The sequence below is a fragment of the Rhodopila globiformis genome, assembly GCF_002937115.1.
Taxonomy (GTDB): domain Bacteria; phylum Pseudomonadota; class Alphaproteobacteria; order Acetobacterales; family Acetobacteraceae; genus Rhodopila; species Rhodopila globiformis.
The window spans coordinates 1-57,671 of sequence record NZ_NHRY01000272.1 but is presented as its reverse complement, the minus strand read 5'-3'; the positions used below and the strand labels follow the sequence as shown (position 1 = coordinate 57,671).

Annotated in this window: 46 protein-coding genes and 1 pseudogene (1 of these 47 running past the window's edge); 24 read left to right on the top strand and 23 right to left on the bottom strand. The window is 67.8% G+C overall.

Translation table 11 applies throughout. The annotated features are described in order from the left end of the window. On the top strand, window positions 1-160 hold the 3' end of the coding sequence (locus CCS01_RS31040; RefSeq protein WP_158258705.1) for a carbohydrate porin. It extends 1,244 nt beyond the left edge of the window; 160 of the gene's 1,404 nt are visible here — the last part of the coding sequence; its start codon lies off the left edge, out of view; the stop codon is at window positions 158-160. A 601-nt stretch (window positions 161-761) separates the two neighbouring features. Here CCS01_RS31040 and CCS01_RS31035 read toward each other — a convergent pair. Together CCS01_RS31035 and CCS01_RS31030 are read right to left on the bottom strand one after the other, a co-directional pair. After that, on the bottom strand, window positions 762-1,568 hold the full coding sequence (locus CCS01_RS31035) for an exodeoxyribonuclease III (protein ID WP_104522921.1): 807 nt from the start codon (window positions 1,566-1,568) through the stop codon (window positions 762-764). Continuing rightward, entirely contained in the window at window positions 1,568-2,254 is a 687-nt protein-coding gene (locus tag CCS01_RS31030; RefSeq protein WP_104522919.1) for a fumarylacetoacetate hydrolase family protein, read from the bottom strand. The genes CCS01_RS31035 and CCS01_RS31030 overlap by 1 nt, the downstream gene beginning before the upstream one ends. An 81-nt stretch (window positions 2,255-2,335) precedes the next feature. Here CCS01_RS31030 and dctA point away from each other — a divergent pair, with 81 nt between their 5' ends. Then, window positions 2,336-3,634: a C4-dicarboxylate transporter DctA gene (gene dctA, locus CCS01_RS31025; RefSeq protein ID WP_104522917.1), complete on the top strand. Its 1,299-nt coding sequence runs from the start codon at window positions 2,336-2,338 to the stop codon at window positions 3,632-3,634. Window positions 3,635-3,836: 202 nt separating this feature from the next. Here the strand turns inward: dctA and CCS01_RS31020 are convergent, their stop codons facing one another. Beyond that, the gene (locus CCS01_RS31020) at window positions 3,837-5,054 is read right to left on the bottom strand and encodes an ABC transporter substrate-binding protein (protein WP_104522915.1); all 1,218 of its coding nucleotides are present in this window, start codon (window positions 5,052-5,054) and stop codon (window positions 3,837-3,839) included. A 441-nt stretch (window positions 5,055-5,495) separates the two neighbouring features. Here CCS01_RS31020 and CCS01_RS31015 point away from each other — a divergent pair, with 441 nt between their 5' ends. The 3 genes from CCS01_RS31015 (at window position 5,496) to CCS01_RS31005 (ending at window position 9,343) form a co-directional block, all read left to right on the top strand. Beyond that, window positions 5,496-6,674: a mandelate racemase/muconate lactonizing enzyme family protein gene (locus tag CCS01_RS31015; protein ID WP_104522913.1), complete on the top strand. Its 1,179-nt coding sequence runs from the start codon at window positions 5,496-5,498 to the stop codon at window positions 6,672-6,674. Between the two features lie 3 nt (window positions 6,675-6,677). After that, complete coding sequence (locus CCS01_RS31010) at window positions 6,678-7,667, top strand: adenosine kinase (RefSeq protein WP_239992467.1); 990 nt, start codon at window positions 6,678-6,680, stop codon at window positions 7,665-7,667. A 680-nt stretch (window positions 7,668-8,347) separates the two neighbouring features. After that, window positions 8,348-9,343: an alpha/beta fold hydrolase gene (locus tag CCS01_RS31005; RefSeq protein ID WP_338050018.1), complete on the top strand. Its 996-nt coding sequence runs from the start codon at window positions 8,348-8,350 to the stop codon at window positions 9,341-9,343. A gap of 342 nt (window positions 9,344-9,685) precedes the next feature. Here the strand turns inward: CCS01_RS31005 and CCS01_RS31000 are convergent, their stop codons facing one another. Together CCS01_RS31000 and CCS01_RS30995 are read right to left on the bottom strand one after the other, a co-directional pair. Next, window positions 9,686-11,311, bottom strand: a complete 1,626-nt coding sequence (locus tag CCS01_RS31000) for a GMC family oxidoreductase (protein WP_204848481.1) — start codon at window positions 11,309-11,311, stop codon at window positions 9,686-9,688. A 58-nt stretch (window positions 11,312-11,369) separates the two neighbouring features. Continuing rightward, the gene (locus tag CCS01_RS30995; RefSeq protein WP_104522909.1) at window positions 11,370-12,998 is read right to left on the bottom strand and encodes a GMC family oxidoreductase; all 1,629 of its coding nucleotides are present in this window, start codon (window positions 12,996-12,998) and stop codon (window positions 11,370-11,372) included. A gap of 402 nt (window positions 12,999-13,400) precedes the next feature. Here CCS01_RS30995 and CCS01_RS30990 point away from each other — a divergent pair, with 402 nt between their 5' ends. Further along, the gene (locus CCS01_RS30990) at window positions 13,401-13,856 is read left to right on the top strand and encodes a MaoC family dehydratase (protein WP_104522907.1); all 456 of its coding nucleotides are present in this window, start codon (window positions 13,401-13,403) and stop codon (window positions 13,854-13,856) included. Between the two features lie 46 nt (window positions 13,857-13,902). On the opposite strand, the gene CCS01_RS30985 is transcribed toward CCS01_RS30990, so the two are convergent. Together CCS01_RS30985 and dksA are read right to left on the bottom strand one after the other, a co-directional pair. Further along, entirely contained in the window at window positions 13,903-14,724 is an 822-nt protein-coding gene (locus tag CCS01_RS30985) for an alpha/beta hydrolase (RefSeq protein WP_104522905.1), read from the bottom strand. Between the two features lie 317 nt (window positions 14,725-15,041). Beyond that, window positions 15,042-15,455: an RNA polymerase-binding protein DksA gene (gene dksA / locus CCS01_RS30980; RefSeq protein ID WP_104523035.1), complete on the bottom strand. Its 414-nt coding sequence runs from the start codon at window positions 15,453-15,455 to the stop codon at window positions 15,042-15,044. Window positions 15,456-15,804: 349 nt separating this feature from the next. On the opposite strand from dksA, the gene CCS01_RS30975 reads away from it, so the two are divergent. Genes CCS01_RS30975 through CCS01_RS30965 form a run of 3 tightly spaced genes read left to right on the top strand, consistent with a single transcriptional unit; the run spans window position 15,805 to window position 17,605 of the window. Next, window positions 15,805-16,902, top strand: coding sequence for a flagellar basal body P-ring protein FlgI (locus CCS01_RS30975; RefSeq protein ID WP_104522903.1), 1,098 nt, complete (start codon window positions 15,805-15,807; stop codon window positions 16,900-16,902). Beyond that, window positions 16,902-17,228: a rod-binding protein gene (locus tag CCS01_RS30970; RefSeq protein WP_104522901.1), complete on the top strand. Its 327-nt coding sequence runs from the start codon at window positions 16,902-16,904 to the stop codon at window positions 17,226-17,228. Before CCS01_RS30975 ends, CCS01_RS30970 begins: the two co-directional genes overlap by 1 nt. Then, on the top strand, window positions 17,225-17,605 hold the full coding sequence (locus CCS01_RS30965) for a hypothetical protein (RefSeq protein WP_104522899.1): 381 nt from the start codon (window positions 17,225-17,227) through the stop codon (window positions 17,603-17,605). The genes CCS01_RS30970 and CCS01_RS30965 overlap by 4 nt, the downstream gene beginning before the upstream one ends. A gap of 170 nt (window positions 17,606-17,775) precedes the next feature. Here CCS01_RS30965 and CCS01_RS30960 read toward each other — a convergent pair whose 3' ends face one another. After that, a complete protein-coding gene (locus CCS01_RS30960) occupies window positions 17,776-20,970 on the bottom strand; it encodes a DUF3971 domain-containing protein (RefSeq protein ID WP_146102057.1) in 3,195 nt (1,064 codons plus the stop codon). Window positions 20,971-20,988: 18 nt separating this feature from the next. On the opposite strand from CCS01_RS30960, the gene CCS01_RS30955 reads away from it, so the two are divergent. The 7 genes and pseudogenes from CCS01_RS30955 (at window position 20,989) to CCS01_RS30925 (ending at window position 31,362) form a co-directional block, all read left to right on the top strand. Then, window positions 20,989-23,949: a bifunctional [glutamine synthetase] adenylyltransferase/[glutamine synthetase]-adenylyl-L-tyrosine phosphorylase gene (locus tag CCS01_RS30955; protein ID WP_104522895.1), complete on the top strand. Its 2,961-nt coding sequence runs from the start codon at window positions 20,989-20,991 to the stop codon at window positions 23,947-23,949. Then, window positions 23,946-24,374 (top strand): annotated as a pseudogene (locus tag CCS01_RS35580) (peroxiredoxin); the annotation flags it as partial. The gene CCS01_RS30955 and the pseudogene CCS01_RS35580, both read left to right, overlap by 4 nt. A gap of 528 nt (window positions 24,375-24,902) precedes the next feature. Further along, entirely contained in the window at window positions 24,903-25,925 is a 1,023-nt protein-coding gene (locus CCS01_RS30945) for a flagellar motor switch protein FliG (RefSeq protein WP_239992466.1), read from the top strand. Window positions 25,926-26,282: 357 nt separating this feature from the next. After that, a complete protein-coding gene (fliN, locus tag CCS01_RS30940; RefSeq protein ID WP_104522891.1) occupies window positions 26,283-26,597 on the top strand; it encodes a flagellar motor switch protein FliN in 315 nt (104 codons plus the stop codon). Continuing rightward, entirely contained in the window at window positions 26,594-27,709 is a 1,116-nt protein-coding gene (locus tag CCS01_RS30935) for a sigma-54 interaction domain-containing protein (RefSeq protein WP_104522889.1), read from the top strand. Before fliN ends, CCS01_RS30935 begins: the two co-directional genes overlap by 4 nt. Continuing rightward, entirely contained in the window at window positions 27,706-29,787 is a 2,082-nt protein-coding gene (gene flhA / locus CCS01_RS30930; RefSeq protein WP_104522887.1) for a flagellar biosynthesis protein FlhA, read from the top strand. Before CCS01_RS30935 ends, flhA begins: the two co-directional genes overlap by 4 nt. A gap of 258 nt (window positions 29,788-30,045) precedes the next feature. Beyond that, window positions 30,046-31,362: a class I SAM-dependent methyltransferase gene (locus CCS01_RS30925; protein WP_104522885.1), complete on the top strand. Its 1,317-nt coding sequence runs from the start codon at window positions 30,046-30,048 to the stop codon at window positions 31,360-31,362. A 509-nt stretch (window positions 31,363-31,871) separates the two neighbouring features. Here the strand turns inward: CCS01_RS30925 and CCS01_RS30920 are convergent. Beyond that, complete coding sequence (locus tag CCS01_RS30920; RefSeq protein ID WP_104522883.1) at window positions 31,872-33,383, bottom strand: fatty acyl-CoA synthetase; 1,512 nt, start codon at window positions 33,381-33,383, stop codon at window positions 31,872-31,874. A gap of 1 nt (window position 33,384) precedes the next feature. After that, on the bottom strand, window positions 33,385-33,774 hold the full coding sequence (locus CCS01_RS30915; RefSeq protein WP_104522881.1) for a RidA family protein: 390 nt from the start codon (window positions 33,772-33,774) through the stop codon (window positions 33,385-33,387). 102 nt (window positions 33,775-33,876) lie between these two features. Here CCS01_RS30915 and CCS01_RS33360 point away from each other — a divergent pair, with 102 nt between their 5' ends. Continuing rightward, the gene (locus CCS01_RS33360; protein ID WP_146102056.1) at window positions 33,877-34,197 is read left to right on the top strand and encodes a hypothetical protein; all 321 of its coding nucleotides are present in this window, start codon (window positions 33,877-33,879) and stop codon (window positions 34,195-34,197) included. Window positions 34,198-34,248: 51 nt separating this feature from the next. Beyond that, entirely contained in the window at window positions 34,249-34,842 is a 594-nt protein-coding gene (locus CCS01_RS30910) for a hypothetical protein (RefSeq protein WP_146102055.1), read from the top strand. 7 nt (window positions 34,843-34,849) lie between these two features. Here the strand turns inward: CCS01_RS30910 and mbfA are convergent, their stop codons facing one another. The 8 genes from mbfA to yajC form a co-directional block, all read right to left on the bottom strand. Next, entirely contained in the window at window positions 34,850-35,806 is a 957-nt protein-coding gene (gene mbfA / locus CCS01_RS30905; RefSeq protein WP_104522877.1) for an iron exporter MbfA, read from the bottom strand. A gap of 147 nt (window positions 35,807-35,953) precedes the next feature. Next, window positions 35,954-37,018 (bottom strand): amidohydrolase family protein, encoded by a 1,065-nt coding sequence (locus CCS01_RS30900; RefSeq protein WP_104522875.1) that lies wholly within the window; start codon window positions 37,016-37,018, stop codon window positions 35,954-35,956. Continuing rightward, a complete protein-coding gene (locus CCS01_RS30895; protein WP_104522873.1) occupies window positions 37,015-38,073 on the bottom strand; it encodes an amidohydrolase family protein in 1,059 nt (352 codons plus the stop codon). The genes CCS01_RS30900 and CCS01_RS30895 overlap by 4 nt, the downstream gene beginning before the upstream one ends. A 101-nt stretch (window positions 38,074-38,174) precedes the next feature. Then, on the bottom strand, window positions 38,175-39,410 hold the full coding sequence (locus CCS01_RS30890) for a BamA/TamA family outer membrane protein (protein WP_104522871.1): 1,236 nt from the start codon (window positions 39,408-39,410) through the stop codon (window positions 38,175-38,177). A gap of 208 nt (window positions 39,411-39,618) precedes the next feature. Beyond that, window positions 39,619-40,425 carry an MlaA family lipoprotein gene (locus CCS01_RS30885; protein ID WP_158258704.1) on the bottom strand — a complete coding sequence of 269 codons (807 nt, stop codon included), beginning with the start codon at window positions 40,423-40,425 and terminating at the stop codon, window positions 39,619-39,621. A gap of 108 nt (window positions 40,426-40,533) precedes the next feature. After that, window positions 40,534-40,854, bottom strand: coding sequence for a cytochrome c (locus tag CCS01_RS30880; protein WP_158258703.1), 321 nt, complete (start codon window positions 40,852-40,854; stop codon window positions 40,534-40,536). Between the two features lie 192 nt (window positions 40,855-41,046). Further along, the gene (locus tag CCS01_RS30875) at window positions 41,047-41,448 is read right to left on the bottom strand and encodes a hypothetical protein (RefSeq protein WP_104522865.1); all 402 of its coding nucleotides are present in this window, start codon (window positions 41,446-41,448) and stop codon (window positions 41,047-41,049) included. A 327-nt stretch (window positions 41,449-41,775) separates the two neighbouring features. Further along, complete coding sequence (gene yajC, locus CCS01_RS30870) at window positions 41,776-42,165, bottom strand: preprotein translocase subunit YajC (protein WP_104522863.1); 390 nt, start codon at window positions 42,163-42,165, stop codon at window positions 41,776-41,778. A gap of 81 nt (window positions 42,166-42,246) precedes the next feature. Between yajC and CCS01_RS30865 the strand changes: the two genes are divergently transcribed. Further along, on the top strand, window positions 42,247-43,104 hold the full coding sequence (locus CCS01_RS30865) for an ATP-binding protein (RefSeq protein WP_104522861.1): 858 nt from the start codon (window positions 42,247-42,249) through the stop codon (window positions 43,102-43,104). Window positions 43,105-43,246: 142 nt separating this feature from the next. Here CCS01_RS30865 and CCS01_RS30860 read toward each other — a convergent pair whose 3' ends face one another. After that, window positions 43,247-44,737 (bottom strand): MFS transporter, encoded by a 1,491-nt coding sequence (locus tag CCS01_RS30860; protein WP_104522859.1) that lies wholly within the window; start codon window positions 44,735-44,737, stop codon window positions 43,247-43,249. An 86-nt stretch (window positions 44,738-44,823) separates the two neighbouring features. On the opposite strand from CCS01_RS30860, the gene CCS01_RS30855 reads away from it, so the two are divergent. Together CCS01_RS30855 and CCS01_RS30850 are read left to right on the top strand one after the other, a co-directional pair. Beyond that, window positions 44,824-46,026, top strand: a complete 1,203-nt coding sequence (locus tag CCS01_RS30855; protein WP_104522857.1) for an acetyl-CoA C-acyltransferase — start codon at window positions 44,824-44,826, stop codon at window positions 46,024-46,026. A gap of 1 nt (window position 46,027) precedes the next feature. Further along, entirely contained in the window at window positions 46,028-46,969 is a 942-nt protein-coding gene (locus CCS01_RS30850; protein WP_104522855.1) for an alpha/beta hydrolase, read from the top strand. A gap of 74 nt (window positions 46,970-47,043) precedes the next feature. On the opposite strand, the gene CCS01_RS30845 is transcribed toward CCS01_RS30850, so the two are convergent. After that, complete coding sequence (locus tag CCS01_RS30845) at window positions 47,044-48,273, bottom strand: IS701 family transposase (RefSeq protein ID WP_104522853.1); 1,230 nt, start codon at window positions 48,271-48,273, stop codon at window positions 47,044-47,046. Between the two features lie 118 nt (window positions 48,274-48,391). On the opposite strand from CCS01_RS30845, the gene CCS01_RS30840 reads away from it, so the two are divergent. After that, window positions 48,392-48,730, top strand: coding sequence for a cell division protein ZapA (locus CCS01_RS30840; RefSeq protein ID WP_104522851.1), 339 nt, complete (start codon window positions 48,392-48,394; stop codon window positions 48,728-48,730). Between the two features lie 586 nt (window positions 48,731-49,316). After that, window positions 49,317-51,143 carry a translational GTPase TypA gene (typA, locus tag CCS01_RS30835; RefSeq protein ID WP_104522849.1) on the top strand — a complete coding sequence of 609 codons (1,827 nt, stop codon included), beginning with the start codon at window positions 49,317-49,319 and terminating at the stop codon, window positions 51,141-51,143. Window positions 51,144-51,360: 217 nt separating this feature from the next. Here typA and lon read toward each other — a convergent pair whose 3' ends face one another. Both lon and CCS01_RS30825 read right to left on the bottom strand, forming a co-directional pair. Continuing rightward, window positions 51,361-53,721, bottom strand: a complete 2,361-nt coding sequence (gene lon, locus CCS01_RS30830) for an endopeptidase La (protein ID WP_104522847.1) — start codon at window positions 53,719-53,721, stop codon at window positions 51,361-51,363. Then, window positions 53,721-54,125: an Hsp20/alpha crystallin family protein gene (locus CCS01_RS30825; RefSeq protein ID WP_239992465.1), complete on the bottom strand. Its 405-nt coding sequence runs from the start codon at window positions 54,123-54,125 to the stop codon at window positions 53,721-53,723. Before CCS01_RS30825 ends, lon begins: the two co-directional genes overlap by 1 nt. 156 nt (window positions 54,126-54,281) lie before the next feature. Between CCS01_RS30825 and CCS01_RS30820 the strand changes: the two genes are divergently transcribed. Further along, entirely contained in the window at window positions 54,282-54,845 is a 564-nt protein-coding gene (locus tag CCS01_RS30820) for a 3'-5' exonuclease (protein WP_104523029.1), read from the top strand. 80 nt (window positions 54,846-54,925) lie between these two features. On the opposite strand, the gene CCS01_RS30815 is transcribed toward CCS01_RS30820, so the two are convergent. Further along, entirely contained in the window at window positions 54,926-57,181 is a 2,256-nt protein-coding gene (locus CCS01_RS30815; RefSeq protein ID WP_104522845.1) for a helicase-related protein, read from the bottom strand. Between the last annotated feature and the right edge of the window lie 490 nt (window positions 57,182-57,671).

Here is a 57,671-nt window from a genome sequence, read left to right as displayed (position 1 = left end):
CAAGTCCGGCCCCGAATCGATCGTGGAGACGTATTACAACTTCGCCGCGTTCAGTTGGGCCAATATCGCCGCCGACTACCAGTTCGTCAACAACCCGGCCTACAACCAGCAGCGCGGGCCGGTTTCGGTGTTCGCGCTGCGCCTGCACGCGCAGTTCTGAGCGGCGGGCGTTCTGTCTCCGCCGTGGCGGGGCGCCGATCGCGGCCATTCACCCCTGACAGTCGAAGCACGGATAGCCGGGACCGGCACCGTATGCGCGCTACTAAAGAGACGGCCAAACGGCGGCCATCGCCTATCGTCATGGCGGCCGCAGGGCCGCCATCCACGCCTTTGTCTGGTTCGGCACCGCCAGGCGTAGATGGTGGGCCTCCGCCCCATTGGCGTTAAAATAGCGTGGCGGCGGTACGATGCTTGCCATTCCGTCATGGCCCGGCTTGTCCGGGCCACCTATTCCAGCACTTGTGCCGCGACAGGTGGCCCGGACAAGCCGGGCCATGACGATGGTGGAACGCTCTTGGCGCCCAGGCAAGCACTTGAGTTTACGATCATTTCCGACTCTTTTCCAGGATGTGTGCATTGCGTAGGGACAAGCCGGGCCACGACGAGGAGGCAACAGCCAGCCCTGTTTTAACGCCAATGGGGCCTCCGCCCACCATGACGTGGTGGGAACGACTGCGCCTCACGCCGCGCCAAGTCAGCGGGTATGGACTGGCGCCCGGCCATGACGATGGCGCAGCGGTGAAATGCCGCGCTGCCTGGCGTCAGACCCGCATCTCCACGCACACCGGCACATGGTCCGAGCCTTGCGGCCAGTCGCGGGCGTCCTTCAGGATAGCCTGGCTTTTCAGCGCCGGCTTCAGGTCCGGCGTCACCCAGATATGATCCAGCCGCCGCCCGCGGTCGGACTGGCGCCAGTCGCGGTTGCGGTACGACCACCAGGAATACAGCTTCTGGTCCGCCGGCACGAAATGCCGCACCGCGTCGATGAAGCCGGCCTGCATCCAGGCGGTCAGCCCCGCCACCTCGGCCGGCGTGTGGCTGACCACGTCCAGCAGTTGCCGGTGGCTCCAGACGTCGTTCTCCAGCGGCGCGATGTTCAGATCGCCGACAAGGATCGAGCGGGCCAGGCCGGTGCGCGCCGCGAACCACAGCCGAGTTTCGGCGATGAAATCCAGCTTGTGGCCGTATTTCGGGTTCTCCGCCCGGTCCGGCACGTCGCCGCCAGCCGGGACGTAGAAATTGTGCAGCTCCAGCGGCCCGCGCGGCGTCCGCAGCGTCGCGGCGATGTGCCGGCAATCGCCCTTGCCGCACCAGTCGGGGGCGATTTCATGCACCGCCAGCGGCACGCGTGAGAGGATGGCGACGCCGTTGTAGCCCTTCATGCCGCGGAACACGGTGTGCGGGAATTCCAGCGGCCGCAGCGCCTCGGCGGGGAACAGCTCGTCCGGGACCTTGGTCTCCTGCAGGCAGATCACGTCCGGGCGCAGCGCCTCGACCAGCCGGTCGAGCAGGCCGATGCGCAGCCGCAGCGAGTTGATGTTCCAGGTGGCAACGCGCAGCAAAGGCATCAGACGATACGCGTCCTGACGGTGCCGACGCCCTCCACCACCCCTTCCAGCACGTCGCCGCGCGCGACCGCGGCGACGTTCTCCGGCGTGCCGGTGAAGATCAGGTCGCCGGGCGCCAGCGTCACCAGGCCGGAGAGACAGGCGATCGTCTCCGGCACGCTCCAGATCATTTTCGACAGGTCGGAGGTCTGGCGCACCGTGCCGTTGACCTTCAGTTCGATCAGGCCGCGGGACGGGTGGCCGATGCGCGCGGCTGGGACCATCAGGCCGATGGGGGCGGAATGGTCGAAACCCTTGCCCATGTCCCAGGGCTTGCCCTCCTTCTTCGCCGCGTTCTGCAGGTCGCGGCGGGTCATGTCGAGGCCGGCGGCATAGCCCCAGACGTGGTCCAGCGCCTTCGATTCGGGGATGTCCGCGCCGCCCGCTCCGATTGCAACGACCAGTTCCATTTCGTGATGAAGTTGTGTACTCTGCGGCGGATAGGGCATATCGGCGTCGTTCGTCAGCAGCGCGTCGGCCGGCTTCATGAAGAAGAACGGCGGCTCCCGGTTCGGGTCGCTGCCCATTTCGCGCGCGTGCTCGGCATAGTTTCGTCCGACACAAAAAACCCGCCGAACAGGAAAAAAACCACCATCCGCAACGGGAATCGCGGTAATGGCCGGCGGGGTGATGACGAAATCAGCCATTCGGTTGCACCTTCGTTTTGTCAATCGGGGCTTCGGCCATCGCGGCAGGCCAAGAGGTAAGGGAAAGAGAGGCTACGGGCAATGGCGGCCACGACCATGAAATCGGCCAAGGGGTTGTACATACAGGTCCTCATCGGCGTCGTCCTGGGCGCCGCGCTGGGGCATTTCTGGCCGGACCTTGCGGTGAAGATGCAGCCGTTCGGCACGGCCTTCATCAAACTGGTGCGGATGATCATCGCGCCGATCATCTTCGTCACCGTCGTGGTCGGCATCGCCAAGCTGTCTGATGCCAGGGAAGTCGGGCGCATCGGCATCAAGGCGATCGTCTACTTCGAGGTCATGACGACGCTGGCGATGTTCGTCGGCCTGATGGTCGCGCACGTGCTGCAGCCGGGGGCCGGGCTGAACGTCGATCCGGCCAGCCTGGACGTCCATACCATCGCCAAGTACACCGCGCCGTCGGCGCACCAGGATGTCGTCGGCTTCCTGATGAACATCATCCCGAACACCGTGGTCGACGCCTTCACCAAGGGCGAGATCCTGCAGGTGCTGCTGTTCGCGGTGCTGTTCGGCCTGGGGCTGTCGCGCCTGCCGGGCGATCACGGCAAGGCCATCGTGCACGTGCTGGACGAGGCCGGCGCCGGGCTGTTCGGCGTGATCGCGCTGATCATGCGCGTGGCGCCGCTGGGCGCGTTCGGCGCGATGGCGTTCACCATCGGCAAGTACGGCATCGGCGCGCTGGCGCAGCTCGGCTTCCTGATGCTGTGCTTCTACCTGACCTGCGTGATCTTCATCTTCGCCGGCATGGGCCTGGTGGCGGCGATGATGGGGCTGAACATCTTCAAGATCGTCCGCTTCATCAAGGAGGAGTTCCTGATCGTACTCGGCACCTCGTCGTCCGAGGCGGCGATGCCGACGCTGATGGAGAAGCTGGAGCTGCTGGGCTGCGAGAAGTCGCTGGTCGGCCTGACGGTGCCGCTGGGCTATGCGTTCAACCTGGACGGGTCGTCGATCTACTTCACCATGGCGATCGGCTTCATCGCCCAGGCGCTGAACATTCCACTCAGCTGGAGCGACTACCTGCTGATCCTGGCGGTGCTGCTGCTGACCTCGAAGGGCGCGGCGGCGGTGACCGGCGGCGGGTTCATCACCCTGGCGGCGACGCTGGCGACGATGAACGGCAAGGTGCCGGTGGCGGGCATGGTGCTGCTGCTGGGCATCGACCGGTTCATGAGCGAGGCGCGGGCGATCACCAACCTGTTCGGCAACACGGTGGCGACCATCTTCGTCGCCTGGTGGGAGGGCTCGCTGGATATCCGGAAGGCCAGGGCGGTGCTGGATCGCCCGGGCGGGGTGGAAGAGGCGGTGCTGGCGGAGTAGGGCGAACGGTCGTCGCCCTCTCCGTAATGACAGGCGCTGTCCCGGCCATCTGCGCTTCGACGCCTGGCGGCGGATGGCCGGGACTGCGCCCGGCCATGACCGAGGGGCAACGGACCCGGCCCCTGCCTCTCGTGTCCCAGGCCGCGGGATCGGCGCTCAGCCTCTCTTGTCCCGACGGCCAAGGGACCTGCGTCCCGCGGGATCAGGCCGCCGAGGCGCCCTCGATGATGTCGCCGAACAGGTCCCAGGTCTTGCCGTTCCAGCGCATCAGCTGAAGCTGCCGGATTGGATGGTAGTTGGTCGGGCTGGTGTTGATGCGGATGCCCGGCAGCAGCACCGGGTTCTCCAGGTTATGCAGGTTGGTCGCCTGCTTCATCATGTTGTGCCGCGACAGGTCGTTGCCGCAGGCCTTCAGCACGGCGATCATCGTGTCGGTCAGGCCATAGGCGGCGACGTTGCCGCCGTCCTTCACGTCGCCGTCCGGGTAGTACTTCGCCATGAACTCGCGCCATTTCTTCATCCCGGCGTCGTTCTCCCAGCGCGGGTCGGTCGGGTCCTTCAAGTAGGCCGAGCTGACGATGCCGACGCCGTTCTCCGGTCCCGCCGGCAGCATCACCGCGCCGACGGAGACCGACACGCCGGTCAGGATATGCAGCGGCTTCCAACGCATCTCCGCCAGCTTGCGGATCGTCTGGGCGGCGAATTTCGGCGTGGCGACGGTCAGCAGCACCTCGACCTTGGCGGATTGCAGGCTGACGAGCTGGCTGTCCACGGTCGCATCGGTCACCTCGTACGAGACCTCGGTGACCTGGTGGGCATAGCGGTCCTTCAGGGCGTCGCGCATGCCGTGCAGGTAGTCTTTGCCGAAGTCGTCGTTCTGGTACAGGATGCCGATCTTCGCGTCGGGCTTATGCGCCAGAATGTATTTGCCGTAGACCTGGGATTCGGTGACGTAGCTGGGCTGCCAGCCGATGGTCCAGGGATGCTCCTTGTAGTCGCCCCACTTGTCGGCGCCGGTCGCCACGAACAGCTGCGGCACCTTCTTCATGTTCACATAGCGCACGATGGCCGAGTTGGTCGGCGTGCCGAGGGTGGCGAACAGCGCGGCGACGCGGTCCTCCTCGATCAGGCGGCGGGCCTGCTCGACCGTCTTGGGCGGGCTGTAGCCGTCGTCGTAGGAGATGAAGTTGACCTTGCGGCCCGCGAAGCCGCCCTGGTCGTTCGCCATTTTGAACATCGCCGCCTCGGCCTTGCCGAGGGTGCCATAGGCCGAGGCGGGGCCGCTGTAGGGCACCGTGTTGCCCAGGCGGATCTCGGTTGCGGTCACGCCCGGGGTTTCGGCGGCGCGCACGATGGCGGGGGCGGCGGGGATGAACGTCGCGGCGGCGGCGGTGGTCAGCACGGTGCGTCGATGCAACATGAAACAGTTTCTCCCTCGTTGACGGCCGGTTCTGGTTGGCCTGCGGCGGGAGTTTAGGGCGACGCTCAACGGTGGGGCCAGGAAACATCCGTTGACCAGAGGGTGGCTTCCCGGCTCGTGCTCGGCATTGGCGCTCAAAAAGCGGGATCGGGGACGTGGCGGTTCCTACACCGTCATGGTGGGCGCAGGCCCACCATCCACGCCTTTGCTGATAGCGGCACCGCAAGGCGTGGATGCCGGGCCTGCGCCCGGCATGACGGAATGGCAACGACCGCCGCCTGCCGCACGCAAGGGCATGACAGGCCGCCAGCCGTCCGGACGGCGACACGTGCCCGGGCATCGTGACGTTTCATCCTCAGGCGCCACCGGGACAGGCCCAAGGTTGCCTCCAACGGCAATGCGCGTAGCCTGACGGCAAAACCAACCCGGAGAGGAACCGCCATGAAGATCGCCAGGATCGAGGACCTGCACGCCAACGCCGGCTGGCGCAACTTTTCCTTCTTGAAAATTACCACCGACGACGGCCTTGTCGGCTGGTCGGAATACACCGAGGCCGACGGCAGCCGCGGCCTGACCGCGGTGATCCACGGCATGACCGAACCGCTGATTGGCACCGACCCGCGGGCGGTGCAGGCGATCGAGTCGATGCTGTACGTGAAGCAGGTGCAGGCGCCGAACGGCGTCAACCAGCGGGCCATCGCCGCCATCGTCAACGCGCTGCTCGACATCAAGGGCAAGGCGCTTGGCGTGCCGGTGTACGAGCTGTTCGGCGGGCCGATCCGGACGCGCATACCGGTGTACTGGTCGCATTGCGGCACCTACCGGGTGCGCGACCATGAACTCGTCGGCGCGCCGCCGCTGCGCACTTATGACGACATCGCCGCGCTCGGCGCCGAGGTGAAGCGGCGCGGCTACACGGCGCTGAAGACCAACATCCTGCCTTGGGACGGGGAAAAGCTGACCAGCTTCGTCCCCGGCTTCGGCCGCTCGCCAGGCTATCCGGAACTGAACTGCGACCGCTCGGTGCTGGCCTCGCTGCGCAAGCAACTGGCGGCGTTCCGGGAAGGCGCCGGGCCGGACATGGGCTTGCACCTGGACGTGAACTACCACTTCAAGACCGAGGGCAACCTGCAGGTCGCCAAGGCGGTGGAACCGTTCGACCTGGCCTGGTTGGAGATCGACACCTGGGACCCGGCCTCGCTGGCGCTGATCCGCGGCAAGGCGCCCTGCCCGATCGCGTCGCTGGAATCCGTCACCGGCCGGCGCGCCTTCCGGCCGTTTCTGGATGCCTACGCGACGGACGTCGCCATCATCGACGTGATCTGGAACGGCTTCCTGGAGTCGATCAAGATCGCCGCCATGGCCGAGGCGTACGAGGTCAACGTCGCCCCGCACAACTACTACGGGCACCTGTGCTCGGCCGTCAGCGCGCATTTCTGCGCCGTGGTGCCGAATTTCCGGGTGATGGAGATCGACATCGACAGCGTTGCCTGGCGGGACGAGCTTTTCATCAACGCCCCGATGATGGAGAACGGCGCGCTTGTTCTCCCTGACCGCCCCGGCTGGGGCGTGGACGTCAACGAGGCGGCGGTCAGGGCGCATCCGCCAAAAGGAAAATGACACGTGACTGAAGCGACTTACGATATCCTGGGCATCGGCAACGCCATCGTCGATGTGGTGGCCCGGGCCGACGAGGCCTTTCTCTCCCGCCACAACATGCACAAGGGGGCGATGCGGCTGATCGACGCGGAGGCAGCCGATGCGCTGTATGCCGCCATGCCGCCGGGGCAGGAGAGCAGCGGCGGCTCGGTCGCCAACTCCTGCGCCGTGGCCGCCGCGCTGGGGGCGAAGGTCGCCTATGTCGGCAAGGTGGCGGACGACCAGTTGGGCACGGTGTTCCGCCACGACATCCGCGCCATCGGCGTGCATTTCCCGACCGCGCCGCTGCTGGACAGCGCGCCCACGGCCCGCTGCCTGATCCTGGTGACGCCGGACGGGCAGCGGACGATGAACACGTTCCTGGGCGCCTGCGTCACGCTGGATGCCGGGGACGTCGATCCGCGTCTGGTGGCGGCGAGCCAGGTGACGTACCTGGAGGGCTACCTGTTCGACCCGCCGGCGGCGCAGGCGGCGTTCTACCGCGCGGCCGAGGCGGCGCACGCGGCCGGGCGGCAGGTGGCGCTGTCGCTGTCGGACGCGTTCTGCGTCGATCGCCACCGCGAGGCGTTCCGCAAGCTGGTCGCCGGCCACGTGGACATCCTGTTCGCCAACGAGGTCGAGATCACCAGCCTGTACGAGCAGAACAGCTTCGAGGCCGCGGCCGAGCTGGCCCGCGCCGACGTCGGCCTGGCGGTGCTGACCCGCAGCGAGGCCGGCAGCGTGATCCTGCGCGGGTCCGAGACGGTGGCGGTGGAGGCAGTGCCGACGCAGGTCGTGGACACCACCGGGGCAGGCGACGCCTATGCCGCCGGGTTCCTGGCCGGCCTGACCGGGGGAAAATCGCTGGCCGCCTGCGGCCGGATGGGCAGCATCGCGGCGGCCGAGGTGATCAGCCATTACGGCGCGCGGCCGGAGGCGGACCTGCGGAAGCTGGTCGCCGCCGGGCTGGCGTAGGGGCGTTGCGGCGGACCGTCTCCGTTCCGTTATAACTGGGCGTGTGCCGATGGGCGCTGACAGGGCGCAGCATGAGGCACGGTCGCTCCCCCCACGTCATGGTGGGCGCAGCATGCCCCCGCGAAGGCGGGGGAGCCCGGCATTCACGCCTGGCGGCGTGGGAACGAACGAGGCGTGGATGTCGGGCCGGAGCCTGTGCCCGGGCTTGTCCCGGCTACTCGGCATGACGACATGGCAACAGCCGGGTCCGGCCGGCGATACAAGGCGGCTGAAGCCGGACCTGGCGGTGCCTGTCGCGGACCGTCGGGTGCCCATCTCTGCGGACTCTGCGCATACCTCTGCGCATACCTCTGCGCGCTCTGCGTTGCAAAGCGGTGGTTGTGGCGCCACCGGCGTTGGCCGGTGAGCGGCTCCCTGGCAGCGTCGATCCGTGCGGCGGCACCGCGATTCAACGCAGAGTCCACAGAGGCTGGCGCAGAGGACACAGAGAAGGGTCTGTTGCGACCTGCTGTCGCGGTGGCGTGGTACGGACAGCGGGACTGTTTCGCCCGGAATCCGGCGGATGGTTCATTGGCTGCCGCCATCCTTTCGCGCCCGGTCAGGCCAGCCGTGCGGGCCTGGCGATCGGCGGTCTGCAGCCTGGCGCCTGTTTCGCCCTGGCGCATGGGGCCGTTGCCTGGGTGCCGGCCGGGCGAACCGTAATCCTGGCCAATACCACCACCGTCTGGGTGGTGCCGCTGTCACTGCTGATCCTGCGCGAGCACATCCCGCCGCGCCACCTGATCGAGACCCGAAACGTGGCCGCCGCCACAAGCCAGCCCCCTTGCGCCGCAGCCGATGATGGCGATGCTGCTGCCCGCATCCGCCAGGAGGCCGCACCGCGCATGATCCTGAATGCCATCGAAGCCGGCGACGGCCAGCCCGTCGTGCTGCTGCACGGCCTGTTCGGCGCCGCCCGCAATTTCGGCGCCATCCAGCGGGCGATCGCGCCGCGCTTCCGGGTGCTGGCGCTGGACATGCGCAACCACGGCGCCAGCTCGCACGCCGCCGACATGCGCTATGCCACCCTCGCCGCCGACGTGCGCGAGACGCTGCTGGCGCGCGGGATCGGGCAGGCGGCGATCGTCGGCCATTCGATGGGCGGCAAGGCCGCCATGGCGCTGGCGCTGCAATGGCCGGACCTGGTTGGCCGCCTGCTGGTCGCTGACATCGCACCCGTGCCGTATGAGCACGGCAACACCGCCGTCGCCGAGGCCATGCAGGCGATCGACCTGACCCCGTCGCTGACCCGCCAGCAGGCCGACGCCGCCCTGGCCGGCGCCGTGCCTCGTCCGGACGTCCGCGCCTTCCTGCTGCAGAACCTGCGCTTCGGCGCCAAACCCCACGCAATGCCCCATTGGCGCATCGCGCTAAAGGAGATCGCTGCCGCGATCCCGGACCTGGAGGGCTGGGACGACCTGCCGGGCACCTATGACGGGCCGACCCTGTTCGTCTCCGGCGCCGAGTCCGGCTACGTGCTGCCGGAGCATCGGCCGGTGATCCGCGCGAAGTTCCCCTCGGCCCGCTTTGTCGCCGTCAAGAACGCCGGGCACTGGCTGCACGCCGACAATCCGGCCGGTTTCCTGGCAGTGCTGGAGGCGTTCCTGCAGCCCTGGCAACTACCCGCTGCACAATGACGGTTTGACGGAGCATCGCCGAGCGCGCGGCCTAACCCGTCGCCGTGGATTCGACCCCGAACAACCTATGGCAAACCGCAGACAGGTTGAGACAAGCCGGCTACACGATATCGCACTGTCATGGCGGCGCGTCGGCATGTCGTCATTTGCGTTCATCTGCGGTTCCATAATAAAACGATCTCCGCCCGAGGTGGGACAATCATCCGCACGATGCCGCCGCCACCGGCGGTCAGGCGGGGTCACTGCGTGCCGCGGCGGGAATGGAACCGCGGATGAACGCAGATGTCGTCCCGGTTCCGCGGCACCGCCCGGTAACGGCCGCCGATCGGCACGGCCGGCGCGTCATGCCGCCGCTCGCGCGTCCTCCTGGATCATGTCCGCCGCCTTCTCCGCGATCATGATCGTTGGGGCGTTGGTGTTGCCCGCGATGATCACCGGCATGATCGACGCGTCCACCACCCGCAGACCCGCCATCCCATGCACCCGCAGGCGCGGATCGACCACCGCCATCGGGCCGCTTCCCATCCCGCAGGTGCCGACGGGATGCAGGTTGGAGACGCCGCGCTGGCGGATGTCGGCGGCGATTTCATCGTCCGTCCGCACCGCGACCCCCGGCGCCGTCTCCGCCACCATCAGCATCTGCAAGGCGTGCTGTAGGGCGATGCTGCGGGCGATGCGCACGCCGGCGATCATCACCTGCATGTCCCGCTCGCTGCGCAGGAAGTTGAACCGGATCTCCGGCGGCGCCAGCGGGTCCTTGCCGCGCAGGCGGACGGTGCCGCGGCCCTCCGGCGCCAGATGCACCGGGCTGATCGAAATCCCCGGGAACGGATGCGAGACGATCCCCGCCGCGGTGCGGTCGATCGTGCTCCAGGCCGAGATGTTGAACTGCAGGTCCGGCCGATCCAGACGCTTGTCGCTGCGCACCAGCGCGCCGACATACATGCCGTTGCCGGACATCGGGCCGGAGCGGAACAGCGCATACCGCGCGCCGGACACCATCCGGTGCGCGACGCTGTAGTGCAGCGCGTTCAGCGACAGGTTCCGGGAAATCCGATAGGTGCAGTAGGTGTTGAAATGGTCCTGCAGGTTGGACCCGACCCCCGGCATGTCACGCACGACGCCGATACCCATGTCGGTCAGGTGCTGCGCCGGGCCGACGCCTGACAGTTGCAGCAACTGCGGCGAGCCATAAACGCCGCCGGAGACGATCACCTCGCGGCCCGCGCGCGCCACTTCCAGGGCGTTCGGCGTCCGGAACTCGACCGCGACCGCGCGGCTGCCTTCGAACAGCACGCGTGTGGCATGGGCGTGGGTGCGGATCACCAGGTTCGGGCGTTGCCGCGCCATCCGCAGGTAGGCGGCCGCGGTGCTCCAGCGGCGCCGGTCCTTCGTTGTCGTCTGGTAATAGCCACAGCCTTCCTGCCGCGCGCCGTTGAAGTCGGGATTGAACGGGATGCCCGCCTGCTGGCAGGCTTCCAGCAGGATCTTCGCGATCTCCCACTCGTACGGCTGGTTCGAGACCCGCAGCGGCCCGCCGGCGCCGTGATAGCGGTCCTCGCCGCGTTCGTTGTCCTCGGCCTTGCGGAAATACGGCAGCACGGATTCGTAATCCCAACCTTCGTTGCCGAGCTGCCGCCACTGGTCGTAGTCGGCTGCATGGCCGCGCATGTAGATCATGCCGTTGATCGAGCTTGTGCCGCCCAGCACCTTGCCGCGCGGCTGGTACATCACGCGGTTGTTCAGAGCCGCCTCGGGCTCGCTGTCGAATTTCCAGTTCACCCGCGGATCGACAAAGGTCTTCGCGTAGCCCATCGGGACATGGATCCACGGACTGGAGTCCGGCCCGCCGGCTTCCAGCAGCAGCACCCGGTGGCGGCCGGATTCGCTCAGCCGCGCGGCCAGCACGCAGCCGGCCGAGCCGGCGCCGGTGATGATGAAATCATACGTACCCGCCTCAGCCGCCACCGATCCTGCCCCCCTGCCGTCCGGCCGCAGGATCGCCCCGGCGGACGGCCTTGGCAAATCAGGCGGCCATGGACGGCGCGGCCGCCTGCGCATCCTCCAGGATCATCGCCGCGGCCTTTTCGCCGATCATGATCGTCGGGGCGTTGGTGTTGCCGCCGACGGCCACCGGCATGACCGAGGCATCCGCCACCCGCAGCGCCCCGACTCCATGCACGCGCAGGCGGGGATCGACGACGGTGTTCGGCCCCGTCCCCATCGCGCAGGAACTCGTCGGATGCTGGTTGGACACGCCGGTCCGCCGCACGTAGTCCAGCAGCTCTTCATCGCCGGCCAGGGCCGAGCCGGGGAAGATTTCCTCCACGACATAGGGCCGCAGCGCCGGCTGCTCGGCGATCCGCCGCACCAGCCGCAGGCCGAACAGCGCCGCGCGGATGTCGTACTCGGTGCGCAGGTAGTCGAACAGCACCGCCGGCCAGGCGAACGCATCGGCGCTCTTCAGCCGCACCGTGCCGCGCCCCTCGGGCCGCAGATGCACCGGGGTCAGCGTGAACCCAGGGAACGGATGCGGGATCACCGCATCGCGGCTGCGCTCCTGCGTGCTCCATTCGAACAGGTTGACCTGGATGTCCGGCCGCTCCAGCCGTGGGTCGGAGCGGGTGAACAGCCCGGCGGTGATGCCGTTGCCCGCCATCGGGCCGGAGCGGAACAGGACGTAGCGCAGCCCGGCACTGATCCGCCGGAACGCGCTGTAATGCAGGTCGTTCAGCGTGATCGGCTTGCTGCACTTCCAGCTCGCCGCGGTGTTGAAATGGTCGTGCAGGTTCGACCCGACGGCCGGCATGTCGCGCAGCACGGGAATGCCCATGTCCTGCAGGTGCTGCGCCGGCCCCAGCCCAGACAGCATCAGCAACTGCGGCGAGCCATAGGTCCCGCCGGAGACGATCACCTCCCGCCCCGCCCGGCTGACCTGACGCCCGGCCCGGGTCTGGTACTCGACGCCGATGGCGCGGCCCTGCTCGATCAGCACGCGGGTGGCGTGCGCGCCGGTGCGGATCACCAGGTTCGGCGGCGGGTTCGACAGGTAGGCTTTCGCCGCGCTCCACCGCCGCCGGTTGCTGGTGGTGGTCTGGTAGTAGCCGCAGCCTTCCTGCTGGGCACCGTTGAAATCCGGGTTCGCCGGGATGCCGGCCTGCACGCAGGCATCCAGCACGGCGCGCGACAACTCGCCCTTTTCCGCCTGGTCGGAGACCTGCAACGGCCCGCCGGTGCCGTGGAATTCATCGCCGCCGCGCGCCTGGTTCTCCGCCTTGCGGAAGTACGGCAGCACCGAGTCCCAGTCCCAGCCGGCACAGCCGCGCTGCCGCCACTCGTCATAGTCGCCGTGGTGGCCGCGGATGTAGATCATGCCGTTGATCGAGCTTGATCCGCCCAGCGTCTTGCCGCGCGGCAGGTACAGGCGGCGGTTGGCCATCTGCGGCTGCGGCTCGGTCTCGAACTTCCAGTTCACCCGCGGGTCGACATAGGTCTTGCCGTAGCCCAGCGGGATGTGGATCCACGGGTTGCGGTCGGGTGGCCCGGCCTCCAGCAGCAGCACGCGATGGCGGCCGGATTCGGCCAGCCGCCCTGCGACGGCACAGCCGGCCGAGCCGGCGCCGGTCACGATGAAGTCATAGGTTTCCTGTTGCATGATCCTCCCTCGAGCAGGCCAGCGCCGCCGTTGGCAATCGGCGGTCGGGTAAAGCAGGCTCCGCGCCAGTGTGGTCGCGATGGCGGGACGGGCCAAGCCTGGGCGGCCGGCGGAGCCAGGTCTCCTCCCTCACCGTCATGGCCGGGCGTGTCCCGGCCATCTGCGCTGCAACGGTTGGCGGGGGGTGGATGGCCGGGACACGCCCGGCCATGACGGAGAGAGAACGGCTGCGGCGCCAAGTCCTTCTCCAACCGTCGCCCTATCCTGATAGCCATGGCGACACGCCCAGCCATGACGATGGAGGAACGTGCCCGGCCAGGGGCACGCACCCCCGGGAACGATGCTATACCTGCCGCGCCGGCCCTCGACCCGGACCCGCCGGCAAGCCGAAGGAGCCCAACCATGCTCGAAGTCGAACGCCCCGCCGACATGAAAGCCTATGAGGGCAAGGACATCGGCACCTCGCACTGGGTGCTGGTCGACCAGGCCATGATCAACGCCTTCGCCGACGCCACCGGCGACCACCAATGGATCCATGTCGACGTCGAGCGGGCCAAGGCCCACATGCCGGGCGGCAGGACCATCGCTCACGGCTATCTGACCCTGTCGCTGCTGCCGCGCCTGGGCGATGCGATCTACCGCATCCGCAAGACCTCGCGTGCCATCAACTACGGCACCAACAAGGTGCGCTTCACCACGCCCGTCCCGTCCGGCTCACGCGTACGGCTGCACTATCACCTGAAGTCGGTGGAGGACATCAAGGGCGGCGTCCGCATGACGTTCGACAGCACGGTGGAACTGGAGGGCAGCGACAAGCCGGCGCTGGCTGCCGAGGCGCTGTTCCTGGCGTTCGACTGATCGCCATCCACGACCCCGCACGGAGGCCGCGCCGCGGGACGGGCCGCTAGGCTCCCGCCTGCCAGTACTGCCTGACGAACGCGCGCGCGGCTTCCAGCGCACCGGCTTCGGCCATGTCATCGTGCCCGGCATCGGGTACCCACCAGAGCTGCTTGGGCTCGTTGGCCGCGGCGAAGACGGCCCGTCCCATGGCCGTAGGGACGATCTCGTCCCGCCCGCCGGTCATCACCATTACCGGCGCATGCACCTTGCCAATACGGCCAATGAGGTCGAAACGGTCCCGCAGCAGCAAGCCGGTTGGGACCAACGGAAAATACGCCCGCGCGACAGCGGCGACGCTGGTAAAGGGCGCTTCCAGCAGCACGCCGCCGACATCCATCTCCGTAGCCAGCCTGACCGCCAGTGCCGTGCCGAGCGATTCAGCCCACAGCAGAATGCGCCACCCCGGCACGCCCATGCCGCGCAGCGCCGCATGGGCAGCACGCGCATCCTCGGCCAGGCCGGCCTCGGATGGTCTGCCCGGGTTGCCGCCATAACCTCGGTATTCCGGCAGCAGGACGCCCCAGCCAAAGCTGTTCAGGCGGGCCATGCGCAGGGCGCGGTAGCCGATGTTGCCGGCGTTGCCGTGCAGGTACAGCACCACGGGCCGGGTGGCGCCGGCAGGCGATGCCATCCAGGCCAGCAGGTCCAGGCCGTCCGCCGTGCGGATCGTGAGGGCACGCGCACCAGGCACCCCGGCGGCCGAGGGCTCCGGACGGCGCGTATCCGGAAAATACAGCAACCGCCGCTGCGTCAGCGCCATGGCCGCAACGATCGTGGCGTAGGGAATGACGGCCAGCAGGACGATCAGGATCAGTGCGGTTTTCATGCCGCACAGCAATACCGGTTATTCCGGATGAATGAACGGTTGTCCAGGCAGGTGAATATCCAGTGGCGGTTGCGTGTCGGGGCCGTGTCGAAGGATGCCTTCGCGCCCGATACGATCGCCTCGTTGCACGGTCTTCATGATCGCCTGGTCCGACCAGGCAGGCGGAGGGCATCGCCATCATCCATGCCTGTGGAAGGCCAGGATCATCAGGCTGGCTGGGCCGCCAGGCCCGGCCGCGGGCGACCACTATGGCGTCGCCCGGTTGAACTGACCCGGACGGCAAGCGCAGCCACCAGGCCGCGCCGCCATCCGGCTGGTCAGTCGTCGCGGTGGACCCGCTCCATCCGCTCGTGCCGTTCCTGCGCCTCGATCGACATCGTCGCGATCGGCCGGGCCTCCAGCCGCTTGATGCCAATCGGTTCGTCGGTCTCCTCGCAATAGCCGTATGTCCCGACTTCGATCCTGACCAATGCCTGGTCGATCTTCGAAATCAGCTTCCGGGCGCGGTCGCGGGTGCGAAGCTCCAGCGCGCGATCGGTTTCAACACTGGCACGATCAGTGATGTCGGCTTCGTGAATGCCACCCTGCGACAGGCTGGCCAAGGTGCCATCGGCTTCCCGCAGCAGCTCCGTCCGCCAGCGCAGCAACTTCTGGCGGAAATATTCGAGCTGGACGGGATTCATGAAATCCTCGTCCTCGCTGGGTCGATAATCAGGCGGCAAAAACACCATCATGCGCACTTCTTCCTGGTTATCCTTCCGCCCGGAATCCTTCGGCTGGACGACCGACGGCGAGCGCGCGGCCCGTTCCGGGTGGTGAACGCGCGGCCTTATAGCCGCCAGATTACAGCGCGCCAAGAGCACGCGCGAAAACGTCAGATCGCTGCAATGAAACTCCCGCGACACGCACCGTCGGTCCCGGCATTTCATGCCGATCGGCAATAGATGCCCGGGGCATGGGGCGGGCTGAGTCGCAGAATACCTGGGTTTGTGGCTGGCACGAAGGTTGCTACCAACGGTTGCGAGCCTTGTCTGCCGCTTGACAGGGTATGTCCGGCTCCAGGATGGGAGCTTACGCAAAATGCGCCTGGCGATCAGTCTCTGCCTGCTTCTGTGGCTCTGCCTCATGGCCGTGGCGCAGGCCGACGTGCGGATCAAGGACATCGCCGATGTCGAGGGCGTGCGCGAGAACCAGCTCATCGGCTACGGCCTCGTGGTCGGCCTCAAGGGCACCGGCGACAACCTGATCGACAACATTTTCACCAAGGAGTCGCTGATCGGCATGCTGGAGCGGCTGGGCGTCAATACGCGCGACCAGGCCGCGATGATGATGACCAAGGACGTTGCCGCCGTCATGGTCACGGCCGAGTTGCCGGCCTTCGCGCGCAGCGGCAGCCGTATTGACGTCGCCGTCTCCGCGCTCGGCGACGCCAAGGACCTGACCGGCGGCACGCTGCTGGTCACCCCGCTGCTCGCCGCCGACGGCGAGGTCTATGCCGTCGCGCAGGGCGCCCTGTCCACCGGCGCCATCAGCGCCCGCGGGGCCGGCGCCTCGGTCACCCGCGGCGTGCCGACCGCGGGGCGCATCAGCAACGGCGGGACGGTCGAGAAGGAGGTGTCGTTCCAGATCGACAAGGCCCACGGCCTGTGGCTGGGGCTGCGCAACCCGGACCTGACGACCGCGACGCGCATCAGCGCCGCGATCAACCGGGCGCTCGGGCCGATCGCCAGGGTGACCGATCCGCGCACCGTGCAGCTTGACCTGTCGGATCGCGATGCGATGCAAACGCTGTCGACGATCGAGAACCTGCGCGTCGTGCCGGACAATCCGGCCGTCGTGGTGATCGACGAGGCCAGCGGCACTATCGTCATGGGCGACAACGTGCGCATCAGCACCGTCGCCATCGCGCAGGGCAACCTGACGATCCGGATCACCGAATCGCCCCAGGTCAGCCAGCCGAATCCCCTCACCGGCGGCGTGACGACGGTGACGCCGGGCACCTCGATCCAGATTGACGACCAGCACGACCGGAAGCTTGGCATCCTGCATTCCGGCGTGACCCTGCGCGACCTTGTCGCCGGGCTGAACGCACTGGGCGTGGGACCGCGCGACCTGATCAGCATCCTGGAAACGATCAAGGCGGCCGGCGCGCTCCAGGCGGATCTCGAGGTGCGCTGATGAGCAAGGTGTCGCTGCCGTCCCTGCCGCAGATCCCGTCTTCGTCCCCGGCCACGCCCGCGCGGCTGGGGGCGCAGGCCACCCCGGCCCAGATCGCCAAGGCCGCCCGGGATTTCGAGGCGATGGCGATCGGCCAGTTGCTGCAGCCGATGTTCGATACCGTGGACACGGCTCACGGCCTGTTCGGCGGCGGCGCCGGCGAGGCGGCGTGGCGGCCGATGCTGGTGCAGGAGATCGCCCGGCAGATCGAGGCGAACGGCGGCCTCGGGCTGGCGAAGCCGATCTATGACGCGATGCTGCGCATGCAGGAGAACCAGAAGAAATGAACAATCCGGCCCTGGACGCCGCCAGCCGCGTCGCCGAGGTGCTGGCGCAGGAGAACGCGGCGCTGCAGCGGATGGACCTGCCGGTGGCCGTCGCCCTGGTGCCGGCCAAGGAAGCGGCGCTGGCGGACCTGGCCCGGGCGGCGCCGCTGCCGGCAAGCGCGCTGTCGCCCGCGGTGCTGGCGCTCGGGCGGCGCCTGGCCGATCTGGCCGAGGAGAACCGGGTCCTGCTGGAACGCGCCATCGGCGTGCAGGCCCGCATCGTCCAGATGATCGCCCGCGCCGCCACGCCAACCCGGGACACCGCGCATTACCGGCACCCGGCCGATCGGCGGGCGCCGTATCGCGGTTTGGCGATCGCCGTGTCCAGGCGGGTGTAGGCTGTCCACAGCGCTCCGCCCGGAATGGAAGCGCCTGGGTCCATTGCCTCTCCGTCATGGCCGGGCGCGGCGAACCGCTCCGTCGTCATGGCGGGAAGAGGCAGCCTGCCTCGCTCCACGCTATCTTAACGCCTATGGGCCTGCGCCCACCATGACGTCGAGGCGCTGTCCTACCGCGACGGCGCCGCCTGCCCGCCCGGCCCGTTGCCGTCGAAGATGCCGAAGATCTCCCGCGTGAACCCCGGCGTCAGCGCACTGACCGGATTGACCGAGATCGTCGCGTCGTCGATCGGCCCGTCCACGCTGAACCGCGCCGCGAACAGCCCGCCGCCTTCCTCCGGGCTGAACAGCTTGCCGACCAGCGGTATCTTCCCCAATATTGCGTTAAAGAAATAAGCTGGCACGATGGTGCCGGTCAGCGAGGCACGCCCGGACGGCAAGGCGATCGTCCCCGTCGCGGTCAGCCCGAGCGACGCATTGTATGCCCGCGCCTGGCCGATGCTCAAACCGGAGGCATCATACCGGAACGGCACCGTGATGCGGGTGAAACCCATGCCCGGCCCGCGCAAGGCGTCGACCAGGCCATAGAGCGTGATCGCCTGCAGCAGCTTCCCCAACACCGGCGAGTTCTTCACCGTGGCGTCGCTGATCACCATCGTTCCCGCCAGCGGACGAAAGCCGATCGGCCGTTCGAAGGTGGCATGGAGCGTCAGCTGGCCGGACTGCATGGTGCCGACGGCGTCCAGGCCGCGCAGCAGGCTGCCGGCATCCTTGCTGGTGACATGCAGGCGCCGCTTGCCGCCTTGCGGCTCGATCCTGGCGGTAAATCCGGCCCCCGTGCCGATCCCGCCGACGGCATCCAGGGACCGGATCGTCGTGCCGTCGCCGCCGGCCTTGACCAGCAGGTCGGTGGCGCGCTCCCCATGCGCCAGCAGGACGCGGTCGAAGTGGCCGTCCAGCGTCCAGGCCGGCGTCGTCGGCCCGTCGCGGCTCGGGGCCCGGGTGGGCGCAGCGCCGGACTTCTGGGTCAGCTTCGGCGCCAGGTCGATCTGCGCGCCGCGCACCGCGATCGCCATGGGGGTGTTGGCCGCGAAGTGGATCGCCGCGCGCGCGTCAGTCTGGCCCAGCCTGATCCGGTCCAGCAGCAGGGACCGCATGTGCCCGTCGGTGAACTCGCCCGAGCCGGACAGCAGCACGCCATCGCCCTGCACCGCGATCCGGTCGATCCGGCTGAGCCGATCATGCAGCAGTTGCAGCGAGACGGTCGCCGCGGCGGTGGCGCCGGGCGGTTTCGACCAGGCCAGCGCATCGACGGCCAGCGCCGCCTGGGTCAGGTCGCTCTCCAGCAGCACCGAGCCCTTGCCGTTGCGCCGCTCCGCCAGCGTCGCGGTCAGCGGGATCGGCCCTGTCACCACACCCGTCACATCCAGGCCCATGGCACTCAGTTGGGAGGCGTCCGCCGGTCCGGTGGCGACGATCTTCTGCACCACCTGGTCGGGCGGGCCGTCGTTGAAATCCATGCTGCCGGTCACGGCCAGCGGGATCGCCGCCAGGGTGCCACGGCCTTTCAGGGTCAGGCCGTCCTTGGTGACGTCCAGGTCGAACGCGCCGTCATCCAGGCTGCGGCCATACACCAGGTCCAGCAGGCGAGCCCGTTTCACATGCGCGTCCGCATGGATGGCGACATCGTCCAGCGTCAGGTTGGCGTTCAGCGGGAACTGGAACGTCAGCGTCGCGGTGACGTCGCCACCCGTCGTCTTCAGCCCGATCGGGTGCGTGGACAGCAGGTGCAGCCGCGGCTCCTTCAGCAAGGCCCAGGTGGCGTTCAGCGAGCCCTCGACGCCTGTGCTGATGTCGGCGAACTGGTCCTTGGCGGCCAGGCCGGTGATGTGCATCCGCCCATCCTTCAGCAGCAGGTCGCCGCTGCGGGTGCGCTGATGGCCGGACGGCACCAGGATGTCCAGCGTGTCGGGATCGACCAGGTGCAGGTGCACCTCGGTCTGCTCCACCGGCGGGATGTTGTCGATCCAGGTGAAGGTGGCGCCGGTCCCGTCCAGGTCGCCGGTCGCCTTGGTCAGCACCACGTCGCGCAGGCCATGGTCGGCCTCGACGACCACATCCATGAAGCCGTGCCGCACCAGTCCCGCCGTCACATTCTGGGTGACCCAGCCTCGCGAGGACCTGGCGATCCCTTCCGGCCACAGCCGCGGCAGATCGGCGATGTCGATCTGGTCCACCGTCGCCGTCACCGAGGCCATCAGCCGATCAGCCGCATGCACGAGGGTGCCGCCGAGATCGAGGGTTTCCGGCGGGTCCTGCGGCTGGCGCGCAAGGTTGAAGTGTGCCTTGCGGATGGTCAGGGAATCGGGCGTCCCGGTGACTTCGACCACCCCGTCCAGCACGGGGAACGTGCCCTTGCCGACCGGAATGGCGCCGGTGCCCAGAAGCACCGTCGCCTTGCCCTGCCGCAGGGCGAAGCTGCGGTCGAAATCCAGCGTGCTCGTCAGCGACACCGGCGCGGTCACGGCCAGCGCCGGCGGCAGCGCGGCGATGCCGGCCAGCCGGACCGGTGACAGGGCGGCATCCACCCGGGTGTCGCCGCCAGGGACAAAATCCATGTGCGCGGTCATGTCGGCGTGCTGATCCCCGGCACTCAGCGGCGCATCCAGGGTGCCGGTGACGTGCCCGGTCCGCTCGCGCAGCAGGTCGAGGTTCAGCCGAGCCGAGGTCAGGATCAGGCCGGTCTTCTGGTCGGTGACCGTCACCTCGGTGTCGTGGAGATGCACCCGGTGGATCTGGTCGAGCAGCCCGCGGCTGCGGGCGTGATCCGTGCTGGCCGGCCGCGCAAGCTGGTCACGCAGGGCGCGGAAATCCGGCGGCTCGCCCGCGGCGCCCTGGCCGCCCGCCAGGCTGCCGCCGAAGCCGATGCTGCCGTCGGCGCCGCGGGTGACGGCGATGTGGGCCCGGTCCACCTCGATGGCGCGCGGCACGAAGCGGCCCATGATCAGCGCGGCGACCGAGAAGGTCAGGTGCGCCTGTGGCGCCGAGGCGATCCGCTTGCCCATCGGGTCGGTGATGACGACGTCGGCGATGCGCAGGTCGAGCGGGTAATCCACCCCCTTGTCGAATCCCTCCCAGGCCAGCATCACGCTCTTGAACGACACCCGCACGGGCGACGTTTCGTCGCTGAGGATTGCCTTCGCCCGGTTGGACAGCCAGACAAGCTCGATCGGTCCCTGCGACAGGCGCCAGGCTGCGCCCGCCAGGAGCATGGTGCAGACGACCACGAGCCCGGTGGCCGCGACCAGAAAGCGATGCACGACCTTGGAGGTATGGTGAATGACCCGTCCTGTCGTCCGGATCACCACGGGATTCGATAAGCGATGAACGCCCCCCCTTTCTCCCTGCCGGTCATCTGGCCCGCTCCCTTCGACACTGCCGCCGCCGATCGGCTGGTGGACCAGTTCCAGGCCGTCGGCCAGGCCGAGGCGGAACTGCTGAATGCGCCCGGCGTACGGCTGATGCTCCGGTGCCTGGGCGGCAATAGCCCATACCTTAGCGGGTTGGCAGTGCGGGAGTATGAAACTGTCCATGATCTGGTGACGGACGGCCCGCAGGTTGCGTTCGCCCGGATCCTCTCCCGGCTTGCCGAGATGTCCCCCGCGATCAAGCGCCCCGACCTGGCCGCCGCGTTGCGCCAGGCCAAGCGGTCCGCCGCGCTGATTGCCGCGGCCGCGGATGTCGGCGGCCTGTGGCCACTGGAAACCGTGACCGGCGCACTGTCGGACCTGGCCGAATCGACCTTGCGGCTGGCCGTCAGGCACTTGCTCCGCACCGCCCACGACGCGCGGGAGATCCGGCTGCAGGACCCCGGCCGGCCGGAGGTCAACTGCGGCTTCGTCGCGCTGGCCATGGGCAAGCTGGGCGCGGGGGAGCTGAACTACTCCTCGGATATCGACCTGATCCTGATCTACGACGCCACCGCCCCGGTGTTCGCCGCCGGCAGCGTGGCCGACAGCATCGGCTCGTTCACCTCCCGGATGGCGCGCAACCTGATCACGCTGATGGAGGCGCGGGACGGCAACGGCTACGTGTTCCGCACTGACCTGCGGCTGCGGCCGGACCCCGCGGCGACGCCGCCGGCCGTCTCCTTGCACGCCGCACTGGTTTACTATGAGAGCATGGGGCAGAACTGGGAACGGGCGGCGATGATCAAGGCCCGCCCGATTGCCGGCGACATCGCGCTGGGCCAACGGTTCCTGGAGGCGATCCGCCCGTTCGTCTGGCGGCGCGGCCTGGACTTCGCCGCGGTCGCCGACATCCATGCCATGAAGCGGCGGATCGACGCCCGCCGCAACACCGCCCTGGGGCAGGCGGAGGACCCGGTGGCGCGAATCGCCGGGCACAACGTCAAGCTGGGCGAGGGCGGCATCCGGGAGATCGAGTTCCTGGTGCAGACCTTGCAAATGGTGTGGGGCGGCCGCGACCCGACGCTGCGCACAAGGCCGACATTGCAGACGATGCGACGGCTGGTGGAGACCGGGCACCTGACCGAGCCGGCACGCCTGCAGCTTGAGGACTCCTACCGCTTCCTGCGCCAGGTCGAGCACCGCATCCAGATGGTCAACGACCGCCAGACCCACGACCTGCCGCAGCTTCCCGCCGAAATCGGCCGCATCGCCTGCTTCATGGGCTACCCGGACGCAGCCGCGTTCGCCACGCGCTTCCTGGCGCATGTTGACGTTGTCCGCTCCAACTACCACGCCGTGTTCGAGCACGTGCCGGACCTGCCCGGGGCGGAGGCGGTCGGGCCGGAACTGGATTTTCGCGGCGACGACCCCGATCCGCCGGCGACGGTCGAGGCGCTGAAGGGGCTCGGCTACACCGACACGCGGCGGATCGTCAGCGCGGTGCGCGGCTGGGTCACCGGCCGGGTGCGTGCGCTGCGGTCCGACCGGGCGCGGGACCTGATGACGACGATGGTGCCGTCGATCCTGGTGGCGCTGGGCCGCCAACCGCATCCGGACGAGGCGTTCAACCGGTTCGATCGGCTGGTGTGCGCCCTGCCCGCCGGCGTGCAGCCGATGTCGCTGTTCCAGCACAATCCGCCGCTGCTGGAGCGGGTCGCCGCGGTGCTGGGCGCGGCGCCGATGCTGTCGGAGCACATGGCGCGCTACCCGAGCGCCCTGGAGGGCCTGCTGTCGGAGCAGGATATCGGCGACTCCGCACGGATGCTGCGCACCAGGCTGGCCGGGACGACAAGGCTGGACGACGCCATCCAGGTGGTCCGCCGCGCGGTGAAGGAGCGCGACTTCCTGCTGTCGGTCGCGACGCTGGAAGGGCGCCTGGACGTCGATGAAGCCGGCCGGCAGCGCAGCGCCCTGGCGGAAGCGGCGTTGTCGGTGATGGTGCCGCGGGTGCTGGCGGATTTCTCCACGCGCTACGGTCGCGTTCCTGGCGGGGCGTTGGCGGTCGTCGCCATGGGCAAGGCCGGCGGGCGGGAGATGATGGCTGGTTCCGACCTGGACCTGATGTTCATCTACGACCATCCGCCGGAGGTGACGGAAAGCCAGGGCGCGCGTAGCCTGCCAGCCAGCCAGTGGTTCGTGCGCGCGGTGCAGGCCTGCATCGCCGCCCTGACCGCACCCGGGGCGGAGGGGCAGATGTATGCGCTCGACATGCGCCTGCGTCCGTCCGGCAACAAGGGCCCGATTGCCGTGTCGCTGGAAGGGTTCAAAAAGTACCATCTGTGGGACGCATGGACCTGGGAGCGCATGGCGCTGACCCGTGCCCGCGTGGTCGCCGGTCCCTCCACCATGCGCGCGCGGGTCCGCCAGGCGATCGACGAGGCGATCCGGCGCGGCCAGGAGCCGGAGAAGATCCGCGAGAACGCCACCACCATGCGCAACCGCATGGCGCGCGACCTGCGGCCGCATGGGGTGTGGGACGTCAAGCTGCGTCCCGGCGGGCTGATCGACATCGAGTTCATCGCCCAGGTCCTGCAACTGGTGCGCGTCCAAAGCGATCCCGGCTTCCGCACCAGCCAGACGACGCACGTTGCGCTGAAGCGGTTGAGCGTCGCGGGCATGCTGGACAAGCCGGACGCCGATCGGCTGATCCAGGCGGAGCGCCTGTGGCGGACGATCCAGGGGATGCTGCGCATGACCGTGGGAAAGGTGGAGGCCGAGACCTTGCCCTCGACCTCGGCTGCGCTGCTGCTGCGCGCGGCGGGGGAGGCAGGTGTGATGGCGGCGAATGCCGAAGACCTGTTGCGCCAGTCGAATACGATCGCGCACCATGTCCGGGCGATTTTCGAACAGCATGTGGGGAAGGTCAGCGTATGAGTCTCGCGGAAGGGGAAGCGGCTCCGGATTTCATCATGCCGGCGAGCGGCGGGCGCACCGTCAGCCTGGCGGACATGAAGGGCAGGCCGTTCATTCTGTATTTCTATCCGAAGGCCGACACGCCCGGCTGCACCAAGGAGGCGTGCGCCTTCCAGGAGGCCTTGCCGCAGTTGCAGGCGATCGGCCTCGACGTCATCGGCGTGTCGCCGGACAAGATGAGGCCGATCGAGAAGTTCGCGGAGAAGTTTGGGTTGGCGTTTCCGTTGGCCTCGGACCTGGATCACGCGGTGGCCGAGCGGTACGGCACGTGGGTGGAAAAGTCGATGTACGGCCGTAACTACATGGGTATGGAACGCAGCACGTTCCTGGTCGATGCGGCCGGCACGGTGGTGAAGGTCTGGCGCAAGGTCAGTGTCACGGGCCATGACGATGGGGGAACGCTCTCGGCCGTGAGGCAAGCACTTGATTTTACGGTCATTTCCGACTCGTTTCCGGGATATGTGCATCCCGTAGGGCGTGTCCCGGCCATCTACCCCCTAACCGTCGAAGCGCAGATGGCCGGGACACGCCCGACCATGACGCTGAGAGAACGGCCGCGGCACCAAATCCTTCTACACCAGTCGCCATATCCTGATACCCATGGGGACACGCCCGGCCATGACGGTGGGGCAACCGCGGCGGATAGAAAGCAGCCCGCGCCAACCCGTTAACCAAATAGTAAGAGTTACCCCTTAGGGCTTGGTCCCTGCCCGGCACTGATGCGCTTGTCCGCAAGACATCCGATATCAGCCAGCGCGGGCAGAGCGGTCTGACGCGCCGTCGCCAGGCCGAAGTGGCATACATTACTGTTCAGTGACGAGGTGCAGAGCAAACATCCATTCCACCCGGACCGCCGTTAGAGTCGGGCGGCGGTCCGCCTCCCGCAACACGCTGACTATGGATGACGATGCAGCATGGCTAACGTCCCGCCTGGACTGATGAACCGCACGATGACGGGGCTGGAGAAGGCCGGCGTCCTGATGCTGGCGCTGGATGAAGAGCGCGCCAGCCGCCTGTTCGGCATGATGCATGAGGACGAAATCAAGGCCATTTCGGCCGCGATGGCCCAGCTCGGCGTGGTGCCGGTCGATACGGTCGAACGCCTGTGCACGGATCTGGTCGACAACTTCGACACCAGCGGCGGCATCCTGGGCACCTACGAAAGTACCGAGGCGCTGCTGCTGAAGACCCTGCCGCGGGACCGGGTCGCGCAGATCATGGAGGAAATCCGCGGTCCCGCCGGCCGCACCATGTGGGACAAGCTCGGCAATGTCAGCGAGGAACTGCTCGCCAGCTACCTGAAGAACGAATATCCGCAGACCGTGGCCGTGGTGCTGGCCATGGTCAAGCCCGAGCATTCCGCCAAGGTCCTGACCCTGCTGCCCGACTCGTTCGGCATGGAAGTCGTCATGCGGATGCTGCGCATGGAGTCGATCCAGCGCGACGTGCTCGACCGGGTCGAGCGCATCCTGCGGGCCGAGTTCATGTCCAACCTCGCCCGCGCCTCCACCAGCGACGCGCACCACATGGTGGCGGAGATCTTCAACCATTTCGACCGCAAGGCCGAGATGCGCTTCCTTGCCGGCCTGGAGGAACGCAACCGCGATTCGGCGGAAAAGGTGAAGGCGCAGATGTTCACCTTCGCCGATCTGCAGCGGCTGACCCCGCCGGCGGTGCAGGTGCTGCTGCGCGCGGTGGACAAGAGCCAGCTGCCGCTCGCGCTGAAGGGCGCGCCGGAAAATATCCGGACCATGTTCATGTCGCAGCTGTCCGAGCGGGCCGGCAAGATGCTGCGCGAGGAGATCGCGGCGCTCGGTCCGGTCCGCATGAAGGACGTCGAGGAGGCCCAGGCGGCGATCAGCAACCTCGCCAAGGATCTCGCGGCCCGCGGCGAAATCGACATCAGCCCGGTCAGCGACGACAGGGTCATCGAGTAGTCCGTGCCTGCCTGAAGGAGCTTCCCGTGCGGACCTGCAACATCATTGCCACAGCGAACCGCAGACAGGCTGAGACGCCGTTCAGGGAAGGGCGGCTACAGCAAATCGCCGATCGGTTGCAAAAATGCAACGACGTGCCCTCACCGTCATGGCCCGGCTTGTCCGGGCCACCTGTTCAAGCACGTGTGCCGCGACAGGTGGCCCGGACAAGCCGGGCCATGACGATAAAGAAGGGCCGCCTGCGCGTCCCAACCTACTTGCGGTTTACTTGTAGCCTTTACCGTCATGACGGTAAAGGCACGCCGTCGCCGGGACTGCTCGCAACGCTGAATACGGTTCCTTGACAGGAGGATCGACATGCCCGGCCCAGACCAGACTCAGACCCCAACCCAGGAACCGGCGGAAACGTCGGAGATCGGCTATCCGAAGGAGCTTGAAGCGGTCTACGACATATCCGTCACCGTCAGCGCGGTGCTCGGCAAGGCGACCATGCAGGTCAACCAGTTGCTCAAGCTCGGCCGCGGCGCCGTGGTCGAGCTTGACCGCAAGCTGGGCGAGGCGATCGACATCTACGTCAACAACCGGCTGATCGCCCGCGGCGAGGTGGTCATGGTCGATGACGTGAAGCTCGGCATCACCATGACCGAGATCGTCAAGTCGGAACGTCAATGAACCTCGACGCGGACACGGCCGGGGACGTTCTCGATCGCGCCGGAGCGCCAACTGACGCAGGGCTCCCGGCCGGGGCGGCACGCTATGGGCTTCGTCCGCCGGCGGCGCGCTCCCCGTTCGACGATCCCAACCTGATGTGCCGCAATCCCGCGATGCTGGCCGTCGTGCAGCGCGCCCGCCGCGCGGCGGGGTCCGGCGCGTCGGTGCTGATCTCCGGCGAGTCCGGCACCGGCAAGGAAGTCATCGCCCAGTTCATCCACCGCCTGTCGGATCGGGCGAAAGGCCCGTTCGTGGCGGTGAACTGTGCCGCCATCCCGGACCACCTGCTGGAATCCGAGCTGTTCGGGCACGAGCGCGGCGCCTTCTCCGGCGCCGTCGGCAGGCGCATCGGCAAGCTGGAAGCCGCCGACGGCGGAACGATCCTGCTGGATGAGATCAGCGAGATGGACGGGCGGCTGCAGGCCAAGCTGCTGCGCGCGGTGCAGGAACGCGAGATCGACCGCGTCGGCGGCCAGCACCCGATGAAGGTCGACATCCGCATCATCGCCACAACGAACAAGGACCTTCAGTCCGAGGTGACGAAGCAGACCTTTCGCGAAGACCTGTACTTCCGGCTGAACGTCATCCCCATCCATATCCCCAGCCTGCGCGACCGGCCGGAAGATGTTCCGATGCTGGCACGCTACTTCCTGCGCAAGCATGACTCGCAGGCGGCACCCCGGTTCCGCGCCTTCTCCGAGGCTTCGATGCGCGCCATGATGGCGTATCACTGGCCGGGAAACGTGCGCGAGCTGGAAAATGCGGTCAATCGCGCCATCGTCCTGGCCAGCCCGGAGGAAATCCGCGCGGGGTGCCTGCATCCGATCCCGGCGGGCCCGGCGCCACGGCCTGTTGCGACCACCAATGACGTGGCGCTGCCGCCGCTCGCCGGCCGGAAGCTGGATCAGATCGAGCGTGACGCGATCATCGGCACGCTGGTGCTTGCAAACGGCAACCGGACCCGGGCGGCGGAGATCCTGGGCATCTCGATCCGGTGCCTGCGCAACAAGCTTCACCTCTATGCGGCACAGGGCTTCAGGCCGCCCGGATCGGTGCCGCGCCCTGAGCCATGATCGGCGGCTCCTTCCTTGAAACCACCCTCGGCGGGCTGACCCGCTTCCGGCGGCAGATGCCCGTCGGCGATGTCGGCGTCGGCATCTGCGTCCTGCTGCTGCTGACGATCCTGATCGTCCCGCTGCCGACGTTCCTGCTGGATTTCGCGCTGGCGCTGTCGTTCACGTCCGCCATCCTGATCCTGCTGGTTTCGCTGTCGCTGCGCACGGCGCTGGAGTTCTCCAGCCTGCCGACACTGCTGCTGCTGCTGACGATCTACCGGCTGTCGCTGAACGTGGCGACGACGCGGCTGATCCTGTCGCACGGCAACGAAGGCCCCACCGCCGCCGGCCAGGTCGTCGCGGCGTTCGGCACCTTCCTGATGCAGGGCGACGTGCTTGTCGGCGGGATCATTTTCACCATGATCCTGCTGGTCAACTTCATCGTCATCACCAAGGGCGCGGGCCGTATCGCCGAGGTCTCGGCGCGCTTCTACCTGGATGCGATGCCCGGCAAGCAGATGGCGATCGACGCTGACTTGTCGGCAGGGCAGATCGACGAAAAGATCGCGCGCGCCCGACGGGCGGAACTGGAGGAGGAAATCGGCTTCTACGGCGCCATGGACGGCGCCAGCAAGTTCGTCCGCGGCGACGCCATCGCGGCGGTGATCCTGACGGTGATCAACATCACCGTGGGCCTGGCCATCGGCGTGCTGCGGACGAAGATTACATTGGAAAACGCCTTCGCCAGCTTCGCCACGCTGACCATCGGCGACGGGCTGGTGTCGCAGATCCCGGCGCTGCTGGTTTCCCTGGCCGCCGGCATCGTCGTCAGCAAGGGCGCCACCGACGGCAAGATACACGGCGCGCTGATCGGCCAGTTGGGGGCGAGCCCGAGCCTGCTGGTCATCACCGGCTCGGGCGTCGGCCTGCTGGCGCTGCTGCCCGGCCTGCCGACGGTGCCGTTCCTGGCCATCGCCGGCCTGGCCGGACTCGCCGCGTGGGCCCAGTTCGCCCGGCGCCAGGCCGAGGCCGCCGAACCGGTCGTCCTGCCGCCGGAGCCCGACGCGGGACGGGAGCGGCTGCCGACGCTGGATGCGGTGCGTGTCGAGCTTGGCTATGGGCTGCTCGACCTCGTCAGCAACGGCAACCAGCCGTTGCCCGAGCAGATCAAGGGCCTGCGCCGGGCGATGGCGAGCGACCTGGGGTTCATCCTGCCGTCGGTGCGGATCCAGGACAACATGGAGCTGGGCACGTACAACTACGCGGTTGCCCTGAAGGACATCCCGGCCGGCAACGGCGAGCTGCGTCCCGGCATGCTGCTGGCGATCTGCGCGGACGAGCGGCCGTTCCCGTTGCCGGGCGAGAAAACCCAGGAACCGGCGTTCGGGCTTCCCGCCTGCTGGATCGCCCCGGCGCAGGCCGACGCGGCGCGGGCGGCGAACTGCACGATCGTCGATCCGGCGAGCGTCCTGACGACGCACCTGGGCGAGGTCGTCCGGGACAACATCGCGGAGCTGCTGTCCTATGCCGACACGCAGCGGCTGCTGGCCGACCTGCCGCAGGAGCAGCAGCGGCTGGTGGCCGATCTGGTGCCGGGAACGATCACCGTCGGCGGGTTCCAGCGCGTGCTGCAGGCGCTGCTGGCCGAGCGGATTTCCATTCGCGACATGCCGACGATCCTGGAGGCGGTGCAGGAAGCGTGCAGCAGCGCGTCGAAGGCCATCGGCTCGATCGTCGCGCATGTGCGCGTCCGCCTGGCCCGGCAGATCAGCGACAGCTATGTCGGGGCCGGCGGCTACATCGCGGTGATCCCGCTGTCGCCGGAGTGGGAGGACGCCTTTGCCGGTGCGCTGGTCGGTCCGCCGGAGGATTGCCAGTTGGTTCTGCCGCAGGACAAGCTGCAGGAGTTCCTGGCCCGGCTGCGCAGCACGGTGGAGGCCGCGGTGCAGGCGGGCAACAAGCCGGTGCTGCTGACCAGCGCGCGGATCCGTTCACATGTGCGGTCGATCGTGGATCGCATCCGCCTCAACACGCCGGTGATCGCCCAGACCGAGATCCATCGACGGGCGCAGATCAAAGTGGTCGGGACGATTTAGAGCGTATCCCAACAGGCGGATTGCTGGTCACCAAGCCGTTGAAGAGGCATCCACTCTTTCATCCGGTGCGACCTACTTGGGATAGGCTCCTGGCGGGATCGGGACGCGACGGCGCAGCCGGTGGTCCTGGCGGAGCTTTCGCACCAACCCGGATGGGTTTGGTGCCCGCGACTCCGCCGGCAACCACGCAGACTTCATCTTCGATCACCGAGATCAGGATGGCGATTGAGGCGTGTTGGTGGGTTCAAGCGGATCCTTATGGGTAAAGCTGTCTCAGTGGTCAATCCGGCTTGTTACCGGCACTACCCTGCCCGGCCATCGGGCCCCGATGGAGGCAAGCGGAGCTCACTTGCGCTCGAATGGGCAATGGCTTATCCGGGTATCGAAACTATCAGGGATCTGTATGAGATGTCGGCTACCGCAGAACCATTGCCCGACGAGTTGACCTGCGTCAGCAAGCCCCTACATCCCGAGGAACTGGACGCGGACGGCTATCTGGAAGCAAATCCCGATGTGACGACTGCCGGACTTGATCCGCTGGAACATTTTCTCACAACTGGCAAAGCCGAGGGCCGGACGCAGGCGGTCAACAGAACCGAGATAAAAACGCTGCGCGAAGCCAAACTCGCGCAGCTTCTGTTTCGTATTGAGCCACAGGGTAGCCGAACGCACGGCCAGCCGATCCGCTTTCTGTCGGACGATGTTATCGAAGAATTCGCGATCCCGGATCTGCCGCCGGTTTCCGCCCATCCCTATTCGCCGTTGATCGTTGAACTCATCCGCAAGAACCCGGATAAGCTGTTTCTTGACGTCGGCGCCGGTCTCCGTGCTACCTATTACACAAACGTCGTCAATACGGAAATTTACCCCTCCGTCTCCACTGATGTGATCTGTGTCGGCGAGGCGCTTCCGTTCGCCGACGAACAGTTCGACTTTGTGTTCTGCTTTGCAACGCTTGAACATACCAGACGCCCCTGGGACGTCGCGCGGGAAATCTGCCGTGTGCTGAAAACCGGTGGAACGGCGATTATTGACTATCCGTTCATGCAGCCTGTGCACGGCTACCCGCATCATTATTTCAATGCAACGCCAGCTGGAAACCAGAGCCTGTTTGAGCCCTATTGCGAGATCCGTTCCCTCGAAATCGGGTACCATCATCATCCCATGATCGGTCTGCAGTGGGTGCTTACGGTCTTCCGCAATGGCTTACCGGCTCCGGACGCAGATCGTTTTGGGCAACTGCGTGTCATAGACATTGTGGATCGTCCGGTAGATGCGCTGATCACCGAATCCTACTGCCGCAACCTTCACCCGCACATGCAGGAGGTCATCGCCAGTGGATCGTTGCTGCAGGCGGTGAAGCTGCCGCTGTCTCCGGTGCAGGCATCAGCGGCATCGGCAGTGAATCTGCCGCTGTCCCCGGTACAGGCATCGGCGGCGACAAAAGTTGCCAGTCTGACGCGAGAAAATGAATTCCTGAGACTTCAATTGCAAAGTATGCGGACCTCAACATCATGGCGCGTCAGTGCACCATTGCGCTTCGTTGCCCGGTTGCTGCGGCGTGGCGGAAACTGACGTTCCCCCCGGCGTGGATCCCGGCGTTACGCAGCTTGGCGTATTCGTCTCGGTGATCGTCGCTAGGTGTAATGGCATACGTGTTGTTGTCCGCACGCTCGGCAGCGGATTGGACCGGCAGCTACCGCCTGCGTAATTCATCGCCGTCAATGATGGTTCCAGCGGCGACAGCGAGGCAGTGGTTTCTGCGTCCGCGAAGTTGGGAGAAAATGCGCTATCCGCTCGCAACTTTGTAAGCAGGCACTCGGGGCGGCATCGACCTGACCGGAGCCCGTGAAGTGGAAACGCTCCGGACGTCCAGAGAAAACAGCCGCTCCAGACGGATGCCATTCAGGGGTATCCGCCGGCCCGATCAAAACCTGGAGTAACGAGTTGTTCCTCAGCCAGTTCTGGGCTCAGTGCGACTCCGTGGCGGCTTGATTGCCGGCGGTGCCTACGGAACCGCCGGAACTCGGGGTACTTCGCTATCGATTCGTCCTGCCCGCCAGCGACAGCACGTGACGGCGAATTCAGGTATACTGCTTCCGCAACTCCCGCTTCAGCAGTTTCCCCGCCGTGTTGCGCGGCAAATTGTCCACGAACACCACCTTCTTCGGCAACTTGTAGGGCGCGAGATGCGCCCGCGCGTGCGCCACCAGCGTTGCCTCGTCCACCGTATGCTCCGGCCGCAGCACCACGAACGCTGTCACCGCCTCGATCCACTTGTCGTCGGGCAGGCCGACCACCGCGACTTCCGAGACGGCGGGATGGGTGAACAGGACCTCCTCCACTTCCCGGCTCGCCACCAGCACGCCGCCGGTGTTGATCACGTCGCGGATGCGGTCGACGATGTAGAGATAGCCTTCCTCGTCGAAATAGCCGACGTCGCCGGAATGAAACCAGCCGCCGGCGAAGGCCTCGGCGGTTTCCGCCGGCTTGTCCCAGTAGCCGACCAGCAGATGCGGCGAGCGGTGCACGATCTCGCCGTGCGTGCCGGGCGGCACGTCGTTCATGTCTGTGTCCACCACGCGGGTTTCCACGTTCAGGCACGGCCGCCCGCAGGAGGCCGGGCGGGCGTCGTGCTCCTCCGGGCGCAGCATCGTGGCCAGCGGCGCGATCTCGGTCTGGCCATAGCAGTTGTAGGGACGGATCCGCGGCAGCCGTTGCCGCAATTCCTGCAACACCGGCACCGGCATGATGGAGGCGCCGTAGTACACCTTCTCCAGCGACGACAGGTCGCGGGCGGCGAAATCCGGATGCCGCAGCAGGCTGATCCAGACCGTGGGCGGGGCGAAGAACGAGGTAATCCGCTCCTGCTCGATCAGCCGCAGCACAAGCTCCGGCACCGGCGCCTCGATCAGGACGGTGCGCGTGCCGACCATGAGCTGCGGCATGGTGAAGGCGTGGGTCTGCGCGGTGTGGTACAGCGGCAGGGCGGCCAGGGCGCGGTCGGCTTCAGCGAAGTCCATTCCATGGATGACGGAGTAGTACTGCGACATCATCGCCTTGTGCGTCATCATCGCACCCTTCGGCGCCGCCGTGGTGCCGGATGTATAGACGATCTGCCCCAGGCTGTTGTCATCCAGGTCGGGCTCCAGCCCCACCGGCGCGTCGGGGTTCAGCGCGATCGGGACGATATCCTCCATGATGAACGAGGCCGCGTCGATCCCCGCCAGGTTGCCCGCCAGCGCTGCGCCGGCCACCACCAGGCGGGCGCCGGACTGGCGGACGATGTAGGACAGTTCCTCGCCGGTCAGCGCATAATTCACCGGCACGTGCACGAAGCCGCCGCGCACGCAGGCCAGCCAGGTGATGAAGAACCCGTCCGAGTTCCGCCCGTAGGCGGCGATGCGGTCGCCCGGCCGCAGCCCCATGCCGGCGAAATGCCGCGCCACCCTGTCGGCGGCGCGGTCCAGCGCGGCGAACGACCAGTCACGCTCATTGAACACCAGCGCCGAGCGGTCGCGGAACAGCCGCGCCATCCGCCGGACGGCATCGCCGACGGTGTTGCGGTGGATCAGGTCCCGAGCGGTCGGATCCATCTCACTCCACCGCCTCGGCCTCGATTTCCACCATCCAGCGCGGATCGGCCAGCCCGGCGACGAACAGCAGGGTCGAGGCCGGGACATGCTCGGCGAACACCGCCTTGCGGGCGGCGCGGAACACGTCCAGCAGGCCGCGGTCGGTCAGGAACGTGGTGGTCTTGACGATGTTCTCGACGCCCATGCCGTTGGCGGTCAGCACGGCGCGCAGGTTGGCAAAGGCCTGAGCGATCTGGCCCTCGCCGTTGGTGGGCACGGTGCCGTCCGGGGCCATGCCGACCTGGCCGGAGATGATCAGGCGGCGGGCGTCGCCGGTAATCTGGATGGCATGTGTATAGCCGGTGGGCTCGCGTACGGCCGGCGGATTGCTGCGGGTGACCTGGGCCGTCATCTGGCTCTCCCTGATTTATTGTACCGGTCAACCTTGTACTTGGTTCCTGGTGAACTGCCTATCGCCGGCATCGGCAACCAGGCTGCCGGCGCAGGCGGCCGTATGCAGGTCATCGACCATATGGGGGTCGTCCGGGGCGGTGCGTGGGAACAGGTATCTGACATCGCCATGATTGTGAGTGCCGTTGTTGGACGTGGCGAATTTCTCGGGAACAATGGCCGGAAACACGGTAGCGGACCGATCACCGATCCGGTTCGCTGCAGGAAGACACGGCGGCACCCGGTTCAAATTCTGGTGACATGGCGGATGTTTGTCCCGCCCGCGTCAGGGCCGCCGCCCGGCGCCGCGCCCGGCCGGTTTGCGCGCCGGTTTGCACCCGGCGAGCTGGCAAGCATTTTTTCCTTGTGTTTGTTTACAACCTGACGTAGAAATTGTCGAACAAACTTAGAACATCCCCTTGCCCGCGGAGACACCATGAGCCCGATTCCCGCCCCTTCGCCCGCATTGCGTGAACAGGCCGCCGCCGCCCTGGCGCCATTCTTCATGACCGGGACGGACGATGCCGCCGTTGCCGTGCGCGAGGCCGCCGCGCTGCTGGACGAATATGCGCCGATGACGCCAAAGGAATTGCAGCTTGCGGCGCAGATCGTCGCCTATGACTTCGCCGCGCTGGCCTGCCTGGGCGCCTCGGCGACGGTGCGGACGCAGGACCTGGACGTCATGCTGGACCTGCAGGACAGCGCGCTGTCCATGAACGCGCTGTCGGACAAGTCCACCAGGGCGCTGGAAGCAAGGCGGCGGGAGCGGGAGCGGGCGCCGCACACCCTGTCCGCGGCGAACACGCAGTGGGACAACACCGCGTTCCGGAAAGCCATCGCCCGCGCGCAGGAGAAGCTGCTCTACGCCAACACCAAGCTGGCCGCGCTGCAACAGAAAGCGCCGGAGCCCACGCCGGAACCCGGGAAGCCACCCGCCGTATCGGCCGAGCAGACGACGTTGTCGCTGCTCGCCCACCGCGGCGCGGAGGCCGCGGCAGCCCTGGTCAAAGGGCCGCGCACGCGGCAATAGGCAGCGGTCACCCGCTGCCAATCAGGATCCCGACGCCAAACACCAGCGCCCCGCCGAACGCCACCTGCAAGGTCGCGGACAACGGCGGGGTGTCCATGTACTTCCAGCGTATCCAGGAAATCACCGCCAGTTCCACCACCACCACGCCGATGGCGACGGCCATGGCGGTCCAGAAATTCGGGATCAGGAATGGCAGGGTATGGCCGATGCCGCCGGCCGTGGTCATCAGGCCGCAGATGCCGCCGCGGATCAGCGGCGCGCCGCGGCCGGTCAGGCTGCCGTTGTCCGACAGCGCCTCGGCAAACCCCATGGAAATCCCGGCGCCGACCGAGGCGGCGAGGCCCACCAGGAACGTCTGCCAGGTGTTGTTGGAGGCGAACGCGGCGGCGAACACCGGCGCCAGGGTGGAGACCGAGCCATCCATCAGCCCGGCCAGGCCCGGCTGGATTACCCGCAGGACGAAGGACTGGTGGGCGTGTGCGTCCTCGGCCCGGCGCACGTCGGCGGGAAGATTTTCTTCACGCAGTTCGTCGGCGCGCTGTTCGTGCTGCACCTCGGCGTCCGCGAGGTCGCCGAGCAACTTGCGGATGGTGACGTCCTCGCTGCGGGCGGCGGCGCGGCGGTAGAAGGTCTGGGTCTCGGTCTCCATGTCCTCGGCCAGGCGGCGCACGGAGTCGAGGTTCAGCGGCAGCATCTGCCAGACCGGCTTGTGGTGGATGAAGCCGCGGATGTCCTGGCGGCGGATCAGCGGGATGTGCTCGCCGAACTTGCTGCGGTACACCTCCAGCAGGCGGCGGCGGTGGCCGCCTTCCTCGGCGGCCATTTCGGTGAACATCTTGGCGCTGCCGGGGTATTCGGCGCGCAGGCCTTCGGCGATGTCCAGGTAGATACGGCCGTCCTCTTCCTCGTTGGCGATGGCCAGCGCCAGGATTTCACGTTCGGTGAGGTCGGAGAAATTACGCATGGGAGCGTATTTGGCGGATGGGGCGGCGGCGTCAAGTAGGAAGCGTAATGATGAGAATGCGTCTCAGCCGCTGTTCCGTGGCGCCTGACAGGCATCAGGATCATCCCACGTGTGCCGCTGTCATTCCTGTCACGTCATGGCCCGGCGTCAGCGGAACGTATACACACCCAGCGCATTGTCCCGGAACAGCCGGCGCTTCTCCGGCTCGGTCATCTGGAACCGGAACGCTGTGTGCGCATCGTCGAAATCCCAGTGCGGATAGTCGCTGGAGAAGACCATCCGGTCCCAGCCGATCCACTCGAACACCTGGCGCAGGTCGTCGGGATGCTCGGGCTCCTCCACCGGCTGGGTGGCGAACCACAGGTTGGTCCGCATGTATTCCGACGGCTTGCGCTGCAGCGGCGCCTCGTCGCGCATCTTCGCCCAGTGCGCGTCCAGCCGCCAGGCAAGCTGCGGCGCCCAGCCGAAGCCGCCCTCGATCATCACCACCTTCAGAATCAGGCTGGCGGCCTGGTTCTGCATCGAGTGCACCAGCACGTGGTGATCCTCGATGTAGAACTGCGGCCAGCCGCCGGCGGATGGCGCGCTGCTCAGCGTGCCGCCGACATGCAGCCCGATCGACAGGTTGTTCGCCTGCGCCGCGGCGAAAATCGGCCAGTAGCGCCGCCGACCGACCGGCTCGGTCGTCTTCGAGCCAAGCTGAATCTGCGCGAACCGCCAGTCGCCGGCGCGCTTCTCAATCTCCTTGACCGAGGCGGCCGGATCGTCCTGCGGCACCAGGATCGAGGCGCGCAGCCGCGGCTCCGGATCGACGAAGTCGTGCGCCTGCCAGTCGTTCATCGCGCCACACAGCGCCGCGGCCTCATCCAGGTTGCGGGAGGTGTTGGCGCCCAGCAGCGGCTCCAGGACGCCATAGGCGATGTTGTAGCGGTCGAGCAGTTGTTCGCGCAGGAAGCCGATATCCGACCCCGGCAGCCCGCCGCCCGGCGGCCACGAATCCCGCCGCGACAGGTTCGGCTGGAACCGCGGATAGGTGCCGCGATCGGCGTACGGCCCGCAGTTGAACTTGCCGTACTCGGCCAGGTGCCTGCGCCAGCGCTCGGACAGGTACTGGTTGAAGGCGCCGGGTTTCGGATACGGGTGAATGTCGCAATCGATGATGCCCAGCGTGCTGCCGGCCGCGCGGGCCGGGGCCTCGACGGGAGCGTTCATGGCACGGTCTCCTTCAGACGGGGATAGGTTTGCAGCGGGTTGTCGATGCGGATCCGCCGCTGCAGGTCGTCCGGCAGCCCGGGCGGCATGATCGCGTCGCCCTCGAACTGCCAGTGCGGATAGTCGGAGGCGAACAGCAGCATGTCGTCGGCGTCGATCTGCTCGACGAGGCGCTGCACCGTCGCGCCGTCGGGCGCGTCGAATGGCTGGATGGTCAGGCGGACGTTCGCGCGGATGATCTCGGCCGGGGAACGGTTGACCCACGGCACCTCGGCCCGCACGCCGCGCCAGGTCTTGATCGCGCGCCACAGGAAAGCCGGCAGCCAGGAGACGCCGGATTCCAGCAGCACGATCCGTAGCGTTGGAAACTTGTTGAACACGCCGTTGCTGATCAGCGACAGCAACTGGTCCTCGAACGTCTGCGACTGCGCCACGTAGTCGTGCATATAGTGCGACGGCCAGCCGGTCGACGTCGGCGCATATCGGTACATGCTGCCGGCATGGATGCCGATGGGCAGGTTGTGACGCACCGCCGCTTCGTAGACGGGCCAGTAGTAGGACCGGCCGAGCATCATTTCACACGCAACCGGCATCAGGATCTGCACGAAGCGGTGGTCGCCGGCGCAACGATCGATCTCCTCGGCGGCCAGCAGCGGCGCCTGCGCCGGCACGACGATCGAGGCGCGCAGCCGCGGCTCCTGGTCCAGCCAGTGCTGTTTGATCCAGTCATTGACAGCTGAACAGATCGCCGCGCCCATGGTTTCACTGAGCGCGACCTGACCGCCGGTCAGCGGATTGCAGATGGCCGTTCCGATGCCGAACCTGTCCAGCACCTGGCTGCGCATCGCCGCCAGGCTGCCGCCCGGGCGTTCGCCGGCCACCCTCCAGTCCGGGCGGCAGGTGATCGGCGCGTTCAGCGGGTAGGACATCATGTCGAACCCGTCCAGGCCGCGGGCGACGAAGGATTCCTGCCAGAACTCGTTCATGTACGGCAGCAGGGCCTTGATGTCCGGCACGCCCGGGTGGATGTCGCAGTCGATCGCGCCGATTGCCATTGTGCTCCCCTGGGCGGACCATCAAAATTGCTGATCCGCACTGTCGGTTTCATCCCGGCGCCATCCCAGCACGGAATGCCCCGGACTGCCAGCCAATGGGGTCAGAACGGATAGCTGACGCCGGAGAACACGGCCGTCCCCTCGCTGCCGTAGCCGACGTCGACATAGCCGACGACCGACGGCCGCGCGTAGGCCCGGAAGCCCATCCCTACCGCTGTATGCAGCGCGGAAAACGGGTTGTCGCCCATGTTGTGGAACACCCGTCCGACCTCGGCGAACGGCGCCAGCTCGACATTGAGGTTCGTGGAAAACAGGTCCAGTTCCAGCACTTTGCGGCGCAGCTCGATACTGGCCGAGAACAAGTTGCGGTCGATGAAGCGGCCGGCGCCAAAGGCGCGCAGCGGCTGCGCGCCGGCGAGGAAGCTGCGGTCGCCGCCCAGGCTGCTCTGGACCCAGAACGGCGCGTCCGGCGTGCTGGGCATGTAGCGGAAGGCCGCGTGGCTGGCGACGATCAGGTTATCGGCGACGTGCCAGTAATTGCGCCCGTCGATGCCCATCACCGTATAGGAGGTGGAGGCCGATCCGCCGAGCAGCCCGGGCGCCAGCCCGGCATAGGCAACGACTTCGGTGCCGCGGCTTGGGATATCCAGCGAATCGCGGGTATCGAAGGTGACGGACACCATGTTCAGGAAGTCGTAGCCTGTGCCAAGCTGGCCCTGGACCGGGAACACCGTCTGGATTGACGGCACGCCCTTGATCACACCGGCGCCGATGTTCACCACGCGCGGCAACACGCTGTAGGCGAACTGCCACGCGGGGTTCAGGTTCCAGCCGATGCGTCCTGCCAGATACCCCGTCTCGTTCACATAGGTCGTTTCGTTGGCGAGACTGGAGCTGTTGCCGATGCCAAAGAAGCGGCCCGTGCCGTTGACGTCATAGACGGCCTGCAGCGACCACGACCAGTCACCCTGCCGGGTCAGGCCGGTGGCATAGGTGGCGCCGAAGCTCCGTTCCACCCGCTGATCGGCGCCGCCCACCACAGACCAGCGCGTATCGTCGGACGGGTAGCCGAAGATGCGCCCGCGGGCGCCGAAGCCGAAATACGGGTTGTAGATCACGTCCGGCGCGATGATCTGCCGGATCTCGCGTTGCTCGTCGGTCTTGAGGAACACCGGCATCAGCCCGACGGTCGTTCCGGCATTGGGATCGGTGCCGACTTCCGGGATCAGGATGAAGGGCAGGTTGCGGAAATCGATGCTGGGGAAGCCGCCGATTTTGACGTCCGGCTCATCGGCACGCCCCGGGGTGCCGGCCAGGGCGAGGCAGGTGCCCAGCACGCAGCGAACCAGCCGGCGACGGCGGGCTGCATTGGACGAGAGGCAATTGCGGCGGCGATACAAGACCCGGGCCCTCTTGCCGGCCACTCAGGCACGGACCGGGCCCGGCGTCATTGATAAACCTCATCGATGGCGCGCCGCGCGGTCGGCTCCGCAACGATGCGGCGACAGCGGCGCAACCAGGCCGCCGGTCGAAACGCCGTACCGGCTATTTCCCGCTGTCGGCGGAACCAGCCGAGGCCTGCGGAAACCACATCGGGATGGTGGCGCGATGGTCGTTGCGCACCTCCTGGATCGTGGCGTGCCGGGACTGCTGGTAGAGGCTGCGGAACGTCGCGTACGGATCCAGGGCCGTTCGCTTCGTCGTTTCGATCAGGTTGTCGTTGCGGTCCCGCGCATCGATCCCGGCGACGGGGACGCGCGCCCACACCAGCGCCGTGACCGCGGCGCCTTGCCCGACCCAGTTCAACGGATTGGCCGTGACATCCACGCTGTATCCCAGCAAGTCGCGCACGTTGGACGACCCGATCAGCGGCACGAACAGGTACGGCCCGTCCGGCACGTCCCACAGCGCCATCGTTATGCCCAGGTCGGCATCGTGGCCCGGGTAGCCCAGCCGGGCCGCGACATCGAAGATCCCCAGCACGCCGACGGTGGAGTTGATCACGAAGCGCATGGCGGTGTCGCCGGCGCGCCGCGGCTTTCCCTCCAGCATGTCGTTCACCAGCCGGATCGGCGCGTCCATGTTCGTCAGGGCGTTGTGGACGCCGTTCCGCACCGGCTGGGGCAACACGGCACGGTAAGCCCGGGCCACGGGCCGGACGATGGCCGTGTCGAGGCCGTTGTTGATCGCATAAAGGACGCGGTTCGTCGGCTCGAGCGGATCATTGTTGGCGCGGAAATCCGCCAGGGCCTCGGGCTCGCTTGGCGGCGGCGGCGTGGCGCAGCCGGCCAGGAAACCTACGAGGAGCAGCGCGGTCAGTCGTAGAGCCTCGCCGATCGAAGCACGCATCATGACGCCTGAACCGGAATTGACCTGCAACAACCATCTGACAATCAGGATCATCTGGCGGGATTGACCCATGTCAATGCCAGCCGGTTGTGATGACACCGCCCGGCGGGATCATCGGGCGTCGCTCAGATGGCAGGTGCCGCAGCCATCGCGCTCGGTTTGCGCAAGCTGGGTGCCGACGGCCGCCCGGCTGCCCGTGCGGACCACGGACAGAAGCTGTCCCGCGGCTTGCTGCATGGCTGCCGGCGCCTTGCCGGCCCGTTGGGGGCTCATGTCGACATACTCCTTCGAGGCCTGGCCGGGCGGAAACAGCTCTGCCATGCGCTGCGACCAGGACACCAGGTCGGTCGCGGCCCGCTCGGCGTCACCCTGGCTGGTGCCGCCGTAGACATAGCTGCGGACGACATTCACGTCCGCCAGCATCTGCTGCATCGACTGACCCTGCGCCGTGGGCTGGCCCGCGTGCGGCGGCGTCCCGGCGCAACTGCCCAGCAGCGGCAGTGCGGTACAAACCAGGAGAGCGGCTGGTATCCTCATCATCGGCTCCGGCTGAGGTCGTGTTCCCCGTGCCCGGGCACGGGCTTGCGTTGGGACGGCATCCTGGCCTGCGGAAGCGGGCTCCGCTCAGCGGGGCGGGACGAGTTCGACGATCTTCCAGTCGCCGTCGGGCAACTTGCACCAGTTCAGGACGTAGTGGCGCGGCAGGTCCCTGACGACCTCGAACCGGATCGTGTAGTCGATCGTGCGGCACTGCATCTTGTGCGCCTCGAAGCTGCGGACCAGCCTGACCTCCCCGGCGGTCTTGGTGTCGGGGTTGCGCCACCGCTCGATCGTGCCGATCGAATGGCCTTCGTAGAGCCGGGCGGCCGCGGCATGCATGCGCTCAACGTCGTCGTGGGTCAGGCCCGGCCAGGCGAGATCGGTGCTGAATGTCATCTCGGCTATGGCCTTGACCGGGGCCAGCAGCGGCAGCAGGACAACGAGGCCGCGTGCCCAGTGTCGCACCAAAGGATCAAGCGAACGCATGGCAACCCATTCCTGCTGAACTGTTTGTCGCCGGTGCGACAGGAATCCGTTACTCACGGGCCGGCATGATGCCACCGCAGCAGAAATAGTGACAGAAATGGTGCAGTCGATCGCCATTATGTGACAGAGCGCGACAACGCATGTCCGGGCAGCCCGGATGCGATCGCAGTGTGAACCAGCCTGCCACAGGAACAAGGCTATACGGGACGGCAATGCCGCGCCGGTCGCGGAGGCGGTACAAGGCTCCCCGCGGCTTCCAGGCGTGGAAAGCGGCGCCGCGATCGACGGCGGCGCCGTGGCCAGGACTGCTTGCGGATCAGCTCCGGATCAGGATGCGCGGCCCTTCAGCGGCTTGGTGTCGTTCGCGGGAACCGGGCTGACGACGCTGGCAATCGTCTCCCGCAGCACCGTCACGCGCAGGTTCGGCGCGATCTCGACCTCGATCTCGGTGGACGGGACCTGCTTGCCGTTCTTGTCCTGCACCATCGGCACCTTCTGCACAGTGCCGATGATGCCGCCGCCGGTGACGACCTTGTCGCCGCGCTTGATCGCCGCCAGCATGTTGCGCAGCTCCTTCTGCTTCTGCTGCTGCGGGCGGATCAGCAGGAAATAGAACACCGCGAAGATCAGGATCAGCGGCGCGAACTGCACGACGCCTGCCACGAACCCGGACGCGTCCTGGGCATAGGCTGGCGGAATCAGGATGAACGGGTTCATGAGTGCACAAGTCCTTGCGATGAAACGGGGCGGACCATAGTTTCCGCCCTCTTTTCGTCAAGCTATTCGGATACCGACCGTATGGAACATCGCCTGATCGACCTGGTGACCCGCATCGCCGACGCGCTGGAGCGCCTGGCGCCGCCACCAGCCGCGCCTTTGGACCTGACGCAGGCCGATGCATTCGTATGGCACCCATCCCCGGCGCACCTCGCACCGGTCCATAAGGTTTCCCGCGTCGACATCGGCCTGCTGAAGGGCGTCGATCGGCAGAAGGGCATCCTGGTGGAGAACACCCTGCGCTTCGCCCGCGGCCTGCCGGCCAACAACGCCATGCTGTGGGGCGCCCGCGGCATGGGCAAGTCGTCACTGGTCAAGGCGACGCACGCGGTGGCGAACCAGGAGAAGCCCGGCACCCTGGTGCTGATCGAGATCCACCGCGAGGACATCCGCACCCTGCCCGACCTGCTGAACCTGCTGCGCCCGGAAAGCCGCCGCTGCCTGATCCTGTGCGACGACCTGTCCTTCGAGAAGGAGGACGCCGACTACAAGGCGCTGAAATCGGTGCTGGACGGCGGCATCGAGGGGCGGCCGGACAACGTGCTGTTCTACGCCACCTCCAACCGCCGCCACCTGATGCCGCGCGACATGATCGAGAACGAGCGCTCCACCGCAATCAACCCGCACGAGTCGATCGAGGAGAAAGTGTCGCTGTCCGACCGCTTCGGGCTGTGGCTCGGCTTCCACAACTGCGACCAGCCGACGTTCCTGGCGATGATCGACGGCTATGCGGCCGATCTCGGCCTGCCGATCGGCCAGGAGGCGCTGCATGCCGAGGCGGTGGAATGGTCCGTCACCCGCGGCGGCCGGTCGGGGCGCGTGGCGTGGCAGTTCATCCAGGAGATGGCCGGGCGGCTCGGGGTGGCGGCACGCGGGTAGCGGGCCTCAACTGCCAGACAGGGCGCCGGCAGGCTGGCGGCGCGTGGTCGTCGCTCTGCAGCCCATGGCCGTTCTCTCACCGTCATGGCCGGGACACGCCCGGCCATGACGGTGAGAGAACGGCCGCATCGCGACCCAGCCCTCAGATCCGCCGCACCGGCAGCCACCACGCCAGCAGCATCCCGCCGGTCGTGAAGCACCCGATCGTCAGGAACGCCGCCCGGAACGCGTCGGCGATCTCGCCCCGCACCGCCAGGCGCTGCGCCTCGGGGAGCGCGGCCAGCGCCCGCGGCCCTTCCTGCACCAGGCCGGCGAACATCGCGGCCGTGTGCGGGTCCGCCGCCGCCAGCATGGCGAACAGCACCGCCCCCACCAGCGCCGTGCCGATCGACGCTCCGACGGAACGGGAGAACTGCACCGACGCCGCCGCCGCGCCCAGGAAGCGCGGGCCGGCCACCACCTGCACCGTCATCTGCACCACCGGCATCACCGTCCCGGTGCAGGCCGCGGCGACGCCCAGCATGGCGATCACCGCCGTGTCGCCGAGGCGCGGCGCGAACGCCGCCAGCGACAGCAGCATGGTGGCGCTGACCACCAGGCCGATGGACGGCATGATCGCCGTCCGCCCGGTCGCCGCGATCACCCGCCCGCAGAACAGCGAGCCCAGCGAAACGCCCAGGGTCAGCGGCAGCAGCAGCAGCCCGGACTGCGCCGTGCCCGCGCCGCGCACCACCTGCAAGTACATCGGCAGGAACGCCACCAGCGACACCGTCTGCGCCGCGACGACAGCCGACAGCAGGTCGGTCCGCCAGATCCCCGCCTGGCGGAAAAGCTGGATCGGCAGCAGAGGCTCCGCGGCCCGCCGCTCCTGCCGCAGCAGCATCGCCACCGAGGCCACCGCCAGCGCCAGCAGCCCCGCCACCGCCGGCAGGACGCGCCGGTCGAGATGCTGCGCCTGCTCCATGGCCAGCAGAAGCGGCGCAATGAAGCCGGCGAAGAACACCGTGCCCCAGATGTCGAACCGCAGCGAGGCGCCTCGACCGGGATGCGCCGGCAGCCGCATGACCAGCAGCGCCGCCAGCAGGCCCAGCGGCAGGTTGACCAGGAACACCGACTGCCAGCCGAACGCCTGGGTCAGCCAGCCGCCCGCCACCGGGCCGAACGTCGCCGCGGTGGCGTACATGCCGGAGAGGTATCCCTGGTACTTGCCACGCTGACGCGGCGGCACCGCCTCGGCGATCAGCGCCTGCGACAGGGTCATCAGCCCGCCGCCGCCCGCGCCCTGCAAAAGCCGCGAGGCTGTCAGCAGCAGAATCGATGTTGACAACGCGCACAATGCCGAACCGGCGACGAAGACGCCCAGCGCCAGGAACATCATCCGCTTGCGGCCGACGGCGTCGCCCAGCCGCCCGTAGACCGGTGCGGCGATCGTGTTGGCAACGAGGTAGGCGATAACAACCCAGGAAACCCGCTGCACGTCGCCCAACGATCCGGCAATCGACGGCAGGGCGGTGGCGACGATCGTCTGGTCCAGCGCCGCCAGGAACATCGGCAGCATGATCGACGGGAAGACGGTCAGGAACAGGTTGGGCGCGGTGGGCTCGGCCGCCGGTTGCAGGGTCTCAGACGCCATGGGACACGGCCGGGTGCAGCCGATATGTCTTCAAATGACTCGATGAAATGCCCATACTGTTCGGAAAGATAACAAGGAACTGTCCCATGCGTTGCGCTGTCATCGTCTCCACAGCCCGCACCCCGATTGGCCGCGCCTACCGGGGCGCCTTCAATGATACACAGAGCCAGGCGCTCGGCGGCCATGTCATCGCCCAGGCGGTCAAACGCGCCGGCATTGACCCGGCCGAGGTCGAGGACGTGGTGATGGGCGCGGCGCTGCAACAGGGCTCGCAGGGGTTCAACGTCGCGCGTCAGTGCGCATTGCGCGCCGGGCTGCCGGAGACGGTCGCGGGCATGTCGGTCGATCGCCAGTGCGCCTCGGGCCTGATGGCGATCGCCATCGCCGCCAAGCAGGTCATTCACGACGACATGCAGATCACCGTCGGCGGCGGGCTGGAATCGATCTCGCTGGTGCAGACCAATGCCATCAACCGCGCGCGCGGCCAGGACCCGGATTTGGCGGCCCGCTTCCCCGGCCTGTACATGCCGATGATCGAAACCGCCGAGATCGTCGCCGACCGCTATGGGATTTCCCGTGAGGCGCAGGATGAATACGCCCTGCTGTCGCAGCAGCGCACCGCCGCGGCGCAGCAGGCCGGCCGCTTCAACGCCGAGATCGTGCCGATGCCGACCGAGATGCTGGTCACCGACAAGGCGACCGGCGAAACCAGCCGCAAGCTGGTGACGCTGGAAAAGGACGAGGGCAACCGCCCCGACACCACGTTGGAGGGCCTCGCCAGCCTGAAGCCGGTGTTTGCCAACGGGCAGGCGGTCAAGGAAGGGAAGTACATCACCGCGGGCAACGCCTCGCAACTGTCCGACGGCGCCTCGGCCGCGGTGCTGATGGAGGAGGCGGAGGCCAAGCGCCGCGGCATCCGGCCGCTGGGCGTCTACCGCGGCATGGCGGTGGCCGGCTGCGCGCCGGATGAGATGGGCATCGGCCCGGTGTTCGCCGTGCCCAGGCTGCTGCACAAGCACGGCCTGCGGGTCAAGGACATAGACCTGTGGGAGCTGAACGAGGCGTTCGCCTGCCAGGTGGTGTACTGCCGCGACCGGCTCGGCATCGACCAGGAGAAGCTGAATGTCGATGGCGGCGCCATCTCCATCGGCCACCCCTATGGCATGTCCGGCGCCCGCATGATCGGCCACGCGCTGATTGAAGGCCGGCGGCGGCGGGCCCGGCTGGTGGTGGTGACGATGTGCGTCGGCGGCGGCATGGGCGCGGCCGGCCTGTTCGAGGTGGTGTGAGATGCCGGTCGATCCCCAGGTCCAGCAGTTGCTGGACCTGCGCGCCACCCTGCCGCCGCTGCATACGCTGACGGTGGCCGAAGCACGCGAGCAGTTCGCCGCGCGCGACTTCCCGGGCCTGCGCATCCCCAAGGTGGCGTGCGTGGTCAACCGCGACATGCAGGGGCCGGCCGGGTCGCTCGGGCTGCGGATCTACACGCCGCCGGGGCATGGGTCGTCCCCGCGGGGGCCGTTCCCGCTGATGGTGTTCTTCCACGGCAGCGGCTTCGTGGTGTGCAGCCTGGATACGCATGACGGCATGTGCCGCAACCTGTGCGCCGGGGCTGGCTGTGTCGTCGTCTCGGTGGATTACCGCCTGGCGCCGGAGGCGAAATTCCCGGCGGCGACGGATGACTGCCTGGCGGCAACCCGCTGGGCGGTCGCCAATGCTGCGGCGCTGGGCGCGGACCCGGGGCGGGTGGTGATCGCCGGCGACAGCGCGGGCGGCAACCTGGCGGCGGTGACCGCGCTGCGCATCCGCGACGAGGGCGGCCCGAAGCTGCTCGGCCAGTTGCTGGTCTATCCGGTGACCGACCATTATGATCCCGGCACGCCGTCGATGATGGAGAACGCCGAAGGCTATGGGCTGACCCGGGACGGGATGATCTGGTTCTGGGACCACTACCTGGCCGCCCGGTGGGATGCGGCACATCCATATGCCAGCCCGTTGCGGGCGCCGGACCTGAGCGGCCTGCCGCCAGCGTTTGTCGTCACCGCCGAATACGATCCGCTGCGCGACGAGGGCGAGGCCTACGCCCAGCGCCTGCAGGAGGCCGGCGTGCCGACGGTGCTAACGCGCTGGGACGGGATGAACCACGGGTTCTTCTTCGCCCCCGGGATCGTGGACAAGGCCGGCGCGGCGATCGATGAGGCGTGCGCGTGGGTGCGATCGGTGTGTGCGTAAGCAGGGGACTGGCCGGCCTGGCTGATCGTTCAACGCCGGTTCCGGGCCAATTCCGGTTTGAAGGAAGCCGCGTGTCACGCCGCGGAACCGTCCTCGCTCTGCGGTGGTGATGCGCTGAGCCCGGCCTGCATGGCCATCAGGAAGGCGAGGGCAAGCATGGCCAGCGTGATGTGGCGATACCAACCTTGCCAGGAGCGAACCTCATAGTCGTTGAGGCCGACCTCCTGCCTGGCGATCTCGAAGCAGTCCTTGATCGTCCAGCGTAGGCATGCGACCCGCGCCAGCGTGGCAAGGGCGGTGTTCGCCGGGGCGAAGACCAGGTAGTACGACAGGTCGCCGGGGTCCTGGCGATCGCGCCGGAATAGCAGCCAGTGCCGCCAGTGCGCCGGTCCGCGATGCGCCGGCCCGCCCAGGTGCGCCAGGGGCACGCGTGCCCAGTCGTAGAGGCATTCGCCCTTGGTCCCGGCACCGGCCGGGTGGCACCGCCAGGCATTGGCAGGATGGGCTGCCGCCAGTTCGGCCGCGGTGTAGCACCCTGACTTCTTCTCCCGCACCCCCTCGGCTGGCCTTCCAGCCAGTTGCAAGCGACTGGTTGGAGCCTTGGCCGGTCTCGCCCAGACCGGCTCATTGCTGCGCACCGTCAGCACGAAAGCCTGCGCGCGGCGTTGGAGCGCCGCGCGCAGTTCAGGGTCCTCAAGGTGCGCGTCCACCAGCACCCAGGCGCAGGGGGCGCCGGCATCGAGCGCGCGCTCGATCATCTGCCTGGCCAGCACCGGCCTGGTGGCGAATACCACCGCCTCCGGGATGGCCGCCTCTTCCCGCCGTGCGGCGTCCGCGCACCAGGCTTCGGGCAGGTAGAGCGCGCGGTCGATCAGCGCATGCCCTTTGTCGCTGGCGTAGGCGAGGAACACGCCTATCTGGCAGTTGTCGATCCGGCCCACGGTGCCGCAGTCTTGCCGCGCCACCCCGGCGGAGTGCGTGCCCTTCTTCAGGAATCCCGTTTCGTCGGCCACCAGCACGGCATCGGAGCGGCCGAGGTGCTCGATCACGTAGTCGCGGCAGATGTCGCGCGCCGCATCCTGGTCCCACTGCACGTGGCTGAGCACGCGCTGGGTGCGCCAGGGCCGCGCATCGCCGATCTGTTCCGCCAGTTGCCAGCCGTTCTTGCGCTGCGCCCCGCTCAGCAGGGCTTCGAGATACAGCCCCGCCTGCCGCCGCGGCTCCGGGCGAACGAACAGAGACCCAAGCCGTTGCTTCAGGAGATCAAGTTCATCACGGCACGCCGGTGGACCGTTCCAGGACATAGATGGGGAGCCGGATGAAGAAGCTCAATTGTAGTACTATGGACCGGGAATGCCGAGATGAGGTAGTCTTGTTTTTTAGAGGCTTGACGACAGATCGCAGGTTACCGGAGAAGACGCGATGGCCCAGATAATGTTGCGCATTAACGGCTACGCATACACCATTGGCTGTAGAGATGGCGAAGAACGGCATCTCGAGTTGATGGGTGCGGAGGTCAATCGGTATGTCGAGAGAATACGAGCCAGCGCGGGACCGAGCGGCGAAGCAAGAATGCTCGTCATGGCTTCCCTTATCATGGCTGATGAAATGGCGGAGCTGCGGGCAAAGCTCGGCAGCATCACGGCAGACGGCAAGCCCGACGACAGGCTCGATAACCAGTTGAATCGCATGGCGGACCGCGCGGAAGAGATTGCCGACAGTCTCGAGCGTCCTGCACACCTCCGGGAACAGGATGCGTGAAGTCAGCGATTTGTCGGTAACCAAGCCGAATCTGTCTCGAGTGCCGTGATTCTTCCTCCCCAGGCTCAAGGTGATCCCTGACCCCAGCCGATCGGCGGCAGCACGGGGATCGGCGTTGACCTCTACCGTGAAGGCGGCGACGCGGCAGTCTGCCCCCCTCGTCATGGCCGGGCGTGTCCCTACGCAATGCACACATCCTAGAACCGAGTCGGAAATGACCGTAAAATCAAGTGCTTGCCTGGGCGCCAAGAGCGTTCCCCCATCGTCATGGCCCGGCTTGTCCGGGCCACCTGTCGCGGCACAAGTGCTGGAATAGGTGGCCCGGACAAGCCGGGCCATGACGAAAGGGAAACGCAGCGGCAGACCGTTTCCGAGATGTGTGCATCCCGTAGGGCGTGTCCCGGCCATCTGCGCTGCGACGGCGGGGGGTGGATGGCCGGGACACGCCCGGCCATGACGAGGGGGCGCGCCGTCGCCCCGCCTCAACCGGCCTGCGGTCTGCTGCAGCGTGTCTTTTTTTCCCCTCGTATCCGCCGCCCTTACCCCCTATCTGTGCGCCGCACCATACCCACACAGTCAGGCTCTTATGCAAATTCGAAACGTTGCCATCATCGCGCATGTCGACCATGGCAAGACCACTCTTGTGGACAAGCTTCTCAGCCAGTCAGGCGCGTTTCGTGAACACCAGGCGGTGGCCGAGCGGGCGCTGGACCGCAACGACCTGGAAAAGGAGCGTGGCATCACCATCCTGGCGAAGTGCACCTCGGTGGTGTGGAACAACGTCCGCATCAACATCGTCGACACCCCCGGCCACGCCGATTTCGGCGGCGAGGTCGAGCGCATCCTGAACATGGTGGACGGCGCCCTGGTGCTGGTCGACGCCGCCGAGGGCGTACTGCCGCAGACCAAGTTCGTCGTCGGCAAGGCGCTGGCGCGCGGTCTGAACCCGATCGTCGTGGTCAACAAGATCGATCGCCAGGACGCCCGCCCGGACGAGGTGCACACCGAAATCTTCGACCTGTTCGCCGCCCTCGGCGCCTCCGACAACCAGCTCGACTTCCCGATGCTGTACGCCTCGGGCCGCAACGGCTGGGCCGATCCGACGCTGGACGGGCCGCGGCAGGACCTCAGCGCGCTGTTCGACCTGATGGTCCAGCACGTGCCGGCGCCGAAGGTGAAGCCGGACCTGCCGTTCGCCATGGTCGCCTCGATCCTGGAATACGACAACTTCCTCGGCCGCGTGCTGACCGGCCGGGTGGAGCAGGGCGTCGGCAAGGTCAACATGCCGGTGAAGGTGCTGCGCCAGGACGGCAGCGTGGTGGAAACCGGCCGCATGACCAAGCTGCTGTCGTTCCGCGGGCTGGAGCGGGTGCCGGTGGATGAGGTCGAGGCCGGCGACATCATTGCCGTGGCCGGCCTGTCCGAGGGCACCATCCCCGACACCATCGGCGCGCTGGAACTGTCCGGGCCGCTGGAAGCCATCCCGGTCGATCCGCCCACGCTGGCGATGACCTTCCGCATCAACGACGGCCCGCTGGCCGGCCGCGACGGCAAGAAGGTCACCTCCCGCCAGATCCGCGAGCGCCTGATGCGCGAGGCCGAGGGCAACGTCGCGATCAAGGTGACCGACTCCAACGAGACCGAGGCATTCGAGGTCGCCGGCCGCGGCGAGCTGCAGCTTGGCGTGCTGATCGAGCAGATGCGCCGCGAAAGCTTCGAGCTGACCATCGGCCGCCCGCGCGTGCTGACCCGGCGCAACGCGGAAACCGGGGAGCGCGAGGAGCCGATGGAGGACGTCCTGATCGACGTGGACGAGCCCTACACCGGCGTCGTGGTGGAGAAGATGTCCCGCCGCAAGGGCGACCTGCGCGACATGCGGCCGTCGGGCGGCGGCAAGGTGCGGCTGACCTTCCACATCCCCAGCCGCGGCCTGATCGGCTACCATGGCGAGTTCCTGACGGATACCCGCGGCACCGGCATCATGAACCGGCTGTTCGCCGGCTATGGTCCGTGGAAGGGGGCGATCGAAGGGCGGCGGGCCGGGGCGCTGATCTCGACCGAGAACGGCGATGCCGTGCATTACGCGCTGTACTACATCCAGGAACGCGGCACCATGTTCGTCACCCCCGGCGACAAGGTGTACCAGGGCATGATCCTGGGCGAGCACAGCCGGGAGTCGGACCTGGAAGTCAACCCGATCAAGGAAAAGAAGCTGACCAACATCCGCGCGGCCGGCAAGGATGACGCGATGCTGCTGATCCCGCCGCGGAAAATGAGCCTGGAACAGGCCATCGCCTATGTCGAGGACGACGAACTGGTCGAGGTGACGCCGACCGCCATCCGCCTCCGCAAGCGCTATCTGGACCCGAATGAGCGCAAGCGGTTCGAGCGGAAGGCGACCGCCGACGCCTGATAGCACTGCTACTGCGGGCTGCAGGCGGGGTCCATTGCCTCACCGCCATGGCCGGGCGTGTCCCGGCCATCTGCGGTTCGACGGTGGGGGGTGGATGGCCGGGACACGCCCGACCATGATGGTGAGGGAGCGGACGAGTCCGGCCATGACGGACGGTGAACGCACGCCGCAGGCCCTCTCAACTTACCTGCGGTCTGCCGTCGCTGCGCCAGGCTGTTTACCCGGCCCCCGCCACCGGCGCGACCGGCATCGCCGCCGCCATGGCGTCGTCCACCGTTTCCAGCCAGACGAACTTCAGCCGGTCGCGGGCACTGGCGGGGATGTCCTCGTAGTCGCGCCGGTTGCGGGCGGGCAGCATCACCGTGCGGATGCCGGCCCGTTCGGCCGCCACCACCTTCTCGCGGATGCCGCCGACGGGCAGCACGATGCCGCGCAGGCTGATCTCGCCGGTCATGGCGATCGCCGGATCGACCGCGCGGCCGACCATCAGCGATGACAGCGACATGAACATCGCCACGCCGGCCGAGGGACCGTCCTTCGGGATCGCCCCCGCCGGCACATGCACGTGGATGTCGCTTCGCTCGAACAGCGCCGGCTCGATCCCCAGGCCGGCGGCGCGCGACTTCAGCAGGCTGAGTGCGGTCTGCGCGCTCTCCTTCATGACGTCGCCAAGCTGCCCGGTCAGGATCAGCCTGCCGTTGCCGGGCATGCGGGTGCTTTCGATGAACAGGATCTCGCCGCCGACGGGCGTCCAGGCCAGGCCGGTGGCGATGCCGGGCATGGCGGCGCGCTCGGCCACCTCCGGCTCGAACCGCACCGGGCCGAGGATCGCGGCCAAATCGTCCGGGCCGATGCGCATCGGCTCGGTCCGGCCCTCGGCGAACAGGGATGCGACGTGGCGCATCACGCCGCCGATTTCGCGCTCCAGGTTGCGCACGCCGGCTTCGCGCGTGTAGCCGCGGATGATGGCGCCCAGTGCCGCGTCGCTGATCTCCATCTGCTCCGGCTTCAGCCCGTTGCGCCCGCGCTGCCGCGGCACGAGGTAGCGGCGGGCGATGACGAGCTTTTCCTCCTCGGTGTAGCCGGACAGCGAGACCACCTCCATGCGGTCGCGCAGCGGCGCGGGGATCGTGTCCATCTGGTTGGCGGTGGCGATGAACAGCACCCGGCTGAGGTCGAACGGCACCGCCAGGTAGGCGTCGCGGAACGTGGCGTTCTGCTCGGGGTCCAGCACCTCCAGCAGCGCCGAGGCCGGATCGCCCTGGAAGCCGCCGGCGCCGAGCTTGTCGATTTCGTCCAGCATCATCACGCAGGCGCGCGAGCCGGCGCGGCGGATCGCCTGGATGATGGTGCCGGGCAGGGCGCCGATATACGTGCGGCGATGCCCGCGGATCTCGCTTTCGTCGTGCACGCCGCCCAGGCTGACGCGCACGAACGGCCGGCCGATGGCCCGCGCGATCGATTGCCCCAGCGAGGTCTTGCCGACCCCCGGCGGCCCGATGAAACACAGGATCGGCCCACGCCCGTCCGGGTTTAGCTTGCGCACCGCCAGGAATTCCAGGATGCGGCGCTTGATCTTCTCCAGGTCATGGTGGTCCTGGTCGAGCACGCGGCGCGCCTCGGCGATGTCGATGCCGGGATCGTCTGCCAGCTTCCATGGCAGTTCCGACAGCCACTCCAGGTAGGTGCGGACCATGCCAGTCTCTGGGCTGGCCTCCGGCATCCGCTCCAGCCGGCCCAGCTCACGGTCTGCTTGCTTCCTGACTTCCTCCGGCAGTCCCGCCGCGTCCAGCGCGGCGCGCAGATCGGCCAGTTCGGATGAGCCGCCTTCGTCCTCGCCGAGTTCCTTCTGGATGGCCCGAAGCTGCTCGCGCAGCATGAACTCGCGCTGCCGGCCGGCCATGGTCTCGCGCGTGCGCTTGCCGATGTCGGCCGACAGGCGCAGCACCTCCAGCCGGTAGGCGAGGCGCCACAGCACCCGGTCCAGCCGGGGCAGCAGCGGGATGGTTTCCAGGATCTCCTGCTTTTCGGTGGGGGAAAGGTCCATCAGGCTGGCCGCCATGTCGGCAAGCTGGCCGGGCTGCTCGACCGACTGGACGGCCGCCGCCAGTTCGGGCGGGGAATTCTCCAGCAGGCTCAGCGCTTCCAGCGACCGTTCGCGCAACTGGTGGAAGCGGGCGTCGATGTCGGCGCCGCCGGGCTGCGGCTCGGGGATGCGCTCGACGCGGACAGCGCGGGGGTCGGAGCCGTTCACGATGTCCAGCAGGCGGATGCGGCTGGCGCCCTGGACGATGGCGTGATGCAGGCCGTCGCGGCCGGCGATGTAGCGCAGCATCCGCCCCTCGCAGCCGATGGGATGCAGGTCGGACAGGCCGGGCGTCTCGGTCGTCGCGTCGCGTTGCAGCACCACGGCGAGGGGGCGCGAGGTCCGCGCCGCTTCCTGCAAGGTTGCCTCCAGCCCCGGGCGGTTGGCCAGCAGCGGCAGGACCACGCCGGGGAACAGGACAAGCTCACGCACCGGCACCAGCAGCAGTTCGTCGGTGCCCTGATCGGCTGTCACGGGTGGGTCGACGTCCATCACACGTGCCTCCGCAGCGTCAGCATCAGCAGGCCGTCCTCCAGGTCCCGCCTTGTCAGCTCGTAGCGGCCGGGCGGAATGGGGACCCGGCGCTCGAACCGGCCGTGCGGCAGTTCCAGGCGATGCACGCGGGCGCGTTGCAGGCAGGCGGGCAGACGGCGGACGCCGACGATGGCGAGGCTGCCGTCGTGCATCGCGATCTCGACTTCGCTGGCATGGACGCCCGGCAGGGCGGCAATGATGATCAGTTCGTCCCGTGTCTCCAACACGTCCACCGGCGGTTCCCAGCCGGCCGGATCGGGGTGGAAAAAATCGCGGTGCAGGCGATCGATGCGGGCCAGGGTGGAGACGGCCTCCGCCCACAGGATGTCATAGGCGTTACGCGGCATGGCGAGCCTCGGCATGGTTGATCCGGCAACGTCGGGGTCGAATGCCGGGTTGCCTGGTGGAGCGGACAGCCGGCACCTTCCACGATCAGGCACGTTGCTGCCGCTACAATTGGATGAGAGGATGGAATTGATCGCTCAGTGCCGGATGTCCGCAGACGTGGGATGGCAGCCATGATCGTGTTCGTGGATTTCGAGGCCAGCAGCCTGGGCCGCCACGGTTTCCCGATCGAAGTCGGCTGGGCGGCGGAGGACGGCAGCGAAATGGGCTTCCTGATCCGCCCGGCACCGGGCTGGGAGGAATGGAGCGCCGATGCCGAACGCATCCACGGCATCGCCCTCGACCGCCTGTGGCGTGAGGGCGCGCCGCACGCGGCGGTCGCCGCCCGCATGCTGGAGATGCTCTCCGGACAAGCGTTGTATGCGTCGGCACCATCGTGGGACGGGCACTGGCTGAGCCTGCTGCTCCGGGCCTCGGGCCTGCCGCGCCATGCGCTGCGCCTGCGCGATACCGAGGAGGCGCAGCGCAGGACGGCTGACGACATCCTTGCGATGGCGGGGATCGCGGCAGGCGAGCGTGCGGCCCTGGTTGACGCCATTCTGGCTGCGGCCCGGGAGGGGTTCGAGACGGCCGCGCCGGCGCATCGCGCCCTGGCGGACGCGCGGCGGGAATTGCGGCTGTGGCAGAACATCCGCCGCCGGGCGGAGGCGGCAGCCGCGGAGGCGAGAGGCGATTGAACCGGCGTTTTGCCGGCCGCCAGCGCGGATGATGGCGGACCCGTCAGCGTCAGGCCGGGACGTTTCCCGCTTCGGTTGGTTTATGCCGCCAGGGCGGCCCGGCCGCGGCGCTGCTGGCTCAGGACCTTCTCGATCCAGGCGTCGAGGCGCAGGCGTTCGGCCTCGGCCGTGTCGTGGTCCTGGTAGATGCCGGGGAAGCGCTGCGACATCCAGCGCCAGGCGACCAGGCGCTTGTAGATTTTCTCCACGCGCTCCAGTTGCTGGTGCTGGGCACGGTCGGGCGACGGCAGGTGCCCGGCCAGCGGCGGCGGGACGTCATGGCCGGCAGCATGTTCCTGTGCCCAGCGGGCGAGGCGGGCGATGCCGTAATCCCGCTCGTCGATCGGGCACATGGCGTAGGTCCAGCGTGTCTCCAGGCTCAGGCCGCCGACGCCGTCGACCACGGCGGCGATCTCCATCGGCTGCGCCAGATCGGCCAGGCGGTAATTCGGATCGTCTTTGCGCAGCACCGCCCGGCGGATGCGCGCCAGCACGCCGAACAGGCTGTCGGAGCCGATTTCCGCCGCCACGGCCGCGACGATGTCGGCATCGGGCTGCACCAGCGGACGCAGGTCCTCGGGCGGCATCGGGGCCGTCGCCAGCATGTGGTGGACGAAGTCCGGGCTGCCGGCGCCGCCCAGGACGCCGACGATGCCGACGTCGTGCATGCCAAAGCGGCCGGCGCGCCCGCCGATTTGCTTGACGTCCTGCGCTGTCAGGTCGCGCGATTGCTGGCCGTCGAATTTGCGCAGCGTGCTGAAGATCACGCGGCGGATGTTCAGGTTCAGGCCCATGCCGATGGCGTCGGTGCAGACCAGGATGTCGGCGTCGCCGCGGTTGAACCGCGCCGCCTCCGCGCGGCGGACCTCGGGGCTGAGGGCGCCGTACACCACGGCGACCCGCTTGCCGCGGTGGATCAGTCCCGCGCGCAGGGCCAGCACGTCGCGGCGGGAGAAGGCGACCAGCGCGTCGCCGGGGCCAAGCTCGGCCAGGGCGAACGGCTTGCGCGCCGCCTTCAGCGGGGTTTTGCGCTGGAGCGAGATTTCATCGATCGGATCATCGCAGAGCGTGGCGATGCGCCGGATCATCGGCACCGCGTCGGGCGCGCCCAGCACGAACACGTGCCGCGCCGGCGCGCCCATGATCGCGGCCGTCCAGGCGGCGCCGCGGTCGCGGTCGTGCAGCATCTGCGCCTCGTCGACCAGGGCGACATCGACCGGCGTCTGGAACGGGCACATCTCCACCGTGGCCGCGAGATGGCGGCTACCCGGCACGCGAATGCGTTCCTCGCCGGTGGTGAGCGAGGCGGCAACGCCGCGTGCCTCCAGGGCTTCGCGGAACTCGGCCGCCAGCAGGCGCAGCGGGGCAAGGGCCATCCCGGTGTCGGCGCCGGCGAGGCGGTCCAGCGCCATGTGCGACTTGCCGCTGTTGGTCGGCCCGGTGATCAGGGTGATACGGCGGTCCAGCGCGCGGGCGGTGGTGAAATGCGCGGCGTAGCGGTCCAGGGCGGCGACCTTGGCGACGGCCGCGTTGGCGGCGCGGCCGATTTTCAGCGCCGGCGCGGCGAGGGGGCCGCCGGGTTGGGGGAAGAGACGCTCCGCCTCGCGCCAGGCCGGCACGTCCTGGCGCAGGCGTTCGAGCTCGGCGGGATCGAATTCCCAGCGCTCGCCGGCCTTCGAAGCGACGCGGCGGGCGACCGGGATCAGCTTCGCCGTGATCCAGCGCAAGGCTTCCTTGCGAGAACAGCCCAGCAGGGCGGGCACCTGGTTGAATTCGACCAGGCTGCGTTCCCAGGCGCGGAGCCGGCGCACTTCCTCGCGCCGCAGGTCACGGGCGTGCTTTTCGCTGGCGCGCTGGTCCTGGCGGCGGGCGAGGGCGGTGTTGCGGGCGGCGGCGCGAAAGCGGCCGACGGCATCCGGCGCAAGCCCGTGCGCGACGGCGACGGCTTCCGCCAGGTTCGCATGCTGGTCGGGAGAGGAGGATGCCCGGGAGGCGTCGGCAAGTTCGGCGGCGATGGCGTCCAGCGCGGCTTCGGGCGTGGAACCGGCCTGACGCAGGCGGTCCGCGACGATGCGATCGAGGGTCGCGCCCAGGGTTTCCGCGGTGGTTTCGGGGTCGTCGACGGCGTTCGCGGCGGCCTGTACGTCGGCTGGCAGGATCCAGTGTCGCCCGGTGTGGCTGACGAAGGCGTTCAGACGCGCCCGCCATGTCTTGCGGCGGACGTCGCAGAGGGCGTTCCGTACGGTGGCTCGGTCCGCCGGCAAACGGCGGGCGACCAGACGGATGAGTTGGGGCATTTCGTGCGTCGCCACGTCGACGCCGGCGGCCTCGATGGCAGCTTCGGCCGGCGAGATGTGCGGGGACAGGGGGAGTGGAACGTTGATGGCCTGGGGAACCTTGGCTGATGGGCGCTGAGCCGCGAACAGGCAGGCCTGGCTTCTGCGCAGGGATTTGTTGTCGGGGTGGCGGTGGTGTGGGTCAGGGCGAACCCACGCAATGATGCGTCGGCCGCAGCCCTTATATTAGGCAACTGAGGCGCTCTGAACCAGAGTTCGTTTTGGATCGGCAGATTGCGGATCAGCCCGTCGCAAGTGAAGACGCTGCCTGGGCAGGACGTTCTGCTGATGACGGAAAGCCGGGTGTATCGGCTTGGGGGATGAGGCTGCTCCACCCCGCGTTGGATGGGGAGAGGGGACCAGAGTGGATTGGACGACCTGGCGGCGACCGACTCTCCCGTGCCTTGAGGCACAGTACCATGGGCGCTGGGGGTTTTCACGGCCGAGTTCG

Excerpts from the sequence above, each read along its gene's own strand:
- CCS01_RS31035 (WP_104522921.1), bottom strand. The coding sequence starts at position 1,568 with ATGCCTTTGCTGCGCGTTGCCACCTGGAACATCAACTCGCTGCGGCTG.
- CCS01_RS31030 (WP_104522919.1), bottom strand. The coding sequence starts at position 2,254 with ATGGCTGATTTCGTCATCACCCCGCCGGCCATTACCGCGATTCCCGTT.
- dctA (WP_104522917.1), top strand. The coding sequence starts at position 2,336 with ATGGCGGCCACGACCATGAAATCGGCCAAGGGGTTGTACATACAGGTC.
- CCS01_RS31020 (WP_104522915.1), bottom strand. The coding sequence starts at position 5,054 with ATGTTGCATCGACGCACCGTGCTGACCACCGCCGCCGCCGCGACGTTC.
- CCS01_RS31015 (WP_104522913.1), top strand. The coding sequence starts at position 5,496 with ATGAAGATCGCCAGGATCGAGGACCTGCACGCCAACGCCGGCTGGCGC.
- CCS01_RS30995 (WP_104522909.1), bottom strand. The coding sequence starts at position 12,998 with ATGCAACAGGAAACCTATGACTTCATCGTGACCGGCGCCGGCTCGGCC.
- CCS01_RS30990 (WP_104522907.1), top strand. The coding sequence starts at position 13,401 with ATGCTCGAAGTCGAACGCCCCGCCGACATGAAAGCCTATGAGGGCAAG.
- CCS01_RS30985 (WP_104522905.1), bottom strand. The coding sequence starts at position 14,724 with ATGAAAACCGCACTGATCCTGATCGTCCTGCTGGCCGTCATTCCCTAC.
- dksA (WP_104523035.1), bottom strand. The coding sequence starts at position 15,455 with ATGGTGTTTTTGCCGCCTGATTATCGACCCAGCGAGGACGAGGATTTC.
- CCS01_RS30975 (WP_104522903.1), top strand. The coding sequence starts at position 15,805 with ATGCGCCTGGCGATCAGTCTCTGCCTGCTTCTGTGGCTCTGCCTCATG.
- CCS01_RS30970 (WP_104522901.1), top strand. The coding sequence starts at position 16,902 with ATGAGCAAGGTGTCGCTGCCGTCCCTGCCGCAGATCCCGTCTTCGTCC.
- CCS01_RS30965 (WP_104522899.1), top strand. The coding sequence starts at position 17,225 with ATGAACAATCCGGCCCTGGACGCCGCCAGCCGCGTCGCCGAGGTGCTG.
- CCS01_RS30955 (WP_104522895.1), top strand. The coding sequence starts at position 20,989 with ATGAACGCCCCCCCTTTCTCCCTGCCGGTCATCTGGCCCGCTCCCTTC.
- CCS01_RS30945 (WP_239992466.1), top strand. The coding sequence starts at position 24,903 with ATGGCTAACGTCCCGCCTGGACTGATGAACCGCACGATGACGGGGCTG.
- fliN (WP_104522891.1), top strand. The coding sequence starts at position 26,283 with ATGCCCGGCCCAGACCAGACTCAGACCCCAACCCAGGAACCGGCGGAA.
- CCS01_RS30935 (WP_104522889.1), top strand. The coding sequence starts at position 26,594 with ATGAACCTCGACGCGGACACGGCCGGGGACGTTCTCGATCGCGCCGGA.
- flhA (WP_104522887.1), top strand. The coding sequence starts at position 27,706 with ATGATCGGCGGCTCCTTCCTTGAAACCACCCTCGGCGGGCTGACCCGC.
- CCS01_RS30925 (WP_104522885.1), top strand. The coding sequence starts at position 30,046 with ATGGGTAAAGCTGTCTCAGTGGTCAATCCGGCTTGTTACCGGCACTAC.
- CCS01_RS30920 (WP_104522883.1), bottom strand. The coding sequence starts at position 33,383 with ATGGATCCGACCGCTCGGGACCTGATCCACCGCAACACCGTCGGCGAT.
- CCS01_RS30915 (WP_104522881.1), bottom strand. The coding sequence starts at position 33,774 with ATGACGGCCCAGGTCACCCGCAGCAATCCGCCGGCCGTACGCGAGCCC.
- CCS01_RS33360 (WP_146102056.1), top strand. The coding sequence starts at position 33,877 with ATGCAGGTCATCGACCATATGGGGGTCGTCCGGGGCGGTGCGTGGGAA.
- CCS01_RS30910 (WP_146102055.1), top strand. The coding sequence starts at position 34,249 with ATGAGCCCGATTCCCGCCCCTTCGCCCGCATTGCGTGAACAGGCCGCC.
- mbfA (WP_104522877.1), bottom strand. The coding sequence starts at position 35,806 with ATGCGTAATTTCTCCGACCTCACCGAACGTGAAATCCTGGCGCTGGCC.
- CCS01_RS30900 (WP_104522875.1), bottom strand. The coding sequence starts at position 37,018 with ATGAACGCTCCCGTCGAGGCCCCGGCCCGCGCGGCCGGCAGCACGCTG.
- CCS01_RS30895 (WP_104522873.1), bottom strand. The coding sequence starts at position 38,073 with ATGGCAATCGGCGCGATCGACTGCGACATCCACCCGGGCGTGCCGGAC.
- CCS01_RS30885 (WP_158258704.1), bottom strand. The coding sequence starts at position 40,425 with ATGATGCGTGCTTCGATCGGCGAGGCTCTACGACTGACCGCGCTGCTC.
- CCS01_RS30880 (WP_158258703.1), bottom strand. The coding sequence starts at position 40,854 with ATGCAGCAGATGCTGGCGGACGTGAATGTCGTCCGCAGCTATGTCTAC.
- CCS01_RS30875 (WP_104522865.1), bottom strand. The coding sequence starts at position 41,448 with ATGCGTTCGCTTGATCCTTTGGTGCGACACTGGGCACGCGGCCTCGTT.
- yajC (WP_104522863.1), bottom strand. The coding sequence starts at position 42,165 with ATGAACCCGTTCATCCTGATTCCGCCAGCCTATGCCCAGGACGCGTCC.
- CCS01_RS30865 (WP_104522861.1), top strand. The coding sequence starts at position 42,247 with ATGGAACATCGCCTGATCGACCTGGTGACCCGCATCGCCGACGCGCTG.
- CCS01_RS30860 (WP_104522859.1), bottom strand. The coding sequence starts at position 44,737 with ATGGCGTCTGAGACCCTGCAACCGGCGGCCGAGCCCACCGCGCCCAAC.
- CCS01_RS30855 (WP_104522857.1), top strand. The coding sequence starts at position 44,824 with ATGCGTTGCGCTGTCATCGTCTCCACAGCCCGCACCCCGATTGGCCGC.
- CCS01_RS30850 (WP_104522855.1), top strand. The coding sequence starts at position 46,028 with ATGCCGGTCGATCCCCAGGTCCAGCAGTTGCTGGACCTGCGCGCCACC.
- CCS01_RS30845 (WP_104522853.1), bottom strand. The coding sequence starts at position 48,273 with ATGTCCTGGAACGGTCCACCGGCGTGCCGTGATGAACTTGATCTCCTG.
- CCS01_RS30840 (WP_104522851.1), top strand. The coding sequence starts at position 48,392 with ATGGCCCAGATAATGTTGCGCATTAACGGCTACGCATACACCATTGGC.
- typA (WP_104522849.1), top strand. The coding sequence starts at position 49,317 with ATGCAAATTCGAAACGTTGCCATCATCGCGCATGTCGACCATGGCAAG.
- lon (WP_104522847.1), bottom strand. The coding sequence starts at position 53,721 with ATGGACGTCGACCCACCCGTGACAGCCGATCAGGGCACCGACGAACTG.
- CCS01_RS30825 (WP_239992465.1), bottom strand. The coding sequence starts at position 54,125 with ATGCCGAGGCTCGCCATGCCGCGTAACGCCTATGACATCCTGTGGGCG.
- CCS01_RS30820 (WP_104523029.1), top strand. The coding sequence starts at position 54,282 with ATGATCGTGTTCGTGGATTTCGAGGCCAGCAGCCTGGGCCGCCACGGT.
- CCS01_RS30815 (WP_104522845.1), bottom strand. The coding sequence starts at position 57,181 with ATGCCCCAACTCATCCGTCTGGTCGCCCGCCGTTTGCCGGCGGACCGA.